General features: G+C 67.7%; 51 protein-coding genes (2 of these 51 only partly in view). 29 read left to right on the forward strand and 22 right to left on the reverse strand.

Translation table 11 applies throughout. The features are described 5' to 3' along the window. Nucleotides 1-361: the 3' portion of a DUF2325 domain-containing protein gene (locus VLK31_RS19815; protein WP_409170143.1), read on the forward strand. It extends 242 nt beyond the left edge of the window; the window shows 361 of its 603 coding nt (coding positions 243-603); the start codon falls outside the window, past its left edge; its stop codon occupies nt 359-361. Here VLK31_RS19815 and VLK31_RS19820 read toward each other — a convergent pair. From VLK31_RS19820 to VLK31_RS19830, 3 genes are all read right to left on the reverse strand, one after another. Next, the gene (locus VLK31_RS19820) at nt 358-2,220 is read right to left on the reverse strand and encodes a M61 family metallopeptidase (RefSeq protein WP_409170283.1); all 1,863 of its coding nucleotides are present in this window, start codon (nt 2,218-2,220) and stop codon (nt 358-360) included. The two genes, VLK31_RS19815 and VLK31_RS19820, sit on opposite strands and share 4 nt — an antisense overlap. Before the next feature lie 107 nt (nt 2,221-2,327). Next, a complete protein-coding gene (locus VLK31_RS19825) occupies nt 2,328-3,050 on the reverse strand; it encodes a DsbC family protein (RefSeq protein WP_409170144.1) in 723 nt (240 codons plus the stop codon). A gap of 50 nt (nt 3,051-3,100) precedes the next feature. Beyond that, on the reverse strand, nt 3,101-4,237 hold the full coding sequence (locus VLK31_RS19830) for an FAD-dependent monooxygenase (RefSeq protein ID WP_409170145.1): 1,137 nt from the start codon (nt 4,235-4,237) through the stop codon (nt 3,101-3,103). A gap of 155 nt (nt 4,238-4,392) precedes the next feature. On the opposite strand from VLK31_RS19830, the gene VLK31_RS19835 reads away from it, so the two are divergent. Then, the gene (locus VLK31_RS19835; protein ID WP_409170146.1) at nt 4,393-5,274 is read left to right on the forward strand and encodes an MOSC domain-containing protein; all 882 of its coding nucleotides are present in this window, start codon (nt 4,393-4,395) and stop codon (nt 5,272-5,274) included. A 19-nt stretch (nt 5,275-5,293) separates the two neighbouring features. On the opposite strand, the gene rbsD is transcribed toward VLK31_RS19835, so the two are convergent. The 6 genes from rbsD to VLK31_RS19865 all read right to left on the reverse strand — a co-directional run bounded on the left by rbsD (nt 5,294) and on the right by VLK31_RS19865 (nt 11,493). Further along, entirely contained in the window at nt 5,294-5,686 is a 393-nt protein-coding gene (gene rbsD, locus VLK31_RS19840) for a D-ribose pyranase (RefSeq protein ID WP_409170147.1), read from the reverse strand. After that, nucleotides 5,683-6,645, reverse strand: a complete 963-nt coding sequence (rbsK, locus tag VLK31_RS19845) for a ribokinase (RefSeq protein WP_409170148.1) — start codon at nt 6,643-6,645, stop codon at nt 5,683-5,685. The genes rbsD and rbsK overlap by 4 nt, the downstream gene beginning before the upstream one ends. 23 nt (nt 6,646-6,668) lie before the next feature. Next, nucleotides 6,669-7,757 carry a LacI family DNA-binding transcriptional regulator gene (locus VLK31_RS19850; RefSeq protein WP_409170149.1) on the reverse strand — a complete coding sequence of 363 codons (1,089 nt, stop codon included), beginning with the start codon at nt 7,755-7,757 and terminating at the stop codon, nt 6,669-6,671. 33 nt (nt 7,758-7,790) lie between these two features. Beyond that, nucleotides 7,791-8,804: an ABC transporter permease gene (locus tag VLK31_RS19855; RefSeq protein WP_409170150.1), complete on the reverse strand. Its 1,014-nt coding sequence runs from the start codon at nt 8,802-8,804 to the stop codon at nt 7,791-7,793. After that, nucleotides 8,801-10,417 (reverse strand): sugar ABC transporter ATP-binding protein, encoded by a 1,617-nt coding sequence (locus VLK31_RS19860; RefSeq protein WP_409170151.1) that lies wholly within the window; start codon nt 10,415-10,417, stop codon nt 8,801-8,803. The genes VLK31_RS19855 and VLK31_RS19860 overlap by 4 nt, the downstream gene beginning before the upstream one ends. A gap of 122 nt (nt 10,418-10,539) precedes the next feature. Further along, entirely contained in the window at nt 10,540-11,493 is a 954-nt protein-coding gene (locus VLK31_RS19865; protein ID WP_409170152.1) for a sugar ABC transporter substrate-binding protein, read from the reverse strand. A gap of 208 nt (nt 11,494-11,701) precedes the next feature. On the opposite strand from VLK31_RS19865, the gene ychF reads away from it, so the two are divergent. Next, the gene (ychF, locus tag VLK31_RS19870; protein WP_409170153.1) at nt 11,702-12,793 is read left to right on the forward strand and encodes a redox-regulated ATPase YchF; all 1,092 of its coding nucleotides are present in this window, start codon (nt 11,702-11,704) and stop codon (nt 12,791-12,793) included. Nucleotides 12,794-13,116: 323 nt separating this feature from the next. On the opposite strand, the gene VLK31_RS19875 is transcribed toward ychF, so the two are convergent. Further along, complete coding sequence (locus VLK31_RS19875) at nt 13,117-14,103, reverse strand: S1C family serine protease (RefSeq protein ID WP_409170154.1); 987 nt, start codon at nt 14,101-14,103, stop codon at nt 13,117-13,119. 132 nt (nt 14,104-14,235) lie between these two features. Here VLK31_RS19875 and VLK31_RS19880 point away from each other — a divergent pair, with 132 nt between their 5' ends. Next, nucleotides 14,236-14,910 carry a glutathione S-transferase gene (locus tag VLK31_RS19880; protein WP_409170155.1) on the forward strand — a complete coding sequence of 225 codons (675 nt, stop codon included), beginning with the start codon at nt 14,236-14,238 and terminating at the stop codon, nt 14,908-14,910. Here the strand turns inward: VLK31_RS19880 and VLK31_RS19885 are convergent, their stop codons facing one another. Beyond that, the gene (locus tag VLK31_RS19885; protein ID WP_409170156.1) at nt 14,911-15,375 is read right to left on the reverse strand and encodes a YqaA family protein; all 465 of its coding nucleotides are present in this window, start codon (nt 15,373-15,375) and stop codon (nt 14,911-14,913) included. A gap of 184 nt (nt 15,376-15,559) precedes the next feature. Here VLK31_RS19885 and dusB point away from each other — a divergent pair, with 184 nt between their 5' ends. From dusB to purH, 3 genes are read left to right on the forward strand one after another with little or no spacing between them, the layout of a single operon-like run. Then, nucleotides 15,560-16,621: a tRNA dihydrouridine synthase DusB gene (gene dusB, locus VLK31_RS19890; RefSeq protein ID WP_409170157.1), complete on the forward strand. Its 1,062-nt coding sequence runs from the start codon at nt 15,560-15,562 to the stop codon at nt 16,619-16,621. Nucleotides 16,622-16,638: 17 nt separating this feature from the next. Further along, entirely contained in the window at nt 16,639-16,875 is a 237-nt protein-coding gene (locus tag VLK31_RS19895; protein ID WP_007838304.1) for a Fis family transcriptional regulator, read from the forward strand. A gap of 15 nt (nt 16,876-16,890) precedes the next feature. Beyond that, a complete protein-coding gene (gene purH, locus VLK31_RS19900) occupies nt 16,891-18,498 on the forward strand; it encodes a bifunctional phosphoribosylaminoimidazolecarboxamide formyltransferase/IMP cyclohydrolase (RefSeq protein ID WP_409170158.1) in 1,608 nt (535 codons plus the stop codon). A 28-nt stretch (nt 18,499-18,526) separates the two neighbouring features. On the opposite strand, the gene VLK31_RS19905 is transcribed toward purH, so the two are convergent. From VLK31_RS19905 to VLK31_RS19915, 3 genes are all read right to left on the reverse strand, one after another. Next, on the reverse strand, nt 18,527-19,003 hold the full coding sequence (locus tag VLK31_RS19905) for a hypothetical protein (protein ID WP_409170159.1): 477 nt from the start codon (nt 19,001-19,003) through the stop codon (nt 18,527-18,529). Nucleotides 19,004-19,207: 204 nt separating this feature from the next. After that, on the reverse strand, nt 19,208-20,488 hold the full coding sequence (hemL, locus tag VLK31_RS19910; protein ID WP_409170160.1) for a glutamate-1-semialdehyde 2,1-aminomutase: 1,281 nt from the start codon (nt 20,486-20,488) through the stop codon (nt 19,208-19,210). After that, a complete protein-coding gene (locus VLK31_RS19915) occupies nt 20,488-21,453 on the reverse strand; it encodes a hydroxymethylpyrimidine/phosphomethylpyrimidine kinase (RefSeq protein WP_409170161.1) in 966 nt (321 codons plus the stop codon). Before VLK31_RS19915 ends, hemL begins: the two co-directional genes overlap by 1 nt. A 111-nt stretch (nt 21,454-21,564) precedes the next feature. On the opposite strand from VLK31_RS19915, the gene VLK31_RS19920 reads away from it, so the two are divergent. The 6 genes from VLK31_RS19920 (at nt 21,565) to VLK31_RS19945 (ending at nt 31,749) form a co-directional block, all read left to right on the forward strand. Beyond that, nucleotides 21,565-21,735, forward strand: coding sequence for a rubredoxin (locus VLK31_RS19920; protein WP_007838397.1), 171 nt, complete (start codon nt 21,565-21,567; stop codon nt 21,733-21,735). An 84-nt stretch (nt 21,736-21,819) separates the two neighbouring features. Then, nucleotides 21,820-22,218: a PleD family two-component system response regulator gene (locus tag VLK31_RS19925; protein ID WP_081271091.1), complete on the forward strand. Its 399-nt coding sequence runs from the start codon at nt 21,820-21,822 to the stop codon at nt 22,216-22,218. Further along, complete coding sequence (locus VLK31_RS19930; protein WP_409170162.1) at nt 22,218-22,583, forward strand: response regulator transcription factor; 366 nt, start codon at nt 22,218-22,220, stop codon at nt 22,581-22,583. The genes VLK31_RS19925 and VLK31_RS19930 overlap by 1 nt, the downstream gene beginning before the upstream one ends. A gap of 19 nt (nt 22,584-22,602) precedes the next feature. After that, on the forward strand, nt 22,603-23,136 hold the full coding sequence (locus VLK31_RS19935) for a chemotaxis protein CheW (protein WP_409170163.1): 534 nt from the start codon (nt 22,603-22,605) through the stop codon (nt 23,134-23,136). A 42-nt stretch (nt 23,137-23,178) separates the two neighbouring features. Next, nucleotides 23,179-25,497 (forward strand): methyl-accepting chemotaxis protein, encoded by a 2,319-nt coding sequence (locus VLK31_RS19940; RefSeq protein WP_409170164.1) that lies wholly within the window; start codon nt 23,179-23,181, stop codon nt 25,495-25,497. A gap of 33 nt (nt 25,498-25,530) precedes the next feature. Continuing rightward, the gene (locus VLK31_RS19945; protein ID WP_409170165.1) at nt 25,531-31,749 is read left to right on the forward strand and encodes an Hpt domain-containing protein; all 6,219 of its coding nucleotides are present in this window, start codon (nt 25,531-25,533) and stop codon (nt 31,747-31,749) included. Between the two features lie 101 nt (nt 31,750-31,850). Here VLK31_RS19945 and VLK31_RS19950 read toward each other — a convergent pair whose 3' ends face one another. Genes VLK31_RS19950 through VLK31_RS19980 form a run of 7 tightly spaced genes read right to left on the reverse strand, consistent with a single transcriptional unit; the run spans nt 31,851 to nt 39,313 of the window. Then, nucleotides 31,851-32,702, reverse strand: coding sequence for a DeoR/GlpR family DNA-binding transcription regulator (locus VLK31_RS19950; RefSeq protein ID WP_409170166.1), 852 nt, complete (start codon nt 32,700-32,702; stop codon nt 31,851-31,853). A gap of 15 nt (nt 32,703-32,717) precedes the next feature. Beyond that, a complete protein-coding gene (gene araD, locus VLK31_RS19955; protein WP_409170167.1) occupies nt 32,718-33,416 on the reverse strand; it encodes an L-ribulose-5-phosphate 4-epimerase AraD in 699 nt (232 codons plus the stop codon). Continuing rightward, nucleotides 33,403-35,064 (reverse strand): ribulokinase, encoded by a 1,662-nt coding sequence (locus VLK31_RS19960; RefSeq protein ID WP_409170168.1) that lies wholly within the window; start codon nt 35,062-35,064, stop codon nt 33,403-33,405. The genes araD and VLK31_RS19960 overlap by 14 nt, the downstream gene beginning before the upstream one ends. An 11-nt stretch (nt 35,065-35,075) precedes the next feature. Continuing rightward, nucleotides 35,076-36,083 carry an ABC transporter permease subunit gene (locus VLK31_RS19965; RefSeq protein WP_409170169.1) on the reverse strand — a complete coding sequence of 336 codons (1,008 nt, stop codon included), beginning with the start codon at nt 36,081-36,083 and terminating at the stop codon, nt 35,076-35,078. A gap of 43 nt (nt 36,084-36,126) precedes the next feature. Continuing rightward, the gene (locus VLK31_RS19970; protein ID WP_409170170.1) at nt 36,127-36,849 is read right to left on the reverse strand and encodes an HAD family hydrolase; all 723 of its coding nucleotides are present in this window, start codon (nt 36,847-36,849) and stop codon (nt 36,127-36,129) included. Then, a complete protein-coding gene (locus tag VLK31_RS19975; RefSeq protein WP_409170171.1) occupies nt 36,846-38,357 on the reverse strand; it encodes a sugar ABC transporter ATP-binding protein in 1,512 nt (503 codons plus the stop codon). The genes VLK31_RS19970 and VLK31_RS19975 overlap by 4 nt, the downstream gene beginning before the upstream one ends. Before the next feature lie 14 nt (nt 38,358-38,371). Beyond that, nucleotides 38,372-39,313 carry an ABC transporter substrate-binding protein gene (locus tag VLK31_RS19980; protein WP_409170172.1) on the reverse strand — a complete coding sequence of 314 codons (942 nt, stop codon included), beginning with the start codon at nt 39,311-39,313 and terminating at the stop codon, nt 38,372-38,374. A 235-nt stretch (nt 39,314-39,548) separates the two neighbouring features. Here VLK31_RS19980 and VLK31_RS19985 point away from each other — a divergent pair, with 235 nt between their 5' ends. Further along, nucleotides 39,549-40,457: a ribokinase gene (locus tag VLK31_RS19985; protein WP_409170173.1), complete on the forward strand. Its 909-nt coding sequence runs from the start codon at nt 39,549-39,551 to the stop codon at nt 40,455-40,457. Nucleotides 40,458-40,487: 30 nt separating this feature from the next. Here the strand turns inward: VLK31_RS19985 and VLK31_RS19990 are convergent, their stop codons facing one another. Beyond that, entirely contained in the window at nt 40,488-41,987 is a 1,500-nt protein-coding gene (locus tag VLK31_RS19990) for a cryptochrome/photolyase family protein (RefSeq protein WP_409170174.1), read from the reverse strand. On the opposite strand from VLK31_RS19990, the gene VLK31_RS19995 reads away from it, so the two are divergent. From VLK31_RS19995 to VLK31_RS20065, 15 genes are all read left to right on the forward strand, one after another. Beyond that, nucleotides 41,988-42,587, forward strand: coding sequence for a YqgE/AlgH family protein (locus VLK31_RS19995; protein ID WP_409170175.1), 600 nt, complete (start codon nt 41,988-41,990; stop codon nt 42,585-42,587). After that, nucleotides 42,584-43,042 carry a Holliday junction resolvase RuvX gene (ruvX, locus tag VLK31_RS20000; RefSeq protein ID WP_409170176.1) on the forward strand — a complete coding sequence of 153 codons (459 nt, stop codon included), beginning with the start codon at nt 42,584-42,586 and terminating at the stop codon, nt 43,040-43,042. Before VLK31_RS19995 ends, ruvX begins: the two co-directional genes overlap by 4 nt. Nucleotides 43,043-43,047: 5 nt before the next feature. Next, nucleotides 43,048-43,545, forward strand: coding sequence for a bifunctional pyr operon transcriptional regulator/uracil phosphoribosyltransferase PyrR (gene pyrR, locus VLK31_RS20005; protein WP_409170284.1), 498 nt, complete (start codon nt 43,048-43,050; stop codon nt 43,543-43,545). Then, nucleotides 43,545-44,507, forward strand: a complete 963-nt coding sequence (locus VLK31_RS20010) for an aspartate carbamoyltransferase catalytic subunit (protein WP_409170177.1) — start codon at nt 43,545-43,547, stop codon at nt 44,505-44,507. Before pyrR ends, VLK31_RS20010 begins: the two co-directional genes overlap by 1 nt. After that, nucleotides 44,504-45,790 carry a dihydroorotase gene (locus VLK31_RS20015; protein ID WP_409170178.1) on the forward strand — a complete coding sequence of 429 codons (1,287 nt, stop codon included), beginning with the start codon at nt 44,504-44,506 and terminating at the stop codon, nt 45,788-45,790. Before VLK31_RS20010 ends, VLK31_RS20015 begins: the two co-directional genes overlap by 4 nt. 13 nt (nt 45,791-45,803) lie before the next feature. Further along, entirely contained in the window at nt 45,804-46,550 is a 747-nt protein-coding gene (locus VLK31_RS20020) for a lysophospholipid acyltransferase family protein (RefSeq protein WP_409170179.1), read from the forward strand. A 92-nt stretch (nt 46,551-46,642) separates the two neighbouring features. Next, nucleotides 46,643-46,765: a hypothetical protein gene (locus tag VLK31_RS20025; RefSeq protein ID WP_409170180.1), complete on the forward strand. Its 123-nt coding sequence runs from the start codon at nt 46,643-46,645 to the stop codon at nt 46,763-46,765. A gap of 283 nt (nt 46,766-47,048) precedes the next feature. Continuing rightward, nucleotides 47,049-48,809 carry an FAD-dependent oxidoreductase gene (locus VLK31_RS20030; RefSeq protein ID WP_409170181.1) on the forward strand — a complete coding sequence of 587 codons (1,761 nt, stop codon included), beginning with the start codon at nt 47,049-47,051 and terminating at the stop codon, nt 48,807-48,809. A 45-nt stretch (nt 48,810-48,854) separates the two neighbouring features. Then, nucleotides 48,855-49,631 carry an SDR family NAD(P)-dependent oxidoreductase gene (locus tag VLK31_RS20035; protein ID WP_409170182.1) on the forward strand — a complete coding sequence of 259 codons (777 nt, stop codon included), beginning with the start codon at nt 48,855-48,857 and terminating at the stop codon, nt 49,629-49,631. Nucleotides 49,632-49,685: 54 nt separating this feature from the next. Beyond that, the gene (locus tag VLK31_RS20040) at nt 49,686-50,894 is read left to right on the forward strand and encodes an ABC transporter substrate-binding protein (protein WP_409170183.1); all 1,209 of its coding nucleotides are present in this window, start codon (nt 49,686-49,688) and stop codon (nt 50,892-50,894) included. Nucleotides 50,895-50,931: 37 nt separating this feature from the next. Further along, nucleotides 50,932-51,855 (forward strand): branched-chain amino acid ABC transporter permease, encoded by a 924-nt coding sequence (locus VLK31_RS20045; protein WP_409170184.1) that lies wholly within the window; start codon nt 50,932-50,934, stop codon nt 51,853-51,855. A gap of 5 nt (nt 51,856-51,860) precedes the next feature. Then, nucleotides 51,861-53,660 (forward strand): ABC transporter permease subunit, encoded by a 1,800-nt coding sequence (locus VLK31_RS20050; protein WP_409170285.1) that lies wholly within the window; start codon nt 51,861-51,863, stop codon nt 53,658-53,660. A gap of 17 nt (nt 53,661-53,677) precedes the next feature. Then, complete coding sequence (locus VLK31_RS20055; protein WP_409170185.1) at nt 53,678-54,388, forward strand: ABC transporter ATP-binding protein; 711 nt, start codon at nt 53,678-53,680, stop codon at nt 54,386-54,388. Between the two features lie 44 nt (nt 54,389-54,432). Next, a complete protein-coding gene (locus VLK31_RS20060; protein ID WP_409170186.1) occupies nt 54,433-55,410 on the forward strand; it encodes an MBL fold metallo-hydrolase in 978 nt (325 codons plus the stop codon). Nucleotide 55,411: 1 nt separating this feature from the next. Continuing rightward, nucleotides 55,412-56,125, forward strand: partial view of a DMT family transporter gene (locus VLK31_RS20065; RefSeq protein WP_409170187.1) — the 5' portion only. The gene runs 252 nt beyond the window's last position; 714 of the gene's 966 nt are visible here — the first part of the coding sequence; the start codon lies at nt 55,412-55,414; the stop codon falls past the right edge of the window.

Consider the following 56,125-nt stretch of genomic DNA (forward strand, 5'->3'; position numbering starts at 1 on the left):
GCACCTGAAGGCGCCGCCGCAGCAGCCCTCACAGCCTTCGCAGGTGCCTGCCGACCTGCGTGAGAAAGCCGTGCTGTGCATCGGCCAGGAAGACGAAGCGCCTTCGCTGGCCCGCCAGCTGGTGGAAATCGCCGGCGGCCGCTACCTGCACCACGACGGCGGCGACCACGCGGACGACCCTGCACTCGAAGCCAGCCTGCGCGCGGCCGACCTCGTCATTTGCCAGACCGGCTGCGTGAGCCACGGTGCCTACTGGCGTGTGCAAGACCACTGCCGGCGCACCGGCAAACCCTGCGTGCTGGTCGGGGAGCCGCAGCCCATGCTGTTCGTGCGGCACCCCGCCGAAGTGCAAAGCGCCTAGCTCTTCAGCCAGTTCGCCATCTTGGCGGTGTCGTGCGCAAACAGGCGCCAGGTGGTCACGCCGGTCGGCAGCACCAGCGGCAGCTTGATGAGCTTGCGGTCGCGCGCCACGATGGCCGTGAACTTCGCCGTGTCGCCCAGGTACAGCGCCAGGTCGTCGAGCTTGGCGATGCGCCAGGCCTGCGCCGGGCGCTGCGCGCCTTTGCCCCCGGTGCGCCCTGTGCGCCCGACAGCGGGCAGCTCGATGCCGATCCACTCGTCGTTCGCACAGAAGCCGGCCTTTTCGGCCGCGCCGCCGCGCAGCACCACCTTCACCTGCACGCTGCCGCCGGTTTCGGCCACGCGCAGGCCCAGCACCTGGGCTTGCTGCGACGGGTCTTCCAGCGTGGCCACGCCGTGCGCGCGCAGCAGGGGCGCCAGCGGGAGGTCTTCCGTCGAATGCACCCAGCGCGCGAGTTCCACCGCGTACGAACGGCCGCTCACGGCCTCCAGCGCGGCGGCGATGTCGGCCTCGCTGATCGGGCCACCCATCTGCCCACCCACCTGCCCACTGTTCCCGCTGTGCGTCCACAAGTGGCGCATCACGTCGTCCAGCGTCCCCTTGCCTTCGAGGCGCAGCGTGAGGTCCAGGCACAGCGCCACCAGCGCGCCCTTGGTGTAGTAGCTCACCGTGCTGTTGGGCGTTTGCTCGTCCTGACGGTAGTACTTGACCCAGGCGTCGAAGCTGGCGTCGGCCACCGGCTGCACCAGGCGCCCGGGCGTCTGCATGACCTGGTTGATGGTCTTGTTCAGCAGTCGCAGGTAGGCGGCGTCTTCGATGCGCCCGGCGCGGCGCAGCAGCAGGTCGTCGTAGTAGCTGGTGAAGCCTTCGAAGAACCACAGCAGCTGGGTGTAGTTTTCTCGGCTGTAGTCGTAGCGCGCGAACTCTGCGGGCCGCAGGCGCTTGACGTTCCAGGTGTGAAAGTACTCGTGGCTGATGAGGCCCATGAGCGTGGTGTAGCCCTCGGCCTGCTTTTTCTTTTCGCCGCGCTGCGGCAGGTCGCGGCGGTTGCAGATCAGCGCCGTGGAATGGCGGTGCTCCAGCCCGCCGTAGCCGTCGTCCACCGCATTCAGCATGAACACGTAGCGGTCGATCGGCAGCTTGGGCCCGCCGCGCTTGCCGACCTTGTCGCCGTGCCAGAAGCGCATTTCGGCTTCGCAGATGGCCTGGGTGTCGGCAATGAGCTTGTCGCCGTCGAACGAGGCCGCGGCGCCCGCGACTACGAAACGGTGCGGCACGCCGCAGGCGTCGAACTCGGCGCTCCAGAAGGCGCCCATTTCGACCGGGCTGTCGACCAGCTCGTCGTAGCCCGAGGCCTGGTAGTTGCCGAAGCCTTGCTTGTCGGTCTTGAGCGGCACCAGCGCGGTGGCGCACGACCAGCGCGGCGCCTCGGCGTGCTGTGTGGCTTGTGCGGATGGCGCGGGCGCGACGATCTCCAGCGCATGCGGCGCATCGGTCTGCCCCTCGACGCGCAGGCACACGCTGGTGCCGTTGAAGAAGCCGCGGTCGGCGTCCAGCCAGGCGGTGCGCACCGAGTTGTCGTACGCGCAGACCTGGTAGTGCAGCACCAGCGGCTGGCCGGGCGTGCAGTCGATTTGCCAGCTGCATTTGTCGAGCTGCGTGAGCACGGGCTTGCGGCGGCCCTGCGTGGCGCGCAGGCCCTGCAGGTTCTTGGCGAACTCGCGCACCAGGTAGCTGCCCGGAATCCACACCGGCAGCGACACCTGCTGCTGCGCGGCGGGCGCGTCGATGGTGAGCGTCACGGCGAACAGGTGCGCGTGCAGGTCGGCGCATTCGACGCGGTAGCGCACGCCCGCCATGTTTTTCGCGGTAGTGGCGGTAGTGGCGGCAGTCGCTGCCTTGGCTGTCTTGGCCGCTGTGGCAGCAGCCGTCGCGCGGCGCGGTGCGGTCTGGGTCTTCGTCGCCATCAGCTGGACGAGGCGGCGAGTTGCTTTTCGACCTGCTCGGCGGGAATGGCACCCGGCGTGCGCGTGCCGTCGCTGAAGATCAGCGTGGGCGTGCCGGTGATGTTGTACTTGCGGCCGAACTCCACGTTGCGCTGCAGCGCGGTCACGTCACAGTTGCCCGCTGCTGTCACCGGCTTGGCGCTGGCTTCCATCCAGTCGCCCCAGGCCTTGCCCTTGTCCTTGCTGCACCAGATGTCGCGCGACTTCACGGTCGAATCGGGGCCGAGCACCGGGTACAGAAACAAGTACACGGTGACGTTGTCGACCGTCTTCATGTCCTTCTCGAAGCGCTTGCAGTAGCCGCAGTTCGGGTCTTCGAACACGGCCAGCTTGCGCTTGCCGTTGCCGCGCACGATCTTGATCGAGTCCTTCAGCGGCAGCTGGTCGAAAGCGACCGCGCTGAGCTTTTCCACGCGCTCTTCGGTCAGGTTCTTGCGCGTCTTCACGTCGATCAGGTTGCCCTGAATGAGGTAGTTGCCCTGCTCGTCGGTGTAGAAGATTTGCGCGCCGTTCACGCGCACTTCATAGATGCCCGGAATCGGCGACTTGCTCACCTCGTCGATGGCCGGGAACTGCGGAATGCGAGTGGGCAGGTTCTTGCGGATCTCGGCTTCGCCGGCGGTGGCGGCCATGACCGCACCCAGCGTGCAGGCGGCGAGAAGGAGGTTGCGTGCGAGTGTCATCGGGAGATCCGTTGGTTCGATTCGTCAGGAAAGTTCAGGCCTCTAGGCCTCTAGGCTTTCAGGCCCATGGCTTGCGCCGTGATCCAGTGCTTGACCAGGCGTGTGCGGTCGAAACCGCGCATGCCCCAGTTGCGCAATGCAGGAAGTGGACCCAGGCTGTGCGAGAAAAGTTGCTGCAGCCCGTCGGTGGCCAGGCTCATCTGCAGCACGTCGGTGCGGCGCTCGCGCTCGTAGCGGCGCAGCAGGCGCGCGTCGCCCACGCTGCGCCAGTAGTCGCGGTTCTCGATCACCTCTGCCAGCGCGGCCGCGTCGGCCAGGCCCAGGTTCAGGCCTTGGCCCGCGAGCGGGTGCACGGTGTGGGCGGCGTCGCCCGCCAGCGCCCAGGAGCGGGTCGGCTGGCCGGGCATGGCGCCGGTCCAGCGGTCGGCAATGGCGCGGGCCAGCGGCCAGGCGCCGCGCTCGCTGGTGAGCCGCAGGGCGCCCAGGGCGTTGTGGCTGGCCTCGGTCACCAAGGCATTGAATTCGTCGTCGGCCTGCGCCAGCAGGGCCGGGGCGCGCAACTGGTCGACCGACCACACCAGCGCCACCGTCTTGCCGTTCGTGTCGCCCAGCGGCAGCAGCGCCAGCACCTCGCCCTTGTCGTTGAACCACTGGCGCGCGATGCCGTCGTGCGACTGCTCGCCTTCCATGCGCGCCGCAATCGCATGCTGCGGGTAGCGCGTGACCTGGTAGCTGACGCCGAGCGCCTCGCGCGTGGCGCTGGCCTTGCCTTCGCACACCACCGTCAGCGGCGCGGCGACCGGCTCGGTTACTACCTCGATCTGGGGCTGGAAGCGCACTGCGTCGGCCAGTTGCTGCTCGAGCGCGGGCACGTCGACGATCCAGGCCAGCGCATCGACCTTCTGGCGCTCGGCGCTGAACTGCACCCGGCCGCCTTCGTCGCCATGCACCAGCATTTCGCGCACGGCGGTGGCGTGGGCCGCGTCGGGCCAGGCGCGCAGCGACTCCAGCAGGGTGCGGGAGGCGGTGTTCAGCGCATAGGCGCGAACATCGCGAACGTCTTCCTTGCCCGGCGTGGCCGGGGGCACGACCAGCGCGACACGCACACGCTCGCGCGCGAGCAGCAGGGCCAGCGTGCGGCCGACGATGCCGGCGCCACGAATGCAAACTTCTGGGGGGAGGGCCATGAAACGATTGTAAGAACAAGCCCGCCCGGCGGCGCCGGGGGCGTTTCCCTCGGGCGCTGAAGGTCTTGCGGCCTTCGCGACAGTCCTCGCGATGTCCCACATGGTGGCCCACACGATGCAGGACAATTGCCGCCGAATTTCAAGGAATCCCCACCGTGTCCCAGCCCGCTTTCGACCTCGAGGCCACCATTGCGCACCTGTTCATCTACCCGGTCAAGTCCTGCGGCGGGGTCGAGCTCCCCGAAATGCTGCTGACCGAAACCGGGCTGGAATTCGACCGCGCCTGGATGGTGGTCGACGCGCAAGGCGACTTCGTCACCCAGCGACAGCTGCCGCGCATGGCGCTCGTCAAGCCGCAGATGAAGCACATGGAAGTGGTGCTGCGCGCGCCCGGCATGCTGGCGCTGCACCTGGCCTTCGACCGGGTCGAGAAGCCGGTGCGTGTGCGGGTCTGGAAGGACGACGTGGCCGCCTACGACATGGGCGACATCGCCGCCCAGTGGTTCAGCGACTTTCTCTCCGAGCCCGGCAAGCCGCAGACCCTGCGCCTGGTGCGCTTCGACCCTGAGCACAAGCGCCTGTCCAGCATGAAGTGGACCGACGGCGTCGAGGCGGAAAACCAGTTCGCCGACGGCTTCCCGGTGCTGGTGGCCAGCGAAGGCTCGCTGGCCGACCTGAACGAGCGGCTGGCCGCGGCCGGCCACGAGGCGGTCGGCATCGAGCGCTTTCGGCCCAACATCGTGCTGGCCGGCATGGAGTCGCATGACGAAGACCGCGTGGATGCGCTGCACATCACCACGGCCGAAGGCGAGGCCGAGCTGCGCCCCGTCAAGCCCTGCACCCGCTGCCCGATTCCGGACATCGACCCCGCCACGGCCCTGAGCAGCCCCGAGGTCGGCGACATGCTGCGCAGCTACCGCAAGGACCCGCGCGTGGACGGTGCCATCACCTTCGGCATGAACTGCATCGTGATCCAGGGCGTGGAGTACACGCTCAAGGTGGGCCAGCCCGTGGGTGCGAACTACAAGTTCGAATGACGGGCGCCGGGTCGGCGGCTCAGAAGCGCACGCCGGCGATCAGCATGATGTTGGCGTAGGGCGTGCATTCGCCCGTGCGCACGATGGCGCGGGCCTTGGCGCTGCGGCGCTTGAACTCTTCATGCGACACCGTCTGCGGCGCGATGCCGAGCGACTGCGGATACCAGCCCGGCAACTGCCCGGCCTCGCCGAGCGCCTCGCCCGCCACCACGATGCTCTCGACCTGCATCTCCGACAGCACCGCCTGCAGCACGTCGGCAAGCTGCGGCACGCCGCGCGCCACGGCCAGGTCGATGCGGCGCGGGCCATCAGGAATCGGCAGGCCGGCGTCGCCGAGCACGAGCATGTCGCCATGGCCGAGCGAGGCGATCACGTGGGACAGTTCGGCATGCAGCAGGGCGGTACGTTTCACAGGGCGGTCCAGTCGGGGGGCAGAGGGCTTTGCAGCACGGCGTCACGCCGCGGAATGGAAGGCTGGGCGCCGGGCTGCTGAATGCACAGCGCCGCGGCGCGGATGCCCAGGCGCACGGCGTCGTCGAAAGGCTGGCCTTCGCCCAGCGCCACCGCCAGCGCACCCAGAAAGGTGTCGCCGGCCGCCGTGGTGTCGACCGCCTGCACCTTGGGCGCGGGATGGTGGCGCGCGCCGTCGGCATCCACGGCCACCGCGCCGCGCGCACCCAGCGTGACCACCACGCGCGCAATGCCCTTGGCACGCAGCGCCTGACCGGCCTGCGCTGCTTGCTGCGGCGTGTCGGCCGCCTGGCCACACAGCGTCTGCGCCTCGATTTCGTTGACCACCAGCGTGTCGATCCGTGGCCACAGCGCGTCGGCAATGGGTTGCACCGGCGACGGGTTCAGCAGCACCTTGCAGCCCGCCCCGTGCGCCACCGCAATGGCGCGCGCGACCTGGTCCATGGGGGTTTCGAACTGCGTCACCAGAAACGCGGCGCCTTGCACCTGCTGCTTCAGCGCGGCCTCGTCGAGTTCGACCCGGGCATTGGCACCGGGCACGATCACGATGCGGTTCTGGCCGCTGTCTTCGACGAGGATCAGCGCCGTGCCGGTCGGCTCGCCAGCAACGGTGCGCAGCATGGCGGTGTCGATGCCGTCCTGCTCCAGCGCATTGCGCAATGCGGTGCCGTGCGCGTCGTCGCCCACGCAGCCGATCATGCGCACCTGGGCGCCTTCGCGCGCGCAGCTCACGGCCTGGTTGGCGCCCTTGCCGCCGGGAATGGTGGCAATCGAATGGCCCTGCAGGGTTTCGCCCGCAGCCGGCGCGTGCGGCACGCGTAGCACCAGGTCCATGTTGAGGCTGCCGAGCACCACGATGCGCGGCGGCGGGTTGCTGGCGGAAGAAGGCTTCGGCGTCACAGGTATCTCGGGTATCACGGGTGTCACTGGATGCGGGACTTTCGGGTTGCCGTTGCAGGCGTTTCGGTGGACGGCACGGTCGGTTCGCGAAAGCTCGCGTGGCGTGCCGTGGAGGCACGCACGCGCAGCTCGGGTTGCAGCACCACCTTGCGCGCATCGCGGCGCTTGCCGCTCACGCGCTCCAGAAGCATGTCGACCGCCAGCGCGCCAATGCGCTCCTTGGGCTGCGCCACGGTGGTGAGCGGGGGGCTCGTGTAGGCCGACAGTTCGATGTCGTCGAAGCCGACGATCGAGAGTTCGTCGGGCACGTGCACGCCGCTTTCATGCGCCGCGCGCAGCGCGCCGATGGCCATCAGGTCGTTGCAGACGAACACCGCCGACGGCTTTTTCTCGGTGCGCAAGATGGCGTGCATCGCCTCGTAGCCGCCCTGGCTGGTGAAGCCGCCGCGCCACAGCAGCGTGTCGGCGTTGGCAATGTCGGGCGTGGTGCCGGTCTCGGCCAGCGCCATGCGCCAGCCTTCGATGCGCTGCTCGCTCGGCATCACGCCCACCGGCCCGCCAATGCAGGCAATGCGCTTGTGGCCCAGCGACAGAAGATGCCGCACGGCCAGCAGGCCGCCCTGCATGTGCGCGGTTTCCACCAGGTCGCAGCTCGGGTCGGCGATTTCGCGGTCGACCAGCACCGTCGGCACGCGCAGGCGGTGCAGCTGCTCGGCCAGCGAGTGGTCGTCGTCCGCGCCGGTCGACACCACAATCAGCCCGTCGATGCGGCGCTCGGCCAGCACCTGCAGGTACACGCTCTGGCGGTGCGGCTCGTCGTCGGTGTTGCACAGCACCAGCGTGTAGCCCGCCGCAAAGCAGCGGTCTTCCACGATGCGAACAATCTCCGCGAAGTAGGGGTTGGAGCTGTTCGGAATCAGCATGCCCAGCGTGGAGGTGGTGTTGCTCTTCAGGCTGCGCGCCATGGCGTTGGGCACGTAGCCCAGCTCCCTGATGGCCAGCGTCACGCGCTCGTGCACCTTGGGGCTCACGTGGCGGGTGTCGTTGACCACATGCGACACGGTGGTGACGGAAACCTCCGCCTTCAGTGCGACGTCCTTGATGGTGGCCATGGTTCTTGCAGTTCCTCGTGGGGTGGTGTGTCGTCAGGCCAGGCGGCGGTCGGCACGGCGCTGGCGCAAGGTGTCGATGATGACGGCCACCACGATCACGGCGCCGGTGATGATGCGTTTGCTCGGTTCGCTCGCGCCCACCTGGGCCAGGCCGGCCTCCAGCACCGCGATGATGAGCACGCCGAAGAAGGTGTTGACGACCGAGCCGCGCCCGCCCATCAGGCTGGTGCCGCCGATGACGACCGCCGCAATCACCTGCAGCTCGATGCCCACGCCGGCATTCGGGTCGGCGGCCTCCAAGCGGGCCGACTGCATCAGGCCCGCGAGCCCGGCCAGCAGGCCGGTGAGAGCGAACACGATGATGCGCAGCGGGCGCGGGTCCACGCCCGCCAGGCGCATGGCTTCTTCGTTGGTGCCGATGCCCACCACGTGCCGGCCGAACACCGTGCGCGTGAGCACCACTTGCCCCACCACCACCAGCACCACCGCCAGCACGAAGGCCGCGGAGATGCCGCCGATCCACGGCGCGGCCAGGCCAGAGATGGCATCGCCCACGTACTGCGTGCGCGAATCGGTCACCAGGTACGCGCCGCCGCGCACGGCCTCGAGCATGCCCAGCGAAACAATGAAGCTGGGCAGCCGCCAGGCGACCGACACCGCGCCCGTGACCGTGCCGCAGATGAGGCCGGTCACCAGCCCCAGCACCGCGGCCACGGGCACCGAGAGCTTCCATTCAAGAATGGCGGCTGCGGTAACGGCCGCGCTCAGCGCCAGCACCGAGCCCACCGACAGGTCGATGCCCGCAATGATCAGCACGAAGGTCATGCCGACGGCCATCACGGCCAGCGCTGGAATTTCGTTGGCGATGGAGACGAAGGTCTCGCGCGTGAGGAAGTATTCGCTCATGGAGCCGAACAGCGCGATCATGCCCACGAGCACGACGGTAAGGCCCAGGTAGGTGCCCAGCTGGCCCTTGAGGGCAGAGGGTGCGGATGCTGCAGAGGGCGCGGAGGGCGCCGAGGTGGAGGTCGAGTCGGGTGCGTTCATGGTGTGCCGGCGGTGACTGGGGTCGAATCGGGGGCAGGGACGGCGGTGGCCGCAATGGCAGTTGCCGTCAACGAAGGCGCGGCGCGCCCGGTGGCGTCGCTGAAGGCGGCGGCCAGGAGCGACTGTTCGCTCCATTCGCCGCGCTCGAACACCGCGACCAGCCGGCCGGCGCTCATCACGCCGATGCGGTCGCACATGGCCATCAGTTCGCGCAGGTCGCTCGACACCATCAGCAGCGCGCGGCCGTCGTCGGTCATGCGGTCGAGCTGGGCATAGAGGTCGGCGCGCGCGCCCACGTCCACGCCGCGTGTGGGTTCGTCCAGCAGCAGCACCTTGCATTCGCGGTGCAGCCAGCGTGCGAACACCACCTTCTGCTGGTTGCCGCCGCTCAGCGTGGCCACCGGCTGTTCGATGCTGCGCGAGCGAATGCGCAGCAGCTCGACCAGGCGCTGCGCAATGCCGCGCTCCTTGGCGCGCAGCAGCCAGCCGCCGCGCGACACGGCGCCCAGGTCGCTCAGCGTCGCGTTCACGCGGATCGACTGCGTCAGCAGCAGGCCTTGCGACTTGCGGTCTTCCGTGACCAGCCCGATGCCCGCGCGAATCGCCTGCATCGGCGAGCGCCAGCCCTTGCGGGCGTGGTGCGTGACCTTGCCGTTCTCTTGCAGGGTGATCTCGCCGCGGTCGGCACGGTCGGCGCCGAACAGCAGGCGCACCAGCTCGGTTCGGCCCGAGCCGACCAGGCCGGCCAGCCCCATCACTTCGCCCGCACGCAGGTCGATGTCGATGTCGCGCACCGCCTGCGCCCGGCCGATGCCGCGCGCGCTCAGCAGCACGGGGCCGGCCGTGCGGCGGGCGCGGCCTTCGTGTTCGTGCACCTCGCGCCCGACCATGCGCTGCACCAGTTCGGCCTCGCGCACGCCGGCCATGGCGCGCACGTCGACCAGGCGGCCGTCGCGCAGCACGGCCACGCGGTCGGCAATGCGCTGCAGCTCTTCGAGGCGGTGCGACACGTAGACGATGGCCACGCCGCGCGCCTTCAGCAGGTCGATCTGCTCGAACAGGTGCGAGGTTTCGCGCGGGGTCAGCATGGCGGTGGGCTCGTCGAGCACCAGCACGCGGGTGTCGTCCTGCAGGTTGCGGGCAATCTCGACCATCTGTTGCTGGCCGATGCCCAGCCGCGCCACGGGCGTGGCCGGGTCGATGTTCTGCATGCCGATCTTGGCCAGCTGCTGCGCGGCCAGCGCGTTCAGCTGGCCGCGGCGGATCCAGCCGGCCTGGTTGGGCAGGCGGTCCAGCAGCAGGTTCTCCGCCACCGACAGGGTGGTGACGAGGCCGAGCTCCTGCATGACCATGCGCACGCCCAGGCGCTCGGCGTCGCGCCGCGAGGCGGGCGCGAAGGGCTGGCCGTTGAGCAGCATCTGCCCGCGCGTGGGCTGCACCAGGCCGCACACCATCTTCGACAGCGTGCTCTTGCCGGCGCCGTTCTCGCCCGTGAGGGCCAGCACTTCACCTGCGTTGAGCACGAGCGAGACGCCGTCCAGCACCGGCGCCGCATAGTCCTTGCCCATGGCGCTCAGCGAGAGCACCGGGGCGCTGTGGTTGTCTTCAGCCATCGATGGCACCTTCATTCCAGAAACACCACGGAACCGGCTTTGCCGGGCCGCAGGTGTTGCCCCCGGCAGGGGGGGTGGCGAAGCGGACACGAAGTGCCGCGCAGCCTGGGGGCGAGCAACATTTACTTCGAGTCTTTGGTGACCAGCACCACGTCGGTCTTCACTTCGGCGGGCATCTCGGACTGCTTTTTCTTGTCGGCGATGGCCTTCAGCGCGGTCTCGATGCCGAACACGGCCTGCTTGGCGGCGAACTGGTCGGCCGTGGCGAGCACGCGGCCGTCTTTCAGCATCGGCTTGATGGCGCCGATGTTGTCGTAGCCCACCACCAGCACCTTGCCGGTCTTGCCCGCGGCCTTGACGGCGGCCACGGCACCCAGCGCCATGCTGTCGTTGCCGGCCAGCAGGGCCTTCAGGTCGGGGTGCTCGCGCATCATGCCGGCGGCCACCGTGTTGCCCTTGTCGATTTCCCACTGGCCGGACTGCACGCCCACCACCGTCACGCCCGCGGCCTTCATGGCGTCCTGGTAGCCCAGCGTGCGCTGCTGCGCATTGAAGGTGGTCGACACGCCTTCGATGATGCCGACCTTGTCGCCCGACTTCAGTTGCTTGGCAAGCGCGTCGCCCACCAGCTTGGCGCCGGCGCGGTTGTCGGGGCCCACGAAGGGCACCTGAATGGCCTTTTCCTTCAGCGCCGCGGCGTCGAGCTGGTTGTCGATGTTCACCACCAGAATGCCCTTGTCGATGGCGGCCTTGATGACCGGCACCAGCGCCTTCGAATCGGCCGGTGCGATGACCAGCGCGTTGATCTTCTGCGCCACCATCTGCTCGACCATCTTGATCTGCGCGGCGGTGTCGGTCTCGTCCTTGATGCCGTTGGCCACCAGCGTGTATTCCGAGGCATGCGCCTTCTGGTGGGCCTTGGCGCCGTCTTCCATGGTGCGGAAGAACTCGTTGGCCAGCGACTTCATCACCAGCGCCACCTTGGGCTTGTCCTGGGCCAGGGCGGGGGTGGCGGCGAAGGCGCCCAGCAGCGTGAGAGCGGCGGCGCTTTGCAGGGTACGGCGGGTGAACTTCATGGTGAATGTCTCCTGAGGTGGTTGAGCAGCGGGTACGCCGGTCTGGGCCGGGGGGCTTCGATGTTAGCCGAGGGAAACGTTTGCGCAAACGTTTGCTAATGGGGTTTAACCCTGATGTCGGAGGCGCGCCAAACAGGCTTCGAAGCCCCGCCGGACGGGCGCGTCACCATGCTCGCCTAAAATCGCCGGTTACCCAAGAGGACCTCCCATGAGTTTGCAATGCGGCATCGTCGGCCTGCCCAACGTCGGTAAATCCACCCTTTTCAATGCGTTGACCAAGGCCGGCATCGCGGCGGAAAACTACCCCTTCTGCACCATCGAGCCCAATGTGGGCGTGGTCGAAGTGCCTGACCCGCGCCTTGCCCAGCTGAGCGAAATCGTCAAGCCCGAGCGCGTGGTACCCGCCATCGTCGAGTTCGTCGACATCGCCGGCCTGGTGGCCGGTGCCAGCACCGGCGAAGGCCTGGGCAACAAGTTTCTCGCGCACATCCGCGAGACCGATGCCACCGTCAACGTGGTGCGCTGCTTCGACGACGAGAACGTGATCCACGTGGCCGGCAAGGTCGATCCGATCTCCGACATCGAAGTGATCCAGACCGAGCTGTGCCTGGCCGACCTGGCCACGGTCGAGAAGGCGCTGCACCGCCACACCAAGGTGGCGCGTTCGGGCGACAAGGAAGCGCAGAAGCTGGTCGGCCTGCTCGAGCGCTGCCAGGCCGCGCTGAACGAGAACACGCCGGTGCGCGCGCTTTCGTTCACCAAGGAAGAGCAGCCGCTGGTGAAGACCTTCACGCTCATCACCGCCAAGCCCGCGATGTTCGTGGGCAACGTGGCCGAAGACGGCTTCGAGAACAACCCCTACCTCGACCGCCTGCGCGAGTACGCCACCAAGCAGGGCGCGCCCGTGGTCGCCATCTGCGCCAAGATCGAGGCCGACCTGTCGGAGATGGACGACGAGGACAAGAAGATGTTCCTCGCCGAAATCGGCCAGGAAGAGCCGGGCCTGAACCGCCTGATTCGCGCGGCCTACAAGCTGCTGGGCCTGCAGACCTACTTCACCGCCGGCGTGAAGGAAGTGCGCGCCTGGACCATCCACATCGGCGACACCGGCCCGCAGGCGGCCGGCGTGATCCACGGCGACTTCGAGAAGGGCTACATCCGCGCCCAGACCATCGCGTTCGAGGACTACATCGCGTTCAAGGGCGAGCAGGGCGCGAAGGACGCGGGGAAGATGCGTTCGGAAGGCAAGGAATACGTCGTGAAGGATGGCGACGTGATGAATTTCCTGTTCAGCTCCTGATGCCTTGAGCGCAGCCCCGTCTTTGATGAGTCATCCAAAAGATCGTCGTCATCGCGGGGCCCAACGGGGCTGCAAAACCACTGTCGCTCGCGCTTTCCTGCCGGAAGAGGCGCAATGCCCGCGGTTCATCGACGCAGACCTGATCGCGGCCCGCGTTGGTCGTCGGGAGAGTTTTGCGTTCGACACAACGCTGTCGGGGCTGGGTAGTGCGTTAGATGAGGCCGCCGTACGCAAGAACACCGCCATCGTTGTGCAGCGCGATCAGAAACTGGTTCGCATCACAGCGGAAGGACTTCGAAAAACCGGGGTGAAGTGCGGTCCTGTCACTTCGCTGCCTGCTGCTTTCCCCACACCACCGTGTCGTCCACCGCATACGCGGCACATACGACCTTGCGCGCCGTGCACCCCTTGAGGTGCTCGGTCAGCGCGGCCGAGTTGGTGGCCGTGCCGAACTTGTTGTCGCTGGTGATCAGGAAGGCGCGCGGATGCGCCTGCAGCAGGAACTGCCGGTAGGCCACGCGCATGGGTTCCGAGCTGCCGCCCAGTGCGGGCAGGCCGGCCTCGTCGGCCAGGTCTGCATGGCCCGACGGCGTGGGTTCGCCATTGGGGCCGAGCACCACGCCCACGTTCTTCAGCAACTCGCGCCAGGTGGCCAGCTCTGCGGTCACGCGCTGCGGCAGTTCCATCACCCATTGCGCCGGATAGGCAAAACCCAGGTTCGCGCCGCCCGGCGTCACCCGCACGGTGACACCCACCAGCCGGCCTTCGGTGTCGAACAGCCCGCCGCCGCTCGAACCGGCGGACACCGGCGCGGAAGTCTGGATGATCGGCAACTGGCCCTGCGCCTTCGGTCGCAGCGCGGAGATGAGACCTTCGCTCAGCGTCAGCTCGAGGCCGTGCGGGCTGCCGATGGCAAACACACGCTGGCCCACGCGCAGACCGTCGACCGGTGCGATGGGCACCGCAGGCAACTGCAAGGGCGTAGAGGTGAGCAGCACGCACAGGTCGCGCGACGGATCGGGGTCGCGCAGGATGCTGTTGATCTTCAGGCTCGCCTGGCCCTGCGTTGCGGTGACCGACACCGCGCCGTCCACCACATGGCACGCCGTGACCAGGGCGCCCGTCGTGACGGCGACCGCGCTGCCGATGGCGGCCTCGTTGTTGCCGTGGTCGCCTTTCACGGTCCACACCGCGGGCGAGGCCTTGCGAAACACCTCCTCGGGCTGCAGTGCCCACGCGTGGCAAGCCGACACCGCCAGCCAGAAGCCGGCTGCAGGGAAGGCCCAGCGCCGCAGGGTGTTTGCCGTCATCTTCCGGAGTGTAGGAATCGCCGATGAAGGCGGCCGTAGGCGATGGTGCCGATCGGTGTGTCGGTGCAGGGTCTTCGCCCGGTTGTTCGTTAGACTGCCCGCGCTCCGAATTCCTTCACAAGGCCCGCCCCCATGCTCACCGTTCACCACCTCAACAATTCGCGCTCGCAGCGTGTGCTCTGGCTGCTCGAAGAACTCGCGCTGCCCTACGAGATCGTGCACTACCAGCGCGATCCGCAAACCATGTTGGCGCCCGCTTCGCTGCGGGCCGTTCATCCGCTGGGCAAGTCGCCGGTGGTCACGACAAACGACGGCCTCACGCTCGCGGAATCGGGCGCGATCATCGAGACCGTCATCGAGCGTTTCGGCCAGGGCCGTCTTGCGCCCGCGGCCGGCACGCCCGAGGCGCTGCGCTACCGCTACTGGCTGCACTTTGCCGAAGGCACGGCCATGTCGCCGCTGCTGCTGAAGCTGGTGTTCGACCGCATCGAGACCGCCAAGATGCCGTTCTTTGCCAAGCCGATCGCCAAGGCCATTGCGGCCAAGGCCAAGGGCTCGTTCATCAACCCGAACATCACGGGCCACCTGAACTTCATGGAAGCCGAACTCGGCAAGAGCGAATGGTTTGCCGGCGACGAATTCAGCGGCGCCGACATCCAGATGAGCTTTCCGGTGGAGGCCTCGCAGGCGCGCGGCGGGCTCGACGCCAAGCGGCCGAAGCTGATGGCCTATCTGGAGCGCATTCATGCGCGGCCGGCCTACAAGCGCGCGCTCGAGCGCGGTGGCCCCTACGGCCTGCTGAGCTGATCAGAAGATCTGCAGCAGCGCCATCGTCATGGTGATGTAGCGCAGGAACTTGCCCACTGCCATGTAGGCCACGCAGGGCCAGAAGGGCAGCTTGAGCCAGCCGGCCACTGCGCACAGCGGATCGCCAACCAGCGGCAGCCAGCTGAGCAGGCAGGCCTTCGGGCCGAGCCGCTCCAGCCAGCCCAAAACGCGTACGTGGTGTTTCGAGTGCGAGTATTTGTCCGCCACCTTGTTCGCGCCGTAGCCCATCCACCAGTCGACCGCGCCGCCCAGCGTGTTGCCGATGGTGGCCACCGCAATGGCCGACCAGAACATGTCGGGGTTGAGTTTGAGCAGGCCGAAGAGAAACGGCTCCGACCCCACCGGCACCAGCGTGGCAGAGACGAACGCGGCCACGAACAACGTCGAGAGACCGTACTGCGGCAGCGCCAGCAGCGCCATGAGGGAGTCGAGCCAGGCTTGCATAAAGTGGGGTAGGGGCCGCGCAGTATAGGCAGCGCTCACGTCGCCAGCACGTGGGAGAAGGCCCCGCGAAGCACCCGTATTTACGCGGGTACCCAGAGCGCAAATCGTTTCAGTCGCTGAAATGCGGCGTGGCTACAATCGTGCCTCATTTTTCAGCAGCCGAACGCGCACCGCTCCCCTCCCAATGACCTTGCAGATCGGCACCCACACGCTGGAAAACCGCCTGTTCGTCGCGCCCATGGCCGGCGTGACGGACCGGCCGTTTCGCATGCTGTGCCGCGAGCTGGGCGCGGGCTATGCGGTCAGCGAGATGGTCACTTCGCGCAAGGAACTGTGGGGCACGCTGAAGACCTCGCGCCGCGCCAACCACGAGGGCGAGCCCGGCCCCATCGCGGTGCAGATCGCCGGCACCGACGCGGCCATGATGGCCGAGGCCACGGTCTACAACATCGAGCGTGGCGCGCAGATCATCGACATCAACATGGGCTGCCCGGCCAAGAAGGTCTGCAACAAGTGGGCCGGTTCCGCGCTGATGCGCGACGAGCCGCTGGCGCTGGAGATCGTGCAGGCCGTGGTCGACGCGGCGCAGCCGTTCAACGTGCCGGTCACGCTGAAGATGCGCACCGGCTGGAGCCACGACCAGCGCAACGCGGTGAAGCTGGCGCGCGACTTCGAGTCGGCCGGCGTGCAGATGCTCACCGTGCACGGCCGCACGCGCGAGCAGGGCTACAAGGGCCATGCTGAGTACGACACCATCGCCGCCGTGAAGGCTGCGGTGCGCGTGCCGGTGGTGGCCAACGGCGACATCCGCTCGCCGGAAAAAGCGCGCGACGTGCTCGCGGCCACCGGCGCCGACGCGGTGATGATCGGGCGCGCCGCGCAGGGCCGGCCATGGATCTTTCGCGAGATCGCTCACTTTCTGGAAACCGGCACGCACCGCGCGCCGCCGCTGGTGGCCGAGGTGCGCCGCCTGCTGCTCGACCACCTTGTGGAGCACTACGCCCTGTACGGCGACTACAGCGGTGTGCGCACCGCGCGCAAGCACATCGGCTGGTACGTGCGCACGCTGCCCGACGGCGAGGCGTTCCGCGCGCGAATGAACACCATCGAAGACTGTGCCGAACAGCTGCGCGCGGTCGGCGACTATTTCGACGGGCTCGCGGACCGCATGGAACGCATGCCCGTACAGCACCTGGCAGATGAGGATCTGTCCGGTGAAGAGGAGGCGGCCTGCGCCGTCGATTGAGAGGAAAAGAAGAAGCAATGAGCAAGAAACACATCGAGGACTGCGTGCGCACAAGTCTTGACAGCTACTTTCGCGACCTGCGCGGCACCGAACCCGACGGCATGTACGAAATGCTCGTGCGCGTGGTCGAGAAGCCCCTGCTCGACGTCGTCATGACGCGCGCCGAGGGCAACCAGTCGAAGGCCGCGCAATGGCTCGGCCTGAACCGCAATACGCTCCGCAAGAAATTGGTCGAGCACAAACTTTTGAAATAACTTCACGGCACATCCATGGCTCAGACCGCACTCATCTCCGTTTCCGACAAGACCGGCATTCTCGAATTTGCCCAGGCGCTCCATGCGCTGGGCATCAAGCTGCTGTCCACCGGCGGCACCGCCAAGCTGCTGGCCGACGCCGGCCTGCCCGTCACCGAAGTCGCCGACCACACCGGCTTTCCTGAAATGCTCGACGGCCGCGTGAAAACGCTGCACCCGAAGATCCACGGCGGCCTGCTGGCGCGCCGTGACGTGCCCGCGCACGTGGCGGCCATCAAGGAACACGGCATCGACACCATCGACCTGCTGATCGTCAATCTCTACCCGTTCGAAGCCACCGTGGCCAAGCCCGGCTGCACGCTCGAAGACGCGATCGAGAACATCGACATCGGCGGACCGGCCATGGTGCGCAGCGCGGCCAAGAACTGGAAGGACGTGGGCGTGCTGACAGACGCCTCGCAGTACGCGGTGGCGCTGGCCGAACTGAAGGCCGACGGCAAGCTCAGCGACAAGACCAAGTTCGGCTTTTCGGTGGCCGCGTTCAACCGCATCGCCGACTACGACGGCGCCATCAGCGACTACCTCTCGGCCATCGACTTCGACGCCAGCATCGGCCAGGGCGCGCCCAAGCGCTCGCTGTTCCCGGCGCAAAGCAACGGCCGCTTCGTGAAGGTGCAGGACCTGCGCTACGGCGAGAACCCGCACCAGCAGGCCGCGTTCTACCGCGACCTGTATCCGGCACCGGGCTCGCTCGTGTCGGCCAAGCAATTGCAGGGCAAGGAACTCAGCTACAACAACATCGCCGATGCGGACGCCGCATGGGAATGCGTGAAGAGCTTCGACGTGCCGGCCTGCGTGATCGTGAAGCACGCCAACCCCTGCGGCGTGGCCGTGGGCAAGGACGCGGCCGAGGCTTACGGCAAGGCCTTCAAGACCGACCCGACCTCGGCCTTCGGCGGCATCATCGCCTTCAACCGCCCGGTGGACGCAGAGACGGCGCAAGCCATTGCAAAGCAATTCGTCGAAGTGCTGATGGCACCGGGCTACACGCCCGAGGCGCTGGAAGTGTTCCAGGCGACCAAGGCCAAACTCAATGTGCGCGTGCTCGAAATTGCGCTGCCCAAGGGCGGCACCACGGATTGGGAGAACGGCCGCAACGCGATGGACGTGAAGCGCGTCGGCTCGGGCCTGCTGATTCAAACCGCCGACAACCACGAGCTCGCGGCCAGCGACCTCAAGGTGGTGAGCAAGAAGCAACCCACGCCGCAGCAACTGGAAGACCTGCTGTTCGCATGGAAGGTCGCAAAGTACGTGAAGAGCAACGCGATAGTGTTCTGCGCCAACGGCATGACGATGGGTGTGGGCGCCGGCCAGATGAGCCGCCTCGACTCCGCGCGCATTGCCAGCATCAAGGCCGAGCATGCCGGCTTGTCGCTGAAGGACACCGCGGTGGCCAGCGACGCCTTCTTCCCGTTCCGTGACGGCCTGGACGTGGTGGTGGACGCGGGTGCGAGCTGCGTCATTCAGCCGGGCGGCTCGATGCGCGACCAGGAAGTGATCGACGCCGCCGACGAGCGCGGCGTGGTGATGGTGCTCTCAGGCGTGCGTCACTTCAGGCATTGAGCGACGGGGCCTTCGGCGGCCGCGAGCCTTACTCGTGGTTGCCGAAGCGGTACTTCAGCTGGAAGGTGATGGCACCGTACAGCCGGTTCTTGATCGTCGGCACGTAGGCGATGTTCAGGCCCCAGTTCCTGCCTTCGATGGCGGCCGTCGGAATGATGGCCGGGAACCAGTTGCCATTGCGGTAGTTGGGGTAGCCGTCGAAGCCGCCCACCACCGCGCCCAACTTCACGCCATAGAACTCGAACGGCAGCACGTACAGCCCGACATAGTTCGACTGCTTGCGGTCGCTGTTGTAGAAGGTGCCGGCCGTGACGCGGTAGGTGTCGCTCAGCGGGTACTCGAAACCCAGGCCCTGGTTGACGTTCTCCAGGCCCTTGCTGCTGTCGAAGTGCGCCGAGTAGAAGCCGGGGTTGATCCAGATGTTCTTCGGCTCGAAGGTTTGCGCCAGGCAGAGCCCGGGCAGAAGAAGGGCAGCCAGCTTCGGCAGCATGCGCAAGGGGGTCATGGGCTCGAACGTCCTCGGTATTCGTCGGCGGTCCGCTTCGATGGCGCCCGCGCTTTTCTTGCTCCCCTGGTGCTGCCCGCGAAGTTCGCTTCGTCGAGTGCCGGGGCAATATACACGGCGAATTCTCGATATTGGTGACACCGCAAACCGATGCGGCGTGACCGGTTCTGGCGGGCCGCGGCGGGGGCTTGCCCCGCCGGAGCGTCAGCGCTTCCTGAAGATGTCGCGCGCCGCCTCGATGGTGGCGGCGATGTCTTCGTCGGTGTGGGCCGCGCTCACGAAGCCGGCTTCGTACAGGGCCGGCGCAATGTAGACACCGCGCTCGAGCAGGCCATGGAACAGCGCGTTGAACTGCGCGTTGTCGGTGGTCATGACGGTCGCGTAGTTCTGCGGCAGGTCGTTCATCAGGAAGAAGCCGAACATGCCGCCTTCGCTGTCGGCGTTGAAGGGCTGGCCTTCGGCGGCGGCCGCGGCCTTCAGGCCGTCGACCAGCGTGCGCGTCTTCTGGCCGAGCGCTTCATAGAAGCCGGGCTTGGAAATTTCCTTCAGCGTGGCCAGGCCGCAGGCCGTGGCCACCGGGTTGCCCGACAGCGTGCCGGCCTGGTAGACCGGGCCCAGCGGCGCGAGCTGCTCCATGATGGCGCGCGGGCCGCCGAAGGCCGCCAGGGGCATGCCGCCGCCAATGACCTTGCCGAGCACCGTGAGGTCGGGCTTGACGCCCAGCACGCCCTGCGCGCCGTGCAGGCCCACGCGAAAGCCGGTCATCACCTCGTCGAAGATCAGCAGCGCGCCGTGCTGCGTACAGAGCTCGCGGCAGCGCTTTGCAAATTCGGGCGTGGCGCGCACGAAGTTCATGTTGCCGGCAATGGCCTCGATCATCAGGCAGGCAAGGTCGTTGCCGTGCAGCGCGAAGGCCTCTTCGAGCTGCTGCAGGTTGTTGTACTCGAGCACGACGGTGTGCTGCACCACCTCGGGCGGCACGCCGGCCGAGGTCGGGTTGCCGAAGGTGGCCAGGCCGGAGCCGGCCTTCACCAGCAGCGCGTCGGCATGGCCGTGGTAGCAGCCTTCGAACTTGATGATGCTCTTGCGCCCGGTGGCGCCGCGCGCCAGGCGCAGCGCGCTCATGGCGGCTTCTGTGCCGGAGCTCACCAGGCGCACCATGTCCATGGAGGGCACCAGCGCGAGGATGGCCTCGGCCAGTTCGATCTCGCGCTCGGTGGGGGCGCCGTAGGAGAAGCCTTCGAGCACGGCCTTCTGCACCGCTTCGACCACGGCGGGGTGGCCGTGGCCCAGGATCATCGGACCCCAGGAGCCGATGTAGTCGATGTAGCGCTTGTCGTTGGCGTCCCAGAAATAGGCGCCTTGGGCGCGCTTTATGAACCGGGGCGTGCCGCCCACGGCCTTGAAGGCACGCACGGGCGAGTTCACGCCGCCGGGAATCACGGCGCGGGCGCGCTCGAAAAGAATGTCGTTCTGGTCAGTCATCAGTGTCGGGTGTCGTGAGGGGGCAGGGCAAAGTCCTGGGGAACGTCGGGCGCGTCGTCGTCTTCATCGTCGTCCTCGGGCTCGGCCCAGAACAGGCGGTCGGGCAGCACGTGGCCCATGCCGGGGCGGAAACCCGCGTCCAGGCAGCGGTCCATGTAGGCCAGCGCTTCGGAGGCGGCGGCGGCCAGGTCGGTGCCGCTGGCCAGCAGGGCGGCCAGCGCGGCCGACAGGGTGTCGCCGGCACCGGCAAACACGGCCTCGAGCCGCTCGTACTTCTCGCTGGCCAGCACCGACTGCGGCGAGGCCAGCACGTTGTCGATGAACTGCTCGGGCAGCACCATGCCGGTCACCAGCGTGTAGGGCACGCCGAACTCGCCGGCGGCCTTGGCAATGTCGCGCGCGGTGGGTGGGCGCTCGCCGCTCCAGTCCGGCAGCAGCCAGCGCCACAGGGTGCTGTGGTTTCCAACCAACACGGTTGTTTGCGGCAGAACAAGTTCTCTGAACGCGTCCAGATAGGGCTCTATGAGGTTTTCGTCCCACCACGACAGGTTGGGCATGTAGGCCACCACGGGCACCTCGGGGTAGTCGGCGGCGGTCTCCGCGATGGTGCTCAGCGCCTCCGGGCTGCCGACAAAACCCACCTTGATCAATTGCACCTCCACGTCCTCCAGGATGGCGCGCGCCTGCTCGGCGATGGCCTCTTCGTCGAAGGGGAAGTGGTCGAATATCTCGGCCGTGTCCCGGGCGTAGGCGCCTGTGACCACGGGCAGGATGTGTGCGCCCACCGACGCCATGGCCAGCGCGTCGGCGGCCAGCCCGCCCGCCCCGCTCGGGTCGCTGGCGTTGAACACCAGCACGCACGGCGGATTCAGGTCGCGCTCGGCAACCTCGTCCCCGTCCTGCGGGGGGTCGTTAAGATCGCCCGGTTTGCGGGCGTTATCTGCTGGAAGTAAGTAGATGGTCATACGCCGGGCTGAATCCCCTGGATGGTGGCATAGGCGCGACGTTTACAGTCTGCCAGTGAGATACGCATAGATACACTCGTTGCATTTAATGAACAAGGACTTTAAGCTCCGATGAACACGAAAACTTGGATGTGCCTGATTTGTGGGTGGATCTATGACGAAGCGGTTGGTGTGCCGGAAGACGGTATCGCGGCAGGCACGGCCTGGGCGGATGTTCCGATGAACTGGACCTGTCCTGAGTGCGGTGCGCGCAAGGAAGACTTCGAAATGGTTGAAATCTGAAAGCATGGCATAGATAGAGCTACGCGGTCTGCGTCGATGTTCGGCGCGGCGGGCTCCCAAGTCTCATGAGCAGGAGCTTTTGCTATGGGCCCGAATGGATCCGGTTACAAGGTGCTTGTCATCGATGACAGCAACACCATCCGGCGCAGTGCCGAGATTTTTCTGAAGCAGGGTGGGCACGAGGTTCTTCTCGCGGAAGACGGCTTCGACGCGCTCTCCAAGGTTAACGACCACAAGCCGCATCTGATCTTCTGCGACATCCTGATGCCGCGGCTCGACGGGTATCAGACCTGCGCCATCATCAAGCGCAACGCGCATTTCTCCAACGTGCCGGTCGTCATGCTGTCCTCCAAGGACGGTGTATTCGACAAGGCACGCGGCCGCATGGTCGGCTCTCAGGACTACCTGACCAAGCCCTTCACCAAAGACCAGCTGCTGCAGGCCGTGCAGCAGTTTGGCATCGTTCAACAGGAAGCGCAGTAATGGCTATTCGAAAAATCCTCGTCGTCGACGACTCCAAGACGGAACTGATGTTCCTGACCGACCTGCTCCAGAAGAACGGTTTTGCGGTCAAGACGGCCGAAAACGCCGACGACGCCATGCGCCGCCTCGAGGAAGAGCATCCCGACCTGATCCTCATGGACGTCGTCATGCCCGGCCAGAACGGCTTTCAGCTCACGCGCGCCATTGCCCGCGACCCGAAGTACGCGGCCATTCCGATCATTCTGTGCACCAGCAAGAACCAGGAAACGGACCGCGTCTGGGGCATGCGCCAAGGCGCACGCGACTACATCGTGAAGCCAGTCAACGCGGCCGATCTGATGTCCAAGATCAGCGCGCTGAACTGAGCAAGAGCCTGCCCAGTCCATGGCGAATCGCGACGCTCTGAGAGCCTTCCAGTCCCGGCTGGCGAGCCGCCTGCAGGCCGCTCGCACGACCGGCGTGGCGGCCACGTGGCTGGCGGTCGAGGCGGGGGAGGGCAAGTTCCTTTTCCCGCTGGGACACGCCGGCGAAATCTTTCCCTGGACGCCGCCCCAGCCCGTGCCCTACACGGAGCCGTGGTTCCTTGGCGTGGCCAACCTGCGCGGCGGCCTGTACGGCGTGGTGCAGCTGTCGGCTTTTGCCGCCGGCGGCGCGCCCGCGCAGGCCACCTCCGAGGCGGCGCGCGTCCAGTCGCGGCTTGTTGCATTCAACGAGCTGCTCGAAGTCAACTGCGCATTGCTGGTCGACCGGCTGGCGGGGTTGCGGGGCGCGGAGGCCTTCACGGCGTCCGAGCCACCCGGCGCAGACGCACCTGCCTGGCACGGGCATCTGTACACCGACGCGGCAGGAGAGCGCTGGCAGGAAATCAACCTGCAAGCCCTTTCGCAGCAACCCCAGTTTTTGAGTATTGGTGCGTAGTGCCTCGGCACAAAGCACCCGAAACCACCTGAAGGACCGACCGTGAGCTCGATCGCCGACAAGTTCAAGAAATTACTGCCCCCCTCCAACGGCAACGAAAAGGCCCGCGTCGACGGCTCCGGTTCCACGTTATCGATCGACAACGTCGATACGGTCCAGGTGCCGGACGAAAAGACCGTGCGCCTGGCCAGCAATGGCGGCGTCTCTTCGCCCACGGACACCAGCTTCGGTGACCTCGACCTGCCCGGCGGCGGCGACGCCGCCAACGAGCCGGCCGCCGCGGTGGCCGAGCCCGTGCCAAACGCTTCGAGTGGCGGCGCCGCTTCCGGCCTGGCCAGGCAACAGCGCATTCTGGCCATCCTGCTGGCCGTGGTCGTGCTGCTGCTGCTGCTGGTGGCCGGCTCCGCCATTCTTCGCGCCGAACGCCTCGCGCAGCAGGTGGCGGCCACCGGCCAGTCGCTGATGCAGTCGCAGCGTCTGGCCAAGTCGATCTCGCAGGCCCTCGTGGGCAGCGCCTCGGCGTTCGTCGAAGTGAAGGACAGCGCGGACGACCTTTCGCGTCGCGTGGCCGGCCTGACCAACGGCGACGACGCGTTGCGCCTGGAGCGCGTGGGCAACCAGTACGACGAGGAGATGAACAAGATCAATCCTCTGGTCACCCGCGCCGACACCAGCGCCAAGGCCGTGCTGGCCCAGCGCCAGATCCTGACGCAGGTGGGTGCCGCCTTGCGCGACATCAACCAGCAGTCGTCCACGCTGCTTGAAATGACGGAAACCGTTGCGTCGCTGAAGATGCAGCAAAACGCCACGCTGCCCGAGATTTCGGCCGCCGGCCAGCTGGTGATGCTGACGCAGCGCATCGGCAAGTCGACCAACGAGTTCTTCACGGTCGAGGGTGTGAACCCCGACGCCGTGTTCCTGCTGGGCAAGGACCTGAACACCTTCCAGGAAACCACCCGCGGCCTGCTCGACGGCAATGCGCAACAGCGCTTCCCCGGCTCGCGCGACCCGCAAACGCGCGAACAGCTCGAAGCCATTCTGAAGACCTACGAGCAGATGCGCACGCAGGCCTCCGCCATTCTGGGCAACCTGCAGGGCCTGGTGGCCGCGCGCGAAGCGCAAGCGTCCATCCTGACCGACAGCGAACCCCTGCGCAAGGCGCTGGGCGACCTGCAGGACAAGCTCTCGGCCCGCACCGGCCTGGGCGCCGGCACCATCGTGCTGCTGTTCGTGCTGTCGCTGGCCGCCCTGGCCCTGGCCGGCGCCATCGGTTTCGTGCAGGTGCGCGAAGGCCGTGAACGTGCCGCCGTGGCCGAACGCGAACGTCTGGCGGCCGAGCAGGCTTCCGACGAAGCCGGCCGCGTGAACAACGCCAACCAGGCCGCCATTCTTCGCCTGATGAACGAACTGCAAACCGTGGCCGAAGGCGACCTGACGCAGGAAGCCACCGTGACCGAGGACATCACCGGCGCCATTGCCGACTCGGTGAACTACACGGTGGAAGAACTGCGCCTGCTGGTGGGCAACGTGCAGAACACGGCCACCCGCGTGGCGCAAACCACGTCGCAGGTGGAAAGCACCTCGACCGAGCTGCTGGCCGCCTCCACCGAACAGCTGCGCGAAATTCGGGAAACCGGCCAGTCGGTGCTGACCATGGCCGAGCGAATCAACGGCGTGTCCTCGCAAGCGCAAGAGTCCGCCACGGTGGCGCGCCAGTCGCTGCAGGCCGCGTCCTCGGGTCTGCAGGCCGTGCAGAACGCCATCGGCGGCATGAACTCCATTCGCGACCAGATTCAGGAAACCTCCAAGCGCATCAAGCGCCTGGGCGAGTCGTCGCAGGAAATTGGCGAAATCACCGAGCTGATTTCGGACATTACCGAACAGACCAACGTGCTGGCACTCAACGCCGCCATTCAAGCGGCATCGGCCGGTGAAGCCGGCCGAGGCTTCTCGGTGGTGGCCGAAGAAGTGCAGCGACTGGCTGAACGCTCCGCGGACGCCACGCGCCAGATTTCCGCGCTGGTGAAGGCGATTCAGACCGACACCCAGGACGCGGTGGGCGCCATGGAGCGCTCCACGCAGGGTGTGGTCGAAGGGGCCAAGCTGTCCGACAACGCGGGTACCGCGCTGACCGAAATTGACCGCGTGTCGCGCCGCCTTGCAGACCTGATCGAGCAGATTTCGCAGTCCGCCTCCCGCGAAGCCGATTCGGCCAACGTGGTGGCCGCGAACATCCAGCACATTTTTGCCGTGACGGAACAGACCGGCGAAGGCACGCGCACCACGGCCCAGCAGGTGCGCGAGCTCTCGCAGATGGCCGAAGAGCTGCGCCGCTCGGTGGCCCGTTTCAAGATCGCCTGACCTTCCGATAGACAAGAACGGCGAGCACCCAACGTGTCGATTCAAACCCCTGCCACGGCCCCTCTTGCCGGCACCGCGCCGGCCACCGAAGACCTGGGGCCTTTGGCCTGGGTGCTGGGAGAAATTCAGAAATCCCTCGACGTCGTGGGCAAGTCGTTGCGCCGCTACGTGGGCGCCGCGGCGGAGCCCGAGAGCGGCCCGCTGCAAATGGCCCGCCAGCAACTGCACCAGGCCGTCGGCGCGCTGCAGATGGTGGGGCACCCCTCGCCCGCGCTGGTGCTCGGCGCCATCGAGTTCGCGGTGCAAGGCTTCATTGCCGAGCCGCTGCGCTGCACCGAAGCAGCCGTGCTCAAGATCGAGCGCGCCGGCTTCGCCGTGACCGATTTCCTCAACGCCCTGCTGGCAGGCAAGTCCGTGTCGTCGGTGGCGTTGTTCCCGCAGTACCGCGACGTGCTGGAGCTGGTGGGCAACGAACGCGTGCACCCGGCCGACCTGTGGAGCACCGCCTGGCGCTGGGTCGAGGTGAAGCCGCCGCTCACGCAGGCCGCCATTGCCTACGACCCCGCCGTGCGCTCCAAGCTCGACCGCGAAGTGCTGCAGCTGGTCAAGACCGGCGACACGCAGGCCGCACGCCGGTTGCATGCGCTGTGCCTGGGCCTCGGTCGTGGTGCGCTGCTGCCCCGCGTGGCGAGTTTCTGGACCCTGGCCGCCGGCTTCTTCGAGGCGCTGGGCGCCGGCCTGATCCTGCCCGACCACTATGTGAAGCGTGCCGCCTCGCGCGTGCTGCTGCAGTACGCCACGCTCGCGCGCGGCGACAGCGTGGTGTCCGACCGGCTCGGCCAGGACCTGCTGTTCTTCTGCGCACAGGCCGTGCCCACCGCCAATGACGACACCGCCACGCTGCGCACCGTGCGCAGCGCCTGGGGCATTGGCGGCGAGCCGCACATCGACTACACCGTCGAGCAGTTCGGCCGCTTCGATCCGCTGGTGCTGCAACAGGCCCGCAAGCGCATCGAGACCTCCAAGGAAATGTGGTCGGCGCTGTCGGGCGGCGATGTCACCCGCATGCGCCAGGTGGCCGACACCTTCGCGCAACTGGGCGAGTCGCTGCACAAGCTGCACCCGCCGAGCCAGCCGATGGTGCAGGCCCTGACCCATGCCGTCGAAGCCTCGCTCCGTTCGGGCCAGGCGCCCGGCACCGAACTGGCGATGGAAGTCGCCACGTCGGTGCTGTACCTGGAAGCCGCGCTCGAAGACCTCGACCCGAGCGACCCGCAGCTCACCTCGCGCACGCTTCAGCTCGCAGGGCGCATCGAGCGCGTGCGCGAAGGCGGCCACTCCGAGCCGCTCGAAGCGTGGATGGAAGACCTGTACCGCCGCGTGAGCGACCGCCAGACCATGGGCACCGTGGTCGACGAACTGCGCAGCCACCTGAGCGAGCTTGAAAAGTCGCTCGACCAGTACTTCCGCCGGCCGGCCGAAAAAGGCCTGCTGCGCACCGTGCCCACGCAGCTGCTGCAGATGCGCGGCGTGTTCTCCGTGCTTGGCCTGGACCAGGCCGCGCTCACCGTGCAGCGCATGCGCGACGACGTCGAGGCGATGCTCATCAGCACCTCGCCCGCCGAGGAAATGGCCGGCTTCGACGCGCTGGGCAACAACCTGGGCGCGCTGGGTTTCCTGATCGACATGCTGGGCTACCAGCCCGCGCTGGCCAAGCGCCTGTTCGTGTTCGACGCCGACGCCGGCGAACTCAAGCCGCTGATGGGCCGCCATGCGAGCGACCCCGTGGCCGAAGGCGCCGCGCCGAGCGAGCCGCCGGCCGTGCAGTCGGTGCTCAGCATCGAAGAGGTCGACGCCCAGATCGCCTCCAAGCTGGCCGCGCTCGCCACGCCCAACCGCAAGGCCAAGGTCTCGCCGATCGAGGAGTTCAGCAACAAGGCAGACAGCTGGACGAACAAGATTTCCGGCCCTTCGGCGCTGCCCGACACCGAAGTCACCGAGCTCGAAGAAGACGACCTGCAGAACATCTTCCTGGACGAAGCCCGCGAAGTGGTCGAAGCCGGTCTGGCCGCCATTGCCGAACTGGCCAGCTACCCGGACGACACCGAAGAACTCACGATCCTGCGCCGTGCCTTCCACACGCTCAAGGGCAGCTCGCGCATGGTCGGCCTCACCGACTTCGGCGACGCCGCCTGGTCGCTCGAACAGGTGCTCAACACCTGGCTGGCCGACCAGCGCGCCGCCACGCCGGAGCTGCTGGCGGGCACCGAAAGAACGCTGAAGGAATTCAGCGAATGGGTCGAAGCCATTGCCGGGGGCCACGCCCACGGCTGGCAAGCCTCGCAGTTCAGCCGCGTGGCCCATGCGCTGCTGGCCGGCGAGCCCGTGCCCCCACCGGTGCGTGTGGCCGATGCGCAGGCCCTGGCGGTTGCTGCGCGCCACATTGCTGCTGAAGCCCCGGTGCAGGCACTTGCCGCGGCACCTGTGGCCCCGCTGCCGACGCTGCCCGCCTTGCCGGACCTGCCCGATCTCGACCTCTCCCTGGCCGATGCGACGCCTGCGCCCGCACCGGTCGCACCCGACGCCTTCGAGACCGTGTCGTGGGACGAGCCCGCGCGCCCCGCCGCGCCCGAGGCCGACGACGACTTTGCGTCCACCGACTTCCTGGACTTCGACTCGAAGCAGACCACCGAGCCGGCACCGCTGCTCAGCCTGCCGAGCGGCGAAGAGTTCGACTTCCTGGCGCATGCCAGGAAGCCTGCGCGCCCCGAGCCTGAGTTTGTGCCCGCGCCCGTTGCCGTGCATGTCGCGCCGGAACCCGAGCCCGAAGCGATCGAGCCCGCACCCGAAGTGATCGAGGCGACCCTGCCCGACTTCGACTGGGAACCCGAGCCGCTGCCCGTGCATGTTGCCGAGCCCGAAGTCATCGAAGCCGCCGCGCTGCCGACCGAAGCGACCTGGGCCGAACCCGAGTCGGTGCTGGCGATCGAGCCCGAGCCGGCGCCGGTGGCAGAGGCCGAGACCGAGACCGAGACCGAGACCGAGACCGAAGCCGCACCCGCGGTGGCCGAAGTCATCGCACCCATCTTCGAAGCGCCGCCCGAGCCTGTCGAGCCGCAGATCCTCGTGGCCGACGACGTGCCGCAAGCACCCGAAGTGCCCGAAGTGCTGGAAGTGCCCGAAGTTTCGGAACTGCCGCAAGCCGTCGAAGTGCCCGAGCCGGTGATGGTCGCCGAGCCGGAGCCCGAACCGGCGCCTGCGCTCACCGCCCCGGCTGCCCCTGCCGAAGCACCGCAGATCGCCGAAGAACTCACCGCCAGCGCCGAAGACCAGGTCAAGGTCATCGGCCCGCTGCGCATCGGCATCGCGCTGTACAACGTCTACCTCAACGAGGCCGACGAATGGTCTCGCCAGCTGGCCACCGACGTGGGCGAATGGGCGCTCGAATCGCACGAGCGCCTGCCTGATTCCACCGTGGCGCTGGCCCATTCGCTGGCCGGCAGCTCGGCCACCGTGGGCTTCCACAGCCTGTCGGGCATGGCCCGCCTGCTCGAAGCCGCGCTGCAGCATCTGCAAATGCAGGGCAGCGGCACGCGTGCACAAGGCCTGGTGCTGGTGGCCGCGGCCGACGAACTGCGCCGCCTGCTGCATCAGTTTGCGGTCGGCTTCCTGCGCGACCCGGCCGAAGGCACGCTGCAGGCGCTGCGCGACATCGCCGCATCGCCGATGCCCACCGAACTGGCCATGCGCGCCGAAACCCGGCCGCTGCTGCAAGTGGTGGTGCACGACAGCATTGCCGACGTGGCGCTGGACGACTCCGAAGACGCCATCGACCTGGCCGACGCGGTCGACGTCGACCTGTTCCCCATCTTCGAGGAAGAGGCCGCCGAACTGCTGCCGCAACTGGGCGAAGCGCTGCGCCAGTGGGCGCACCACCCCGACGACAGCGCACCGCGCGCGTCGGTGCTGCGCACGCTGCACACGCTCAAGGGCAGTGCCCGCCTGGCCGGCGCCATGCGCCTGGGCGAGCGCGCGCACCGCATGGAGTCGGAGATCGAAGTTCTGGGCTCCCAGGGCGCCGAACGCTCCGACATTGAAAAGCTGCTCGGTCGCCTCGACGCGCTGCAGGCCACCTTCGACGCGCTGCGCGCGGCGGACGACGCCACGCAGGTCGAGCTGGCGCAGATCGTGGCATCGGCCGCGGCCTCCGCACCGGCTGCCCAACTGGTGCACGTGGCGTCCGACGCGCCGGCGAACGACGAAACGGCCGCGCCGTTCGTTGGCAATGCCGAGCAAGACGCCGCCGCACCCGCCGGGCCCACCATGCTGCGCCCGCGCCCCGCACCCGCCTTGCTCGCACCGCTGCGTACGTCCACCGGCCAGGCCGTGCGCATCCGCACCCAGCTGCTCGACCGCCTGGTCGCGCAGACCGGCGAGGTCATCATCACGCGCTCGCGCCTGGAGGCCGAACTCGGTCAACTGCGCGGCTCGCTGGCCGACCTCACGGGCAACCTGGACCGCCTGCGTCAGCAGCTGCGCGACATCGAAGTGCAGGCCGAAAGCCAGATGCAGTCCCGCCTGGCGCAAGCCAAGGACTCGCAGCAGAGCTTCGACCCGCTGGAGTTCGACCGCTTCACGCGGGTACAGGAACTCACGCGCATGATGGCCGAGTCGGTCAACGACGTGGCCACCGTGCAGCGCACGCTGCAAAAGACGGTGCAGGCCACGGAAGACGACCTCAGCGTGCAGGCGCGCCAGACGCGCGAACTGCAGCGCAACCTGCTGCGCACGCGCATGGTGGAGTTCGAAGGCATCTCCGACCGCCTGTACCGCGTGGTGCGCCAGGCCTCCAAGGACACCGGCAAGCAGGTGCGCCTGGACATCGTCGGCGGCTCCATCGAGATGGACCGCGGCGTGCTGGACCGCATGACGCCCGCCTTCGAGCACCTGCTGCGCAACTGCGTGGCCCACGGTATCGAGGACGCGGCGGCGCGCGAGAAGGCCGGCAAGGACGCGAGCGGGCTGATCGTCATCGACCTGCACCATGAGGGCAACGACGTCTCGGTGAGCTTCCGCGACGACGGCGCCGGCCTGGACCACCAACGCATTGCCGAGCGTGCCCGCACGCTGGGCCTGCTGGGCGCCGACCAAACGCTGTCGCCCGAAGAAGCCACCGAGCTGATCTTCAAGCCCGGCTTCTCGACCGCCGGGCAGGTGTCCGAGCTGGCCGGCCGCGGCATCGGCATGGACGTGGTGCGCTCGCAGATTGCGGCCATCGGCGGGCGCATCGAAACGCTGAGCACCGCGGGCCAGGGCACCACCTTCAAGCTGGTGCTGCCGCTGACCACCGCCGTGACGCACGTGGTGATGCTGCGCGCGGGCGAGGTGTCGATCGGCGTGCCGTCCAATCTGGTGGAACTGGTGCAGCGCGTGAACGCCACCGACCTGCAGTCGGCCTACCAGAACAACAGCCATCCCTTTGGCAGCGAACAGGTGCCGTTCTACTGGGCCGGCGCGCTGCTGCAGCACTCCACGCGCAGCGAACAGGTGGCCGCCAAGAGCAACACGCTGGTGGTGGTGCGAAGCGCGGCGCAACGCGTGGCGCTGCACGTCGACGAAGTGCTGGGCAACCAGGAAGTCGTGGTGAAGAACCTCGGCCCGCAGCTTGCGCGGCTGCCCGGCCTGGCCGGCATCTCGGTGCTGGCCTCGGGCGCCGTGGCGCTCATCTACAACCCGGTGGCGCTGGCGGCGGTGCACGGCGATCTGGCGCGCGAGCGCCAGGCCGCCGCGCTGGTGCCTGCCCATGCCGACGCCGACAGCGGCGCGCCGCAGGCACCGGTCACGCTGGCGCCGGTGGTGCCTCAGGTGCCGCTGGTGCTGGTGGTGGACGACTCCATCACCGTGCGCCGCGTCACGCAGCGCCTGCTGCAGCGCGAAGGCTATCGCGTGTCGCTTGCGGCCGACGGCCTGCAGGCGCTGGAGCGGCTGCAGCAGGAGCGCCCGGCGGTGGTGCTGTCGGACATCGAGATGCCCCGCATGGACGGCTTCGACCTGGCCCGCAACATCCGCGCCGACGCCGCGCTGGCCGAGCTGCCGATCATCATGATCACCTCGCGCATTGCCGAGAAGCACCGCGACTACGCGCGCACGCTGGGCGTGAACCACTACCTGGGCAAGCCCTACTCGGAAGAGGAGCTGCTGCGCCTGGTGCGGGCGTACACGAGCGAGGCGGCATTGGCGGACGCGGCCTGACGCCTGTTGCCTGTTGCCTGTTGCCGCCTCTGCGGCGCGCCATCAAGAAAAGGCCCCTCGGGGCCTTTTCTTTTGGGTCCGACCAGCGGCTTGCCGGCCTCTCAGTTACCGGTGATCGTCAGATCGATCTTTTGTGCCAATGCCGCGTCGCGTGCCTCTTGCGGCAGCCCTGCATCGCAGACCCAGTGCGTCACCGCGCCGAAGGGGACCACCGAAACCAGCGCGCGCTGGCCCCACTTGTTGCTGTCGACAATGGCACACACGTGCCGGCTGCGCGCCATCACCGCATGCTTGACCTGCGTCTCCAGGTGGTTGGTGTTGGTCCAGCCGGCGTCGGCATCGACACCGCGCGCGCCCATGAAGAACAGGTCGAAGTGGAAATTCGCCACCTGCGCCAGCGTCATCGGCCCCACGGCGCTCACGCCGGTGGCGTAGATCTCACCGCCGATGGCGTAGATGTCGTAGGGCGTGCGGCCGACCAGTTCGGCGGCGATGTTGATGCCGTTGGTGATGATCGCGAGCTTCTTCACGTCCTTCAGCCCCTGCAGGATCGCACGGGCCACTTCCATCGAGGTGGTGCCGGCATCCAGATAGATCGACCAGCCGTCGCGGACAAGACCCGCCGCGGCCAGGCCGATCTGCTGCTTCTGCGACGAGCCTTCCTGGATGCGCTCGCCGAACTCGGTGTCGCGGCCAATGGCCAGCGCGCCGCCGTGCACGCGCTTGAGCAGGCCCGCGTCGTGCATCTCCTGCAGGTCGCGGCGCAGCGTCATTTCCGACAGCGTGAACCGTCGCGCCATGTCGCTGACCCGGCAGGCACCCTCCTGCGCAAGCACCTTCAGGATCAGCATGTGGCGGTGCTCCGCCGTTGTCGCCTGCAGCGCTTCCTGGCGCGACGGATCGGACGGCGCCTGGGCTGTCGTCGGCACGGGGCTGGAAGCGTTTCGGGTCATTGCGGGTTTCTTTGTCTACTTGTCCTGCCCATAGTAGGCGTGGGCGCCGTGCTTGCGTTCGTAGTGCTTGCGGATCACCGCAGGCGGCAGCTCGCGCGCCATCGGATCGATCGCGTGTGTGAGGTAGGCCATCTGCGCCAATTCCTCGAGCACGCGTGCGTTGTACACGGATTTCATCGCGGTCTTTCCCCAGGTGAACGGTCCGTGACAAGACACCACGATCATCTCGACCTCCTGCGGCGAGATGCCCTGCATTCTCCGCACGATCTGGTGGCCGGTTTCCTCTTCGTAGTCCCTGGCCACCGCTTCGTCGCTGATGACCTCGGTGACCGGCACCGCCACCTGCAGGTGGTCCGCATGGGTGGTGCCGTAGATGGGAATGGGACGCCTGGCCTGAGCCCAGGCGACGGCATGCACCGAGTGGGTGTGGCAGACGCCTCCGATGCCCTCGAACGCACGGTAGAGCACCGCGTGGGTCTTCGTGTCGCTCGACGGGCGCAGCGACCCTTCGACCACGCTAGACGCCAGGTCGACCACCACCATGTCGTCGGCGGTCATCTGCGCGTAGGGCATGCCGCTCGGCTTGATGGCGAAGACGCCCTGTCGCGCATCGAACGCGCTCACGTTGCCGAAGGTGTACAGCGCCAGCGCCTGCTTCGGAATTTCCAGGTTGGCCTCGTAGGCCTCGCGCTTGAGTTCTCTATAGAGCGTCATGCAACGCCTCCTCTTTCTTCATTCCCTGGACCAGGGCGCCCGTTTCCCGATAGCGCCTGAACAGCTGGCGATACCGCGCGGCCTCCGCGGCCCGCGGCGCGTAGACCAGATCGAAGCCGCAGGCCATCGCCCGTTGCGCGGCCGGAATGTCCGCATGCACGCCGCACGCGACCGCCGCACACATCGCGGCCCCGAGGGCCACGGCCTGGTCCGACTTCGCCACGCGAATGCGCAGGTCGAACACGTCGGCCTGAATCTGCATCAGCAGCGCCGACTTGCGCGCCACGCCGCCGATGGCGAGCACTTCGTCGATGCGCACGCCCGCGTCGGTGAACCGGTCGACGATCGCCTTCGCGCCGAAGGCGGTGGCTTCGACCAGTGCGCGGTACAGCTGGGGCGCCGAACTGGCCAGCGACAGGCCGAAGAGGGCGCCGTGCAGCGTCTGGTCGGCATAGGGCGTGCGGCGCCCGTTGAGCCAGTCGAGCGCTGCCACGCCGTGTGCGCCGGGCGGCTCCAGCGCGGCGGCGCGCTCCAGCCTCGGAAGAAGTTCGGCACGAAGCGCGTCGCGGGCCGCGCCTTCGGGCAGCGACCACTCCAGGACGCGGGCGAACCAGGCGAAGGCGTCCCCCACGGCCGACTGTCCCGCCTCCAGGCCCACGGCACCGGCCATCACCGAACCGTCGACCTGGCCGCAGATGCCTTCGATCACGCGGTCGCCCAGTTCGTCGGTCGGGGTCAGCACGATGTCGCAGGTCGAGGTGCCCATGATCTTCACCAGCGTGTGCGCGCGGATGCCGGCGCCGACGGCGCCCATGTGGGCATCGAAGGCGCCCGCGCCGACCACCACTTCGACCGGCAGGCCCAGCCGGTCGGCCCAGGCGGGGGTGAGCGTGCCGATCGGCGTCTCGGCGGTCCAGGTGTCCTCGTACAGCCGCTCGCGGATGCCGTCGAGCAGCGGGTCGACATGGCTGAGGAAGGCCTGCGACGGCAGGCCGCCATGCCGGTCGTTCCACATCGCCTTGTGGCCGGCCGCGCATCGGCTGCGGCGCATCCGGTGCGGTGCACCGGTGCCCGTCAGTTCGGCCGGCAGCCAGTCGCAATGCTCCACCCAGCTCGCGGTGGCGGCGCGCACCTGCGCGTCGTGCCGGAACACCCACAGCAGGTTGGCCCAGTACCACTCGGCCGAGTAGACGCCCCCGACGTGCGCGGTGTAGTCGACGCCACCCCATGTCCTGGCGGCCGTGGTGATCTGCTCGGCCTCCAGGGTGGCGCTGTGGTCCTTCCACATCAGGAACATGGCGTTCGGGTTGTCGGCGAAGGCCGGCCGCAGCGCCAGCGGACAGCCGGTTTCGTCCACCGGTGCGGACGTGGAACCGGTGGTCGCAATGGACAGCCCGCGCACGCCCGCGCGCACCGCGGGGGCCACCTGCGACAGCGCCGTGCGCACTGCAAGGGTCAGGGCATCGAGGTGGTCCTGCGGATGCTGGCGAAAGATGCGCCGCGCGGGGTCGCAGTACAGGCCGGCCGCCCAGCGGGGAAAGGCCGCCACCGCACTGGCGATTTCCTCGCCGGTGGCGGTGTCCGCGATCACGCAGCGGCACGAGTCGGAGCCGAAGTCGACGCCGATGACATAGGTGCTGGACATCATGACGCGCGTGCTCAGTGTTGCGATTGCTTCTGGCGCCATCTGTCGATGACCACGGCCAGCAGGATCACGACGCCCTTGGCGACGTACTGCCAGAAGGACGAGACGCCCATGATGGTCAGGCCGTTGTTGATCACGCCGATGATCAGCGCGCCGATGATGGTTCCACCGATCGAGCCCACGCCGCCCATCAGGCTGGTGCCGCCCAGCACCACTGCCGCGATCGCGTCCAGCTCGTAGCCGCTGCCCCAGTTGCCGTTGGCGCCGAACAACCGGCTGGCCGACATGGCGCCGGCCAGGCCGGAGAACAGACCGCTGATCGCATAGACGAAGAGCAGCACGCCGCCCACGCCGATGCCCGTCAGCCGCGCCGCTTCCGGATTGCCGCCCACCGCGTAGATGTGCAGGCCCAGGATGGTCTTGCGCAGGATGACCCACGACAGCAGCGTCACGCCGGCGGCGATCCACACCAGCCAGGGCAGTCCGAGGAAGTCATCGTTGCCGATCCAGCCGAAGCTGGGAATCTCGCTGTTGAGCACCGTGGTGCCGTCCGCAAACAGGTAGGCCGCGCCGCGCAGCGCGGTCATGGTGCCCAGCGTCACGATGAACGGGTTGATCTTCAGCAGCGCCACCGTGGCGCCGTTGAGGAGGCCCGTCGCCAGGCCCGCGGCGAGGAACACCGGCAACGACATCGCCGCGTGCGGTGTGAGCGATGTCAGCATGCCCAGCACGGCGGACACGGCCAGCATCGAGCCCACCGAGAGGTCGATGCCGGCAGTCAGGATGACGAAGGTCATGCCGGCCGCCAGCACCAGGTTGATCGAGACCTGGCGCAGGATGTTCATGGTGTTCGCGGTGGTCGCGAAGTTCGAACTCCCGTCGCCCGAGACATAGACCGTCAGGCCCCAGAAGACGACATAGAGGATCAGCAGCGCGGGCAGCATGCCCAGCCGCTGCAGGATGCCGGCCGTATGGCCTGCACGGGCCGGCGCGGGAGTGGTGGAGGTAAGCGTCTTGGACATGGCGGTTTCTTGAAGGTGTGCGGCACTGCGGCAGCGTGCCGGGTCAGCGCGCGGTGCCCGTCGAATGGGCGTGCGCCTGCTGCAGCAGCTCGGGCGTCAGCTCTTCCATGGTGTCGATGCGCAGGTCGGCCAGGGCCAGCGCCTGGGCGGACAGCGGGTAGTCCGGGCTGGGCGCGGCAATCGCAGCCATGCCGGCCGCCTTCAGCGAGCGCAGGCCGTTGGCGCTGTCCTCGATGCCGACGGCCGCGTGCGGCGCGATGCCTAGGCGCGACAGCGCGAGCAGGTAGATGTCGGGGGCCGGCTTGCCGTGTTCGACGTCGTCGCCGCACACCACGGCCTGCATCAGCGGCGCGAGCCCGCTGGCCTGCAGCACGTGGTGGGCGAGTTCGGCCGGCGAGCCCGTGGCCAGTGCCACCACGTGCGACCGCGCGGCCATTCGCACGGCGGCGACGGCGCCGGCGCGCAGGGGCAGATGGTGTTGGTACCGCGCCAGCATGCGCCCCACGATCTCGTGGGCCACCGCAGCCTCGTCCATGCCGTTGCGCTCGCGCAGTTGCAGGCGCTCCACCATGATCCGCGACCATGCCGCCGTGTTCGTGCCCATCGTCGACTCCTGGTCCTCGAGGGTCCAGCGCGCACCGATGCTTTGCGCAAAGTCCTCGCGCACGCGCTGCCAGACGATCTCGGTGTCGATCAGCACCCCGTCCATGTCGAAGACGACGGCTTGAAGGGGAGAGGGGTTCGTTGTTCCAGTGAGGGCGTTCATGCGATGTAGCGTTCCGGTTCGGATGCGTTGACTGCCAGTTGGATGATGTTTTCCTGAGTGATGCGATCGCCCGCGAGTTCGCCTGCGATGGCGCCTTCGCGCATCACGAGCACGCGGTCGCACACGCCCACGATCTCGGGCAGCTCGCTGGAGATCACCACCACGGCAACACCGGCCTCGGAGAGCTCGCCGATGATCTTGTAGATCTCGCTCTTGGCGCCCACGTCGACACCGCGCGTCGGCTCGTCCAGGATCAGCACGCGCGGCTTGATCTCCAGCCAGCGCGCCAGCAGCAGCTTTTGCTGGTTGCCGCCTGACAGCGCGCCCACGATGCCCTGCGGGCCGGAGATCTTCACGTTCAGCCGGGCGATGGCCTGGCGCGTCAGGCGGTCGAGCGCGCCGTGGTTGAGCACGCCCGCGACAGAATGCTTGTGCAGCACATTGATCGCGACGTTGGTCAGCGCGCTGAGCTGAAGAAACAGGCCCTGCCCCTTGCGGTCTTCGGGCACATAGCCCAGGCCGAGGCGGATGGCATCGAGCGGGCGGCGCACGTCGACCGGCTTGCCGTCGACCAGTACGGTGCCGCCGGTGCGCGCATCCGCGCCCACCACCAGCCGCGCGAGTTCGGAGCGCCCGGCCCCGACCAGGCCCGCCAGGCCGAGCACCTCGCCCGCGTGCACCCGCAGGCTGCTCGGGCGGTTGCGCGGCCCGCTCACCTCCCGCAGCTCCAGCATCACGCGGCCGGGCGCGCGCCGGCCGCGGTGCTGGTAGAAGTCGGTGAGCGTGCGCCCGACCATCATCTGGACGATGCGCTGCTCGTCGATTTCCTCGCGCGCCAGGTCGGCCACATGGCATCCGTCGCGCAGCACCGTGACCCGGTCGGCCAGCGCCGTGACCTCGGCCATCCGGTGGCTGATGTAGATGATTGCAATGCCGTCGTCGCGCAGCCGGCGCATCACCCGGAACAGATGCGCCGTCTCCCGGTCCGACAGCGCGGCGGTCGGCTCGTCCATGATCAGGATGCGGCCCTTGTGCACCAGCGCCCGTGCGATCTCGACCTGCTGCTGCTCGGCAATCGACAGGCGCCCGGCCGGCCAGCCGGCGCCGAACTGCGCGCCCAGCAGCTGCAGCACGCGCTCGGTTTCACGCAGCATCCGCGCGCGGTCGACCAGCCAGAGTGCCCTGCGGGGCTCGTTGCCCATGAACACGTTCTCCGCCACCGTGAGATGGGCGGCGATGCTGAGCTCCTGGTAGATCAGGTTGATGCCCGCGCGCTGCCCGTGGCTGGGGCTGCGAATGGCCACCGGCTGGCCCGCCACGCGGATCTCTCCGGCATCCGGCTGGTAGACGCCCGACAGGATCTTCATCAGCGTGCTTTTGCCCGCGCCGTTCTCGCCCATGAGGGCGTGGATTTCTCCGGGGCGCACCTGCAGGTGCATGTCATGCAGCGCCCGGGTGGCCCCGAAGCGCTTGTGAATCCCCGACATCTCCAGCACGAATTCACCCATGGAAGCCTGAGTGTTCAACGCACCCAGCCCTTGTAGCTGGCGATGTTGTCGCGCGTGGTGAGCGGCGTCGCCATCAGGTTCATGGTTTTGGCGGGCTTGCGGCCGTTCAGCAGGCCGTAGGCCACGCGCACGCTTTCCGCGGCCATCTCGTTGGGGTCTTGCGCGGGCGTGACGACGAACAGCGAGCTCTTCGCCTTGAGCGCGGCTTCGCCGTCGGGGGAGCCGTCGACGCCGCCGGTCACCTGGATGTCGGTGCGGCGGGCCTGCCGGATCGCCAGTTCCGCGCCAATGGCCGTGGGGTCGTTGATGCCGAACACGGCGTCGATCTTGGGCTGCGCCGTCAGGATGTTGGCCATGGCGGCGAGCCCGCCGTCGCGGCTGCCCTTGGCATCCTGGTTGTCCGACACGAGCTTGATGCCGGGGTACTTGGCCAGGGTCTCCTTGCAGCCCTTGACGCGGTCCATGATCGACGACACCGGCGGGCCGTTGACGATCACGAAGTTGCCCTTGCCGCCGATGCGCTCGGCCAGGAACTTGCACGATTCGGCGCCCGCCATCGCGTTGTCGGACATGACGGTGGCGTCGGCCCCTTCGGCAGTCACGTCCACGGCCACCACGATCACGCCCGCGGCGCGCGCCTTCCTGACGGCGGGCCCGACGCCTTTGGAGTCGGCCGCGCCCAGCACGATCACGTCGACCTTGTTGGCAATGAAGTTGTCGATCTGGTCGACCTGGGTGTTCAGGTCGTACTTGCTCGACACGGTGGTCACCTTCACCGCCGGGTTGATCTTCTTGGCCTCGGCTTCCGCGCTGCGGCCGATGGCCACGAAGAACGGATTGGCCATGTCGCCCAGCGTGATCCCGATGGACTTCAGCGGCTTGTCCTGGGCGAATGCGTGGCCGGCGAGCAGCGTGAGGGCGGCGGCTGCGACGCAGCGTGTCATCGACTTCTTCATGGATTTGTCTCCTGGTGGATGCGCTTGGTGAAGGACGTGCGCCGTAGCTTGGCGAGCGCCTGTTCGATCGAACGAGCAGATTTTATTGTTCATTCAAACATACAGATTCGCACAATATCGAAAATATACCGAGGGAATTCCCTTGATATATGTCCATTTATGTTCGTATTTTGATGCTGCATACTTGCCGCGCCTTACGACCCCGTGGGGCGAACGCAGAAGGAAAAGACAAGCCATGACTCGCTTGCTTGTGGTCGGCGGCATCAACATGGACTACGTGTTCGAGGCGCCCTGCCTGCCGCGCAACGGCGAGACGCTGAGGGGGCAGAGCTTCAGGCGCGCGCCCGGCGGCAAGGGCGCCGATCAGGCCGTCGCGGCTGCGCGCCTGGGCGCCGAAACCTGGCTTGTAGGCTGCGTCGGGGACGATGCCGAAGGGCGCGAACTGCTCGGCGGCCTGCGGGCCGAGGGCGTGCGCACGGCCCACGTCGTCACCACGTCCGGTGCGCCCAGCGGCGTCGCGGCGGTGTTCGCCTGCCAGGGCGAAAGCGCCGTGACCGTGGTGCCCGGCGCCAACCACTGGCTGACTGCGGCGCATGTGCGCGCCGCCGAGCCGCTGTTTGCCGACAGCGACGTGGTGCTGGCCGAGATGGGAATCCCGATCGCGGCCGCGATGGAAGCGGCCTGCCTCGCCCATCGCTTCGGCAAACCCTTCCTGCTCACGCTCTCTCCCGCCGGTGCGATTGCGCCCGAGCTCGCGGAGCGGGTGAATCTCTTTCTGGCCAACCACCACGAACTCATGGTGAGCTTCGGCGACGGGGAGGCCGACTGGCGCACGTTGCTGGGCCGGCGGCCGGGGCGCCTGGTTGTGACGCGCGGCAGCGAGGGCGCGGCGCACGTGGATGCGCAAGGCCACTTGCACGAGCAAGCCGCCTTCCGGGTGCCGGTACAGGACACGACCGGTGCCGGCGATGCCTTCGCGGCGGCGCTGGCGGTCCATTGGGCGCTCGGCATTCCCGAGGCCATGCGGGTGGCCTGTGCGGCCGCGGCGATGGCGGTGCGCGGCGTCGGCTCCCAGAGCACGCTGCCCACGCGGCAGGCACTGTCGGACTTCCTGGAAGAACACGCGTCGAAGCGACCCGCATGAATGCCGCCATGCTGGGGGCTCGTTTTTTTCTTACTTCTGCACTGCCTTCGCCCGCGCCACCCCGTACCGCTGCAGCGTCTTCTCGCGCGCCTCGGCGTGGTCCACCACCGGCCTGGGGTAGTTCTCGCCCAGCTTGATGCCGGCCGCCTCCAGCTCCACCGGCGACGCCGTCCAGGGCGAATGGATGGCCGCGTTCGACAGCCCCGCCAGTTGCGGCAGGTAGCGGCGGATGAACTTGCCCTCGGGGTCGAAGCGCTCGCTTTGCGTCACCGGGTTGAAGATGCGGAAGTAGGGCTGCGCGTCGCAGCCGCTGGAGCTCGCCCACTGCCAGCCGCCGTTGTTGGAGGCCAGCTCGAAGTCGTTCAGGTGCGTGGCAAAGTAGGTCTCGCCGCGCCGCCAGTCCAGCCCCAGGTCCTTGCATAGAAAGCTCGCCACCACCATGCGCAGCCGGTTGTGCATGTAGCCGCTCTGGTTGATCTGCAGCATGGCCGCGTCCACCAGCGGGTAGCCCGTGCGGCCTTCGCACCAGGCGTCGAACAGCTGGTCGGCGTGCTTGCCGTGGTGCCACTGGATCTTGTCGTAGTCGGGGCGAAAGCTCTTCGACTCGCCGCCCGTGTGCACGTGCGGAAAGTGCGCCAGGATCTGAAAGTAGAAGTCGCGCCAGATCAGCTCGCTCAGCCAGGTGGCCGCGCCGGGGTTGCCCTGCAGCGACAGTTGGTGCGCCACGCTGGCCAGCTGGCGGATCGACACCGTGCCAAAGCGCAGGTGCACGCCCATGTAGCTGGGCCCGCGCACGGCGGGAAAGTTGCGCGCGTCGTCGTAGCGGTCGATGCGCTCGAAGAAGTCTTCGAACAGCGCGCCCGCGCCCTGCGTGCCGGTGGGAATCTCCAGCGCCGAGAGGTTGGTTTTTTCGAAGCCGATCTCGTGCAGCGTGGGCACCGGCTCGCCGTAGGCCTGTGGGGAGGGCACCAGCGCGTCGGCGTGGCTGCGTACGGGGTAAGACTTCAGAAAGAACGAATCGACCTTGGCCAGCCAGGCGCGCTTGTACGGCGTGAACACCGTGTAGGGCTGGCCGGTCTTGGTCATGACCTCGTCGCGGTCGAAGACGGTCGAGTCCTTGTAGGTGTGAAAGGTCACGCCCGCGTTGGCCAGCGCGCCGAACACCTGGGCGTCGCGCTCCAGCGCTTCGGGCTCGTCGTCGCGGTTGGCGAACACGGCCTGCACGTCGAGCTCGCGCGCAAGCGCCGATATCTCGCTGACCGCCGCGGCATGCCGCACGATGAGCCCGCCGCCCAGCGCGCGCAGCTCGGCTTCGAGTGCCACCAGCGACTCGCGGATGAATTCGACCCGCCGGTCGGCAGAGGGCAGGGCGTCCAGGATCGCCTTGTCGAAGACGAAAACGCACACCACCTGACGGCAGGCGCGAAGGGCACGGTAGAGGGCTGCGTTGTCGTCCACGCGCAAATCGCGGCGGAACCACATGAGCCCTTTGGGATAGGTCTTGTCGACGGCCAGTAAAATCGGAGGCATATGGCTGCCGATTCTGCCCCGATGAACCTCACGCATCACTTTTTGATAGCGATGCCCGGGATGGAAGACAAAACTTTCCATCGCAGCGTCGTGTACCTCTGCGAACACAGCGAGCGCGGCGCGCTCGGTCTGGTGATCAACAAACCCAGCGACATCAACCTGAAGGTGCTGTTCGAGAAGATCGAGCTTCACCTGTCCCGCCCCGAGCTGGGCGAAGCCCTGGTCTTTCAGGGCGGCCCGGTGCAGACCGAGCGCGGCTTCGTGCTGCACGAGCCGGTTTTCACGCAGGCCGAGAAGCCCGAAGAGTCGGTCTATGCCTCGACCATGACCATTCCCGGCGGGCTTGAAATGACCACCTCCAAGGACGTGCTGGAGGCCCTGGCCACCGGTGCCGGCCCGCGCAAGGTGCTGGTCACGCTGGGCTATGCGGCCTGGGGCGAGGGCCAGCTCGAGTCCGAACTGGCCGAGAACAGCTGGCTCACCGTGGGCGCCGACCCGGCCGTGATCTTCGACACGCCAGTGGAGCAGCGCTACGACAAGGCCCTGCTGCTGCTAGGCCTGGAGGCCTGGAAGCTCTCGCCCGAAGCAGGTCACGCATGAACGACGTCATGCCCGACGCGCCTAAGCCTACGCCTGCACCAGCTTCTGTTCCCGCTCCCGTCCCCACCAATTTCCAGACCTTCCTGGCCTTCGACTACGGCACCAAGCGCACCGGCGTGGCCAGCGGCAACCGGTTGCTGCAAAGCGCCACGCCGCAGTCCACCATCAAGGCCGAGGGCGCCGACGCGCGCTTTGCCCAGGTCGAGGCGCGCATCAAGGAATGGCAGCCCGACGCACTGGTGGTCGGCGTGCCCTACCACCCCGACGGCGCCCCGCACGAGAACACCCGCCGCGCGCAGAAGTTCGCGCGCCAGTTGCGTGGCCGTTTCAATCTCCAGGTGTTCGAGGTCGACGAACGCTACAGCACGACCGAGGCGTTGTCCTCTGGCGCACGCGATGCAGACGCCGCCTCCGCCTGCATCATCCTGGAGCAATTTTTGAGGAGTCTCCCGTGAGTTCCATGTCCACCATTCCCGACGCCGAAGCGCTCTACACCCAACTGCTGGCCGGCGTGAAGGCGCTCATGCGCCCCGACACCAGGCTGGTGGGCATCACCTCCGGCGGCGCCTGGCTGGTCGAGCGCATGCAGAAGGACCTGGGCCTGAGCGGTGCGCCGGGCGTCATCTCGTCGGCCATGCACCGCGACGACTTTGCGCGCCGCGGCCTCTCGGCCAGCGCGCAGACCGCGCTGCCCTTCGACGTGAACGGCACCGACGTGCTGCTGCTCGACGACGTGCTCTACACCGGCCGCACCATTCGCGCGGTGCTCAACGAGCTGTTCGACTTCGGCCGCCCCGCCTGCGTGCGCCTGGCGGTGCTGGTCGACCGTGGCGGGCGCGAACTGCCCGTGGCCGCCGACTTTGCCGCCACCACGCTCACGCTGCCCGACACGCAACTGCTCGCTCTGGCACGCGCCGAAGACGGCGCCTTCAGCCTCAAGGTGGAAGAGAACAAGTAATGCTCTACAAGCGAAATCCGCAGCTCAACAAGCACGGCGAGCTGATTCACCTGCTGTCGATCGAGGGCCTGCCCAAGGACATCGTCACGCACATTCTGGACACGGCCGCCAACTTCACCAGCGTGAGCGACCGCGAGGTGAAGAAGGTGCCGCTGCTGCGCGGCAAGAGCGTGTTCAACCTGTTCTTCGAGAACAGCACGCGCACCCGCACCACCTTCGAGATCGCGGCCAAGCGCCTGAGCGCCGACGTCATCAACCTCGACATTGCGCGCTCTTCGGCCACCAAGGGCGAGTCGCTGCTGGACACCATCGCCAACCTGAGCGCCATGGCCGCCGATCTGTTCGTGGTGCGCCACAGCGAGTCGGGCGCGCCGTACCTCATCGCGCAGCACGTGGCACCGCATGTGCACGTGGTGAACGCCGGCGACGGGCGCCACGCGCACCCCACGCAGGGGCTGCTCGACATGTACACGATCCGCCACTACAAGAAAGACTTTTCGAACCTCACGGTGGCAATCGTGGGCGACGTGCTGCACTCGCGCGTGGCGCGCTCCGACATCCATGCGCTCACCACGCTGGGCTGCGCCGAGGTGCGCGTGGTCGGCCCCAAGACGCTGGTGCCCGCCGACATGGCCGGCATGGGCGTGCGCGTGTGCCACACGCTCGAAGAGGGCATCAAGGACTGCGACGTGGTCATCATGCTGCGCCTGCAGAACGAGCGCATGAGCGGCGCGCTGCTGCCCTCGTCGCAAGAGTTCTTCAAGACCTTCGGCCTCACGCCCGAGAAGCTGCAGCTCGCCAAGCCCGACGCCATCGTGATGCACCCGGGCCCCATCAACCGCGGCGTGGAGATCGACTCCGCCGTGGTCGACGGCAAGCAGAGCGTGATCCTTCCGCAGGTCACCTTCGGCATCGCCGTGCGCATGGCGGTGATGAGCATCGTGGCAGGTAACGAAGCATGAACATACTGATTTCCAACGGCCGCGTCATCGACCCCGCATCGGGCACCGACACACAAGCCGACATTGCCATCGCCGACGGCAAGATCGCCGGCATCGGCGGCAGCATTCCGGCCGGCTTCAAGGCTGAGCGCACCATCGACGCCACGGGCTGCATCGTCGCCCCTGGCCTGGTCGACCTGGCCGCGCGGCTGCGCGAACCGGGCTACGAGCACGAAGGCATGCTCGAAAGCGAAATGGCCGCGGCCATTGCCGGCGGTGTCACCAGCCTGGTGTGCCCGCCCGACACCGACCCCGTGCTCGACGAGCCCGGGCTGGTTGAAATGCTCAAGTTCCGCGCCGAAAAACTGCAGGGCGCGCGCCTGTTCCCGCTGGGCGCGCTCACGCGCAACCTGGCTGGCGGCGTGCTCACCGAAATGGCCGAGCTCACCGAGGCCGGCTGCATCGGCTTCAGCCAGGCCGACGTGCCGCTGGCCGACACGCAGGTGCTGCAGCGCGCCCTGTCTTACGCCAGCACCTTCGGCTACACCGTGTGGCTGCGCCCGCAGGACCGCGACCTGGGCAAGGGCGTGGCCGCCAGCGGCCCGCTGGCCACGCGACTGGGCCTGGGCGGCGTGCCGGTGGCGGCCGAAACCATCGCCATCTTCACCATCGTGGAGCTCATGAAGGCCACCGGCGCGCGCGTGCACCTGTGCCGCATTTCGAGTGCCCGGGGCGTGGCGCTGGTGCGCGACGCCAAGGCGCAGGGCCTGCCGCTGACCTGCGACGTCAGCATCAACTCGCTGCACCTGGCCGACACCGACATCGGCTACTTCGACAGCCGCGCGCGGCTGAATCCGCCGCTGCGCCAGCAGGGCGACCGCGACGCGCTCTCGGCCGGGCTGGCCGACGGCACCATCGACGCGCTGGTGTCCGACCACACGCCCGTGGAAGCCGACGCCAAGACCCTGCCGTTCGCCGAAGCCGAGCCGGGCGCCACGGGGCTCGAGTTGCTGCTGCCGCTGGCGCTGCAGTGGGGCGAGCGCAGCGGTGCGGGCGTGGCGCGCGCCATCGAGGTCATCACCTCGGCGCCGGCGCACCTGCTGAGCGCCGCCGACATGGCCACCGGCATCGGCCGCCTGATGCAGGGCGGCGTGGCCGACCTGTGCATCGTCGACCCCTCGCTCGAATGGCAGGTGCAGCCCGAGGCGCTCAAGAGCCAGGGCAAGCACACGCCGTTCGGCGGCTATCCGCTGCAAGGCCGCGCACGCCACACGCTGGTGGCGGGCCGCGTGGTGCACGGCTGAACACCCACGCCCGATGGTTCATTCACTGAAAGCCTGCTGGCGCCTGCTGCATGCGGCGGGGCATGCGCTGGCCGGCTGGTGGACCATTCGTTTCGCCTTTCCCACGCTGTCGCAGGCCGAGCGCAATGCGCGCGTGCAGGTGTGGTCAAAGCGCATGCTCGAAATCATGGGCATCACGCTCACGGTGCAGGGCAAGCTGCCGGCCGCCGGGCCGGTGCTGCTCATCTGCAACCACCTGTCGTGGCTCGACATCACCTGCATCCACGCAGCGCACCATGTGCGCTTTGTGTCCAAGTCGGACGTGAAGGGCTGGCCGGTGATCGGCACGCTGTCCACCGGCTCGGGCACGCTCTACATCGAACGTGAACGCCGCCGCGACGCACTTCGCGTGGTGCACCACATGACCGAGGCGCTGCGCAGCGGCGACATGATCGGCGTGTTCCCCGAAGGCACGACCAGCGACGGGCGCGGCCTGCTGCCGTTCCACGCCAACCTGCTGCAGGCGGCCATTTCTTCGGGCGCGCCCGTGCTCCCCGCCGCCCTGCGCTTTGCCGATGCCGCCACCGGCGAGACCAGCCAGGCCCCGCGCTACATCGACGACGACAACCTGCTCACCTCGGTGTGGAACGTGCTGCGCGCGCCGCCCCTGCTGGCCATCGTGCGCTTCGGCGAACCGCAGGATTCGCACGGCCGCGACCGTCGCGCATGGGCGCAGTCGCTGCATGAAGACGTGCAGCAACTGCGCCGCGAGACGCACTGAACCCCGTGCTTGTCGCCCCTTGAATGCGGCATAAAAAAAGCGCCTCCTAGGAGGCGCTTAACGACGCCGAAGCGCCGTGAGGAGGAACCGCAATGTCGCAGTTCGAGCAAAAACCGGGGTGTCAGAAAACGCCGAAGACCTTCAGGGCGATGATCACGATCAACGGTACGCCGCACAGCCAAAGAATGATGCTTTTCATGATCGAGGTCTCCTGAATTAGTGAGCCTCCAGCTTGGCTTCGCGGCCGCTCGCCGCGTGCCGGATAAAGCAATTCGTGCGCGTGAGCGGCTGCCTACAGCGGCGTGGGTTCAGGCCTTCTCGCCTGTCGGAACAAAGCCCAGGCGGCGCGAAATTTCCAGTGCGCAGGCCTTCAGCGGCACGGCCACGCGGCCTTCCCATTCGCGGTCGAAGGTGGCTTCCGGCCCCATGGCGGTGATGCCCAGCCCTAAACTCCGCCGCAATCCAGGTCGGACGCAAAAAACACAGGCAAGACAGCAGATGGAACCCAACACTTTTGAATGCGATGTGCTCGTCGTCGGCAGCGGCGCTTCGGGCATGGCCACCGCCATCACGGCCGCCTCCCAGGGGCTGAAGGTTCTGGTGGTCGACAAGGAGCCGCGCTTCGGCGGCACCACCGCGCGCTCGGGCGGCTGGCTGTGGATTCCGGGCACGCGCCTGGCCACGGAGCAGGGCATTCACGAGCCCGAAGGCGCCGCGCTCGCCTACATGCGGCACGAGACCACCACGCACTTCGACGCGGCGCGCGTCGGTGCCTTCCTGGACATGGGCCCCAAGGCCATCGACTTCTTCACGCGCAACACCTGCGTGCAGTTCGACATGCCGTCCGTGTTTCCCGACTACCACGCGGAGGCGCCCGGCGGCCAGCCCGGCGGCCGCTCGATGGTCACGCGCCCGTTCGACGGACGCGAGCTCGGCGCGCGTGTGAAGCAGCTGGCGCCGCCGCTGCCCGAGCTCACGGTGTTCGGAATGATGTTGGGCTCGGGGCCGGAGATCAAACACTTCATGCGCGCCTTCAAGTCGCCCACCTCGTTCTGGTACGTCACCAAGCGGCTCACGCGCCACTTCATCGACGTGCTGGGCCATGGGCGCGGCATGACACTGACCAACGGCAACGCGCTCGCCGGCCGGCTGGCCAAGGCCGCGATGGACCTGAACATTCCGGTGTGGCTGTCGTCGCCCGTGACCAAGCTGGTGGTGGAGTACGACGGCGTCTCCGGCGCGGTGGTGCAGCATGAAGGCAAGACGGTGCGCATCGTGGCCAAACGCGGCGTGGTGCTGGCCTGCGGCGGCTTCCCCTACGACGTGGAGCGCCGCAAGCAGCTCTTTCCCCATGCGCCCACCGGCCGCGAGCACTACTCGCCATCGCCTTCCACCAACACCGGCGACGGCCTGCGCCTGGCCGAGGCCGTGGGCGGCCGCGTCGACGGCACCATTCCGCATGCCGCGGCATGGGTGCCGGCGTCGGTCACCACGCGGCCCGACGGCAGCAAGGGCGTGATGCCCCACTTCATCGACCGCGCCAAGCCCGGCGTGATTGCGGTCACGCCCAAGGGCAAGCGCTTTGCCAACGAAGGCAACTCGTACCACGACTTCGTGCAGTCCATGGTCAAGGCCTGCGAGGGCGAGCCCGAAGTCACCGCCTGGCTGCTGTGCGACCACAAGGCGCTGCGCGACTACGGCCTGGGCTGTGTCGCACCGTCGCCGCTGCCCATCGGGCGCCACCTGAAGAGCGGCTACCTGAAGCGCGGCGCGAGCATCGGCGAACTGGCCCAGCAGATCGGCATTGCGCCCGCCGTGCTCGAAGCCACCGTGCAGGAGTTCAACCAGAGCGCGCGCACCGGAGACGACCCGCTCTTCGGCAAGGGCAGCAAGGCCTACAACCGCTACCAGGGCGACGCCAACGTCACGCCCAACCCGTGCGTCGCACCGCTGGAGAACGGCCCGTACTACGCCATTCGCCTGGTGGTCGGCGACATCGGCACCTTCGCCGGCCTTGTCACCGACGAAAAAACCCGCGTGCTCGACGCCGACCGCCAGCCCATCAAGGGCCTGTATGCGGTGGGCAACGACGCGGCCAGCGTCATGGGCGGCAACTACCCCGGCGCGGGCATCACGCTGGGCCCGGCACTCACCTTCGGCTACGTGGCGGGCCTGCAGCTCGCGCAGGCCGAGGAGGGCGACACCGTGCGACTGCAGGTCGCGCAGCGCGAAGCCGTGCCGCTCGCCCGCAAGGCCTGAAGCCATCCAGCACCCCCCTTCACACAGCACACAGAGGAGTCTCAGATGGCCTTTCCCCTCAACGTCGCACCCCGCCTGCTCGAAGGCCGCCTCGCGCTCATCACGGGCGCGGGCCAGGGCAACGGTCGCACCCTGGCGCTGGGCCTGGCACAGGCCGGCGCCCGCGTGATCGTCACCGACATGAACGAAGCCACCGTGCGCGAGACCGCGCAGCTGGTGCGCAACGAAGGCGGCGAGGCCTGGTCCTTCGTGCTCGACGTGACCGCGCCCGAGGCCTGCCATGCCCTGGCCGAGCGCGTGGCCGCGGAGATCGGCAGCGTCGATCTGCTGGTCAACAACGCCGGCATCATCATTCGCGAGAACACCTCCAGCCCCAACGCCGCGGCCAACTGGAAGAAGACCATCGACGTGAACGTGCACGGCACCTTCAACACCACGCTGGCCTTCATTCCGGTGCTCAAGCAGACGAAGGGCTCGATCATCAACATCGCCTCCATCGCGGCCTACGCGGGGCAGGCGGCGAGCCTGGGCTACGCGCCGTCCAAGGGCGCCATCAAGATGCTCACGCAGTCGCTCGCGCAGGAGCTGGCCCCGGCCGGCGTGCGCGTGAATGCGCTGGCGCCCGGCGTCATCGAAACGCCCATGACCGCCGCCACGCGCGAGAACCCGGCACGGCTGGAGTCGTTCATGACGCGCATTCCCATGGGCCGCGTCGGCCAGACCGAAGACCTGGTGGGCCCGGTCATCTTTCTGGCCAGCGACATGTCGCGCTACGTCACCGGCATCGTGCTGCCGGTGGACGGCGGCTTCCTGGCCGTCTGAGCCCGGCCCGTTTCTTTTTCGCTTCCCCGTCAGTCAAACCTCAGGAGACAAAAAATGAAAACCATCCGTCTGTACAAGACATTGCTCGCGACCGTGGCCACGGCTGCTTTTGCGTCATTCGCGGCCACCGCGTCGGCGCAGGACATCAAGGTCGGCTACAACGGCGACCTCTCCGCATCGCCCTCCGCGCAAAGCGGCCAGGCCGCAGTGCTGGGCATGGAGGCGGCCATTGCCGACATCAACGCCGCCGGCGGCGTGCTGGGCAAGAAGCTCGCGCTGGTCACGCGCGACGACGTGTCCGCGCCGCCCAAGTCGATTCAGAACATGAGCGACCTGATCGACAACGAGAAAGTGGTGGCGGTGTTCGGCCCCACCAACTCGGGCAACGCCATGGCGTGGAAGCACATCGCCAACCAGAAGAAGATCCCGGTGCTGAGCAACGTGGGCTCGGGCACCGACATCACCAAGCCCATGAGCCCCGGCGCCGACAACTACATGTTCCGCGTGTCCATGGTCGACCGCGAGCAGGTGGCCGCGCTCATGGCCTACGTGAAGAAGAACGCCGCCGGCTCCAAGATGGTGGGCCTCATGGCCGAGACCACCGGCTACGGCCAGGGCGGCCTGAAGGACATGGAAGAAATCGCCAAGCTGCAGGACATCAAGATCGCGGCCACCGAGCGCTTTGGCGTCGGCGACACCGACATGACCTCGCAGCTCAGCAAGATGAAGGCCGCCAACGTCGACACCGTGGTGGTGTGGGCGCAGGGCACGCCCATTGCGCAGCTGGTGCGCAGCATGGAAAAGATCAACTACTTTCCGCTGACGCTCACCTCCTGGGCCGCCGACAACATCACTTTCTACGACGCGGCCGGCAAGGCGCTGGCCGAGAAGCCCATCTTCATGCGCACCGTGAGCGAAACCCGCACGCCCGCGCAGCAGAAGCTGTTCGACCGCATCGGCAGCAAGCTGAAGGCACCGGGCTCGTTCTCGTTCGCGCTGCACGGCTACGACTCCATGCAGCTGCTGGCCCAGGCCATGAAGCAGGCCAACAGCACCGAAGGCTCGGCCGTTCGCACCGCGCTCGAAGACCTGAAGACCCCCGTGCAGGGCGTGCTCAAGACCTACGACAAGCCCTTCAGCAAGACCAACCACGAAGCCCTGACCGCCAAGGACCTGGTGTGGATCCGCTGGAAGGACGGCAAGCTGCTGCCCTACACCAACGCGCTGATCGGCGGCCTGAACGCGGCCGACTTCAAGCAGTAAGCGCGGCAAGAAGACACAACGACAAGAGGCACACACCATGGTTGTAGCGCTCCTGCAGGCGCTCATCAGCGGGCTCGCCGTCGGCGGTGCCTATGCGCTGGTGGCACTCGGCTTCAGCATCACGTTCACCACGACCAAGACGCTGAACTTCTCGCACGGCGAGTTCGTCTCCGCCGGCGCGTTCGTTGGCATGAGCGCCTTGTTCCTGGTGCTGGGCAAGCCGTTCGACTCCACCACCTTCGGCGACGCCATTCCCGGCGCCGGCGCACAGCTGTTCGCGCTGGTGGCCGCGCTGGGCGTGATGGGCTTTCTGGGCTGGCTGCTGTATGTGCTGGGCGTGCGCCCGTTCGCGGGCCGCCCCGGCATGGCCTGGGTCATGAGCACGCTGGGTTTCGGCGTGATTCTGCAGAGCGTGGGCCTGGCCATCTGGGGGCCCAAGCCGGTGGTGGTGCCCGCGCCGGTGGGCGACACCGTGATTCGCATGCTCGGCGTGGGCGTGCGCCCGCAGGAGCTTCTCACGCTGGGCGTGGCGGTGGTGGTGATGTTCGGTTTCGACCGCGTCATGAACCGCACCATGGTCGGCAAGGCCATGCGCGCGGTGGCGCAGAACGGCAACGTCGCCAGCCTGATGGGCATCAACACCCACGCGATGATGATCGGCGCCTTCGTCGTCAGCTCGGCGCTGGCGGGGCTGTCGGGCTTTCTGCTGGCGCCCATCGCGCAGGCCTCGCTGTTCATGGGGCTCACCGTGGGGCTCAAAGGATTTTCGGGCGCGATGATCGGCGGCTTGAGCAATCCGCGCGGCTGCGTCATCGGCGGCTTTTTGCTGGGCGTGCTGGAGTCGATGGTCAACCTCTGGCAGGCGCAGTGGCGCGAGGTGGCGGTGTTCGCGCTGGTCATTCTGGTGCTGGCCTTCCGCCCCACGGGCCTGTTCGGCCGCTCGACGGTGGAGAAGGTATGAGCGGCATGAAGCGCTTTGCCCACCCCGCCGGCGTGGTGCTGGTGGCGGCGGTGCTGATCGGCATCGCCTCGATGCTGGGCAACGACTACTACCTGCGCATCGCTTTCATGATGTGCGTCTACTACCTGTGCGCCGCCGGCATGAACGTGCTGGTTGGCTACGCGGGGCAGAAGTCGCTTGGCCAGGCCGGGCTGTTCGCGGCCGGTGCCTATGCGGTGGCGTTGCTCACCTCGCGCACCGCCATGGACCCGTGGCTCGCGCTGCTCCTGGCCGCCGTTGTTTCCGGCGTGTGCGGCGTGCTCATCGCGCTGCCTTCGCTGCGCGTGAAGGGGCCGTACCTGGCGATGGTCACGCTGGCCTTCGGCATCGTGGTCGAGAAGCTCGTGGGCGAATGGACCGACGTGTTCGGCGGCGCGCAGGGCATCTACGGCATTCGCCCGCTCACCTGGAAGGGCGCGCCGCTGGACACCACGCAGTGGGTGGTGCTGGGCATCGTGCTGTGCGCGGTGCTGCACCTGCTGCTGCGCAACCTGCTGGGCGGGCGCTTCGGCCGCGCGCTGCTGTCACTGCAGGCTGACGAAATTGCATCGTCTTCGGTGGGTGTGCGCGTGTACCGGGCCAAGGTCATGGCCTTCGTGGTCGCGGCCGTCACCTGCGGCATTGCGGGCGCGCTGGTGGCGCAGCAGAACCAGTACATCAACTCCGACTTCATCACCTTCCAGCTGTCGATCTTCATCCTGCTGCTGGTGCTGTTCGGCGGCGGGGGCTCCATGTACGGGCCGCTGGTGGGCGCGGTGCTGCTCACGCTGACCGACGCGCTGCTGGCGCGCTGGCCCTCGGCGCAGCATTTTCTGTACGGCTTCCTGCTGCTGTTCGCGCTGTACGTGATGCCCGGCGGCGTGGTGGGCCTGTTCAACAAGTGGTTCATGAAGGCGCGACACCGCGGCGAAAGCGTAGGCAACGGCATTGCAGGCCAGATCGGCCCGGGCGGCGAGGGCGAGTTGCTGGTGGTGCAGGGCGTGACCAAGTCGTACGGCGGCGTGAAGCCCGCGCAGGACGTGTCGTTTCGCCTGCAGCGTGGCCATATCCATGCGCTGATCGGGCCCAACGGCGCGGGCAAGAGCACGATGATCAACATGCTCACCGGCGTGATAGCGCCAGAGGCCGGCACCATCCGCTTTCTGGGCCGGGACATCGTGGGCCTGCCCGCGCACACCATCTGCTGCATGGGCATGGGCCGCACCTTTCAGAACCTGCGCCTGTTTGCCGACCTCTCGGTGCTCGACAACGTGATGCTGGGGCGGCACAGCCGCATGAGCAACGGCTTTGTGTCGTCGCTGCTGGCCTGGCCCACGGCCGGCAAGCAGGAGCGTGCGACGCGCGAGCGCGCCTTGCAACTGCTCGACCTCGTGGACCTGGGCCACCTGGCGCACTGGCCCGCGGGCAGCCTGCCCTATGGCCTGCAGCGCCGCGTGGAACTGGCGCGCGCGCTGGCCACCGAGCCGCAACTGCTGCTGCTCGACGAACCGGCCGCCGGCCTGAACCCGCAGGAGACAGCGGAGCTGGGCGAGCTGCTGGTGCGCGTGGGCAAATGCGGCGTGTCCATCCTGATGGTGGAGCACCACATGGACCTGGTGATGTCGATCTCGGACCACGTCATCGTGCTCGACTACGGCATCAAGATCGCCGAAGGCAAGCCCGCCGAGGTGCAAGCCAACCCGCGCGTGGTCGAGGCCTACCTGGGTGTGGACGACGAAGAAGAAGCAGCAGCACCCGCGCAGGCCACGCAGGCCGTGCCCGCGTGAGAAAGACCGAAACCATCATGCTGAAAATCGAATCGGTGAAGGTCTCGTACGGCGCCATCGAAGCCGTCAAGGGCGTGAGCCTGGAGGTGCGCGCGGGCGAGGTCGTCACCATCATCGGCGCCAACGGCGCGGGCAAGAGCACGCTGCTGAAAAGCATCGTCGGCCTGGAGCCCGTGGCCGCGGGCCGCGTGCTCATTGACGGCAAGGACTGCACCCACGTGCCCGCGCACCAGCGCGTGGGCTTGGGCGTGGCGCTGTCGCCCGAAGGCCGCGGCGTGTTCCCCGACCAGACGGTGCGCGAGAACCTCATGCTCGGCGCCTATTCGCGCCGCAACGACAAGGCCTTTGTGGAGCGCGCCATCGAGCGCGAGTTCACGCGCTTTCCGCGTTTGAAAGAGCGCCAGCACCAGCCCTCGGGCACGCTGTCGGGCGGCGAGCAGCAGATGCTGGCCATTGCCCGCGCGCTGATGAGCGAGCCGCGCCTGCTGCTGCTGGACGAACCCTCGCTGGGCCTGGCGCCGCTCATCATCAAGGACATCTTCGGCGCCATTCGCCAGCTGCGCAGCTCGGGCCTGACCATCTTGCTGGTGGAGCAGATGGCCAAGCAGGCGCTGGGCGTGGCCGACCGCGCCTATGTGCTGGAAACCGGCTGCATCACGCTCGAAGGCTCCGGTCGCGAACTGCTCGACAACCCCAAGGTGAAGTCCGCGTACCTCGGCACGCACTGACCACCAGGCATCCGCAAGCTCAACCCCCAAAAGGACACACACACATGACCGCACCCGCCACCAAGAAATTCGCCAGCCAGGCCGACCTGGAAGAAAAGAAGGTCTCGTTCACCCGCCTGTCTGAAAACGCCTACGCCTACACGGCGGAGGGCGACCCCAACACCGGCATCTTCATCGGCGACGAAGCCGTGATGGTGGTCGACACGCAGGCCACGCCCGCCATGGCGCAGGACGTGATTCGCCGCATCCGCGAAGTGACGCCGCTGCCCATCAAGTACGTGCTGCTGAGCCACTACCACGCGGTGCGCGTGCTGGGCGCGTCCGCGTATTTCAAGGAAGGCGCCGAGCAGATCATTGCCAGCCGCGACACCTACGACCTGATCGTGGAACGCGGCGAGCAGGACAAGGCCAGCGAAATCGGCCGCTTCCCGCGCCTGTTTCGCAACGTGGAGTCGGTGCCCGCGGGCCTCACCTGGCCCACCATGACCTTCGACGGCACCATGAGCGTGTGGCTGGGCAAGAAGCTGGAAGTGAAGATTGCGCAGGTGGGCCGCGGCCACACCAAGGGCGACACCATCGCCTACCTGGAAGACCAGAAGATCTGCTTTGCCGGCGACCTTGTCGAATACCAGAGCACCGCCTACGCGGGCGACTGCTACTTTCGCGATTGGCCCACCACGCTGGACCGCCTCGCGGGCTTCGGCTTCGAAAAACTGGTGCCCGGGCGCGGCGCCGCGCTGGAGAACGCCGGCGACGTGCGCAAGGCCATCGCCTCCACGCGCGCCTTCATCTCCGACGTGTACACGCTGGTCAACAACGGCGTGGCCGCGGGCAAGACGCTGAACCTGATCTACAAGGAAACCGTGGCCGCGCTGCGCCCCACCTACGGCCACTGGGTCATCTTCGACCACTGCATGCCCTTCGACGTGACCCGTGCCTACGACGAAGCCACCGGCCATGTGAACCCGCGCATCTGGACGGCCGAGCGTGACATCGAAATGTGGAACGAGCTCGAAAGCTGAGGTGACTTGCGCCGCCCCCGCCCGCGCGGCGGCACCCGTTGCCACGCCCGCCGCCGTGCAGGGCTGGCTGCTGCTGGCGATGGTGCTGTGGGGCGTGAACGTGTCGGCCGTGAAGGTGCTCACCGTGTCCTTCGAGCCGCTGACGCTCGCGGCGCTGCGCATGGTGGTGGCATGCGTGGCGCTCAGTGCCATCGTGCTGTGGCGGCGCGGCGGCTTGCCGGTGCTCACGGCAAGGCAGATGGTGGTGATGACGGCCTGCGCGTTCCTCATGGTCTATGCCAACCAGATCCTGTTTGCGCAGGGGCTGTCGCGCTCCACCGCGACCAACGGCGCGCTCATCATGGCGCTGAGCCCGCTGGTGTCGGCGCTGATGGCGGCGCTGGTGTTCCGCGAGCGCTTCACGCCGCGCCGCATGCTGGGCGTGGCGCTGGGTTTCGGGGGCGTGGCGGCCGTGGTGCTGAGCCACCCTGGTGCGGGGCTGTCGAGCGCGGGCATCGGCGACCTGATGCTCGCGCTGGCGGTGGTGAGCTTCGCGGTCGGCGGCGTGGGCGTGCAGCGGCTGGCGCGGCAGATGGACGCGCTGTCGATCAGCTGGGTCATCTACATGATCGGTGCGCTCATGCTGGTGGTGCACGCCGTGCTCGGGCCTTCACGGCTGGGCGCGGCGCAGCTCTTTCCAGGTGCTCCGGGTGCTCCGGGTTCGTGGCCGTGGGCG

It is taken from the genome of Variovorax sp. H27-G14, assembly GCF_046156345.1.
GTDB lineage: Bacteria > Pseudomonadota > Gammaproteobacteria > Burkholderiales > Burkholderiaceae_C > Variovorax.

Excerpts from the sequence above, each read along its gene's own strand:
- VLK31_RS19985 (WP_409170173.1), top strand. The coding sequence starts at position 39,549 with ATGACTCGCTTGCTTGTGGTCGGCGGCATCAACATGGACTACGTGTTC.
- VLK31_RS19830 (WP_409170145.1), bottom strand. The coding sequence starts at position 4,237 with ATGGCCCTCCCCCCAGAAGTTTGCATTCGTGGCGCCGGCATCGTCGGC.
- dusB (WP_409170157.1), top strand. The coding sequence starts at position 15,560 with ATGACCTTGCAGATCGGCACCCACACGCTGGAAAACCGCCTGTTCGTC.
- VLK31_RS20045 (WP_409170184.1), top strand. The coding sequence starts at position 50,932 with ATGGTTGTAGCGCTCCTGCAGGCGCTCATCAGCGGGCTCGCCGTCGGC.
- VLK31_RS19860 (WP_409170151.1), bottom strand. The coding sequence starts at position 10,417 with ATGGCTGAAGACAACCACAGCGCCCCGGTGCTCTCGCTGAGCGCCATG.
- VLK31_RS20025 (WP_409170180.1), top strand. The coding sequence starts at position 46,643 with ATGTCGCAGTTCGAGCAAAAACCGGGGTGTCAGAAAACGCCGAAGACC.
- VLK31_RS19865 (WP_409170152.1), bottom strand. The coding sequence starts at position 11,493 with ATGAAGTTCACCCGCCGTACCCTGCAAAGCGCCGCCGCTCTCACGCTG.
- purH (WP_409170158.1), top strand. The coding sequence starts at position 16,891 with ATGGCTCAGACCGCACTCATCTCCGTTTCCGACAAGACCGGCATTCTC.
- VLK31_RS19970 (WP_409170170.1), bottom strand. The coding sequence starts at position 36,849 with ATGAACGCCCTCACTGGAACAACGAACCCCTCTCCCCTTCAAGCCGTC.
- VLK31_RS19950 (WP_409170166.1), bottom strand. The coding sequence starts at position 32,702 with ATGACCCGAAACGCTTCCAGCCCCGTGCCGACGACAGCCCAGGCGCCG.
- VLK31_RS20010 (WP_409170177.1), top strand. The coding sequence starts at position 43,545 with ATGCTCTACAAGCGAAATCCGCAGCTCAACAAGCACGGCGAGCTGATT.
- VLK31_RS19935 (WP_409170163.1), top strand. The coding sequence starts at position 22,603 with ATGGCGAATCGCGACGCTCTGAGAGCCTTCCAGTCCCGGCTGGCGAGC.
- pyrR (WP_409170284.1), top strand. The coding sequence starts at position 43,048 with ATGTCCACCATTCCCGACGCCGAAGCGCTCTACACCCAACTGCTGGCC.
- VLK31_RS20015 (WP_409170178.1), top strand. The coding sequence starts at position 44,504 with ATGAACATACTGATTTCCAACGGCCGCGTCATCGACCCCGCATCGGGC.
- VLK31_RS19850 (WP_409170149.1), bottom strand. The coding sequence starts at position 7,757 with ATGGCCACCATCAAGGACGTCGCACTGAAGGCGGAGGTTTCCGTCACC.
- VLK31_RS19995 (WP_409170175.1), top strand. The coding sequence starts at position 41,988 with ATGGCTGCCGATTCTGCCCCGATGAACCTCACGCATCACTTTTTGATA.
- ruvX (WP_409170176.1), top strand. The coding sequence starts at position 42,584 with ATGAACGACGTCATGCCCGACGCGCCTAAGCCTACGCCTGCACCAGCT.
- VLK31_RS19855 (WP_409170150.1), bottom strand. The coding sequence starts at position 8,804 with ATGAACGCACCCGACTCGACCTCCACCTCGGCGCCCTCCGCGCCCTCT.
- VLK31_RS19965 (WP_409170169.1), bottom strand. The coding sequence starts at position 36,083 with ATGTCCAAGACGCTTACCTCCACCACTCCCGCGCCGGCCCGTGCAGGC.
- VLK31_RS19825 (WP_409170144.1), bottom strand. The coding sequence starts at position 3,050 with ATGACACTCGCACGCAACCTCCTTCTCGCCGCCTGCACGCTGGGTGCG.
- VLK31_RS19925 (WP_081271091.1), top strand. The coding sequence starts at position 21,820 with ATGGGCCCGAATGGATCCGGTTACAAGGTGCTTGTCATCGATGACAGC.
- VLK31_RS20050 (WP_409170285.1), top strand. The coding sequence starts at position 51,861 with ATGAAGCGCTTTGCCCACCCCGCCGGCGTGGTGCTGGTGGCGGCGGTG.
- ychF (WP_409170153.1), top strand. The coding sequence starts at position 11,702 with ATGAGTTTGCAATGCGGCATCGTCGGCCTGCCCAACGTCGGTAAATCC.
- VLK31_RS19960 (WP_409170168.1), bottom strand. The coding sequence starts at position 35,064 with ATGATGTCCAGCACCTATGTCATCGGCGTCGACTTCGGCTCCGACTCG.
- VLK31_RS19980 (WP_409170172.1), bottom strand. The coding sequence starts at position 39,313 with ATGAAGAAGTCGATGACACGCTGCGTCGCAGCCGCCGCCCTCACGCTG.
- VLK31_RS19975 (WP_409170171.1), bottom strand. The coding sequence starts at position 38,357 with ATGGGTGAATTCGTGCTGGAGATGTCGGGGATTCACAAGCGCTTCGGG.
- VLK31_RS19915 (WP_409170161.1), bottom strand. The coding sequence starts at position 21,453 with ATGACCATCTACTTACTTCCAGCAGATAACGCCCGCAAACCGGGCGAT.
- VLK31_RS19875 (WP_409170154.1), bottom strand. The coding sequence starts at position 14,103 with ATGACGGCAAACACCCTGCGGCGCTGGGCCTTCCCTGCAGCCGGCTTC.
- VLK31_RS19880 (WP_409170155.1), top strand. The coding sequence starts at position 14,236 with ATGCTCACCGTTCACCACCTCAACAATTCGCGCTCGCAGCGTGTGCTC.
- VLK31_RS19820 (WP_409170283.1), bottom strand. The coding sequence starts at position 2,220 with ATGGCGGGCGTGCGCTACCGCGTCGAATGCGCCGACCTGCACGCGCAC.
- VLK31_RS20060 (WP_409170186.1), top strand. The coding sequence starts at position 54,433 with ATGACCGCACCCGCCACCAAGAAATTCGCCAGCCAGGCCGACCTGGAA.
- hemL (WP_409170160.1), bottom strand. The coding sequence starts at position 20,488 with ATGACTGACCAGAACGACATTCTTTTCGAGCGCGCCCGCGCCGTGATT.
- araD (WP_409170167.1), bottom strand. The coding sequence starts at position 33,416 with ATGACGCTCTATAGAGAACTCAAGCGCGAGGCCTACGAGGCCAACCTG.
- VLK31_RS20055 (WP_409170185.1), top strand. The coding sequence starts at position 53,678 with ATGCTGAAAATCGAATCGGTGAAGGTCTCGTACGGCGCCATCGAAGCC.
- VLK31_RS20040 (WP_409170183.1), top strand. The coding sequence starts at position 49,686 with ATGAAAACCATCCGTCTGTACAAGACATTGCTCGCGACCGTGGCCACG.
- VLK31_RS19920 (WP_007838397.1), top strand. The coding sequence starts at position 21,565 with ATGAACACGAAAACTTGGATGTGCCTGATTTGTGGGTGGATCTATGAC.
- VLK31_RS20035 (WP_409170182.1), top strand. The coding sequence starts at position 48,855 with ATGGCCTTTCCCCTCAACGTCGCACCCCGCCTGCTCGAAGGCCGCCTC.
- VLK31_RS19885 (WP_409170156.1), bottom strand. The coding sequence starts at position 15,375 with ATGCAAGCCTGGCTCGACTCCCTCATGGCGCTGCTGGCGCTGCCGCAG.
- VLK31_RS19990 (WP_409170174.1), bottom strand. The coding sequence starts at position 41,987 with ATGCCTCCGATTTTACTGGCCGTCGACAAGACCTATCCCAAAGGGCTC.
- VLK31_RS19905 (WP_409170159.1), bottom strand. The coding sequence starts at position 19,003 with ATGACCCCCTTGCGCATGCTGCCGAAGCTGGCTGCCCTTCTTCTGCCC.
- VLK31_RS20030 (WP_409170181.1), top strand. The coding sequence starts at position 47,049 with ATGGAACCCAACACTTTTGAATGCGATGTGCTCGTCGTCGGCAGCGGC.
- VLK31_RS19895 (WP_007838304.1), top strand. The coding sequence starts at position 16,639 with ATGAGCAAGAAACACATCGAGGACTGCGTGCGCACAAGTCTTGACAGC.
- VLK31_RS19930 (WP_409170162.1), top strand. The coding sequence starts at position 22,218 with ATGGCTATTCGAAAAATCCTCGTCGTCGACGACTCCAAGACGGAACTG.
- VLK31_RS20020 (WP_409170179.1), top strand. The coding sequence starts at position 45,804 with ATGGTTCATTCACTGAAAGCCTGCTGGCGCCTGCTGCATGCGGCGGGG.